Annotated in this window: 54 protein-coding genes, 2 tRNA genes, 1 other RNA gene and 1 riboswitch; of the genes, 16 read left to right on the forward strand and 41 right to left on the reverse strand. The window is 49.4% G+C overall.

The features are described from left to right. Nucleotides 1-300: 300 nt before the first annotated feature. The 6 genes from KJS42_RS22485 to ffs form a co-directional block, all read right to left on the reverse strand. Nucleotides 301-564 (reverse strand): pro-sigmaK processing inhibitor BofA family protein, encoded by a 264-nt coding sequence (locus KJS42_RS22485; protein ID WP_155608692.1) that lies wholly within the window; start codon nt 562-564, stop codon nt 301-303. Between the two features lie 25 nt (nt 565-589). Further along, nucleotides 590-817 (reverse strand): DUF2508 domain-containing protein, encoded by a 228-nt coding sequence (locus tag KJS42_RS22490; protein WP_418888800.1) that lies wholly within the window; start codon nt 815-817, stop codon nt 590-592. A 208-nt stretch (nt 818-1,025) separates the two neighbouring features. Further along, entirely contained in the window at nt 1,026-1,625 is a 600-nt protein-coding gene (gene recR, locus KJS42_RS22495; protein ID WP_155608690.1) for a recombination mediator RecR, read from the reverse strand. A gap of 27 nt (nt 1,626-1,652) precedes the next feature. After that, nucleotides 1,653-1,964, reverse strand: a complete 312-nt coding sequence (locus tag KJS42_RS22500; protein WP_193418760.1) for a YbaB/EbfC family nucleoid-associated protein — start codon at nt 1,962-1,964, stop codon at nt 1,653-1,655. A gap of 99 nt (nt 1,965-2,063) precedes the next feature. Next, entirely contained in the window at nt 2,064-3,818 is a 1,755-nt protein-coding gene (dnaX, locus tag KJS42_RS22505) for a DNA polymerase III subunit gamma/tau (RefSeq protein WP_155608689.1), read from the reverse strand. Nucleotides 3,819-3,943: 125 nt separating this feature from the next. Continuing rightward, nucleotides 3,944-4,210, reverse strand: an RNA gene (gene ffs, locus KJS42_RS22510) — signal recognition particle sRNA large type. Between the two features lie 181 nt (nt 4,211-4,391). On the opposite strand from ffs, the gene KJS42_RS22515 reads away from it, so the two are divergent. Beyond that, nucleotides 4,392-5,648, forward strand: a complete 1,257-nt coding sequence (locus KJS42_RS22515) for a stalk domain-containing protein (RefSeq protein ID WP_213624154.1) — start codon at nt 4,392-4,394, stop codon at nt 5,646-5,648. 352 nt (nt 5,649-6,000) lie between these two features. Here the strand turns inward: KJS42_RS22515 and KJS42_RS22520 are convergent, their stop codons facing one another. From KJS42_RS22520 to rpoE, 9 genes are all read right to left on the reverse strand, one after another. Next, nucleotides 6,001-6,672: a PDDEXK family nuclease gene (locus tag KJS42_RS22520; RefSeq protein WP_213624155.1), complete on the reverse strand. Its 672-nt coding sequence runs from the start codon at nt 6,670-6,672 to the stop codon at nt 6,001-6,003. Between the two features lie 122 nt (nt 6,673-6,794). After that, on the reverse strand, nt 6,795-6,992 hold the full coding sequence (gene rpmE / locus KJS42_RS22525) for a 50S ribosomal protein L31 (RefSeq protein ID WP_155608687.1): 198 nt from the start codon (nt 6,990-6,992) through the stop codon (nt 6,795-6,797). 101 nt (nt 6,993-7,093) lie between these two features. Continuing rightward, nucleotides 7,094-8,362: a radical SAM family protein gene (locus tag KJS42_RS22530; protein WP_155608686.1), complete on the reverse strand. Its 1,269-nt coding sequence runs from the start codon at nt 8,360-8,362 to the stop codon at nt 7,094-7,096. A gap of 51 nt (nt 8,363-8,413) precedes the next feature. After that, nucleotides 8,414-9,781: a transcription termination factor Rho gene (gene rho, locus KJS42_RS22535; RefSeq protein WP_193418749.1), complete on the reverse strand. Its 1,368-nt coding sequence runs from the start codon at nt 9,779-9,781 to the stop codon at nt 8,414-8,416. Nucleotides 9,782-9,894: 113 nt separating this feature from the next. Then, entirely contained in the window at nt 9,895-11,151 is a 1,257-nt protein-coding gene (locus tag KJS42_RS22540) for a UDP-N-acetylglucosamine 1-carboxyvinyltransferase (protein WP_213624156.1), read from the reverse strand. Nucleotides 11,152-11,347: 196 nt separating this feature from the next. Further along, complete coding sequence (fba, locus tag KJS42_RS22545; protein ID WP_155608683.1) at nt 11,348-12,202, reverse strand: class II fructose-1,6-bisphosphate aldolase; 855 nt, start codon at nt 12,200-12,202, stop codon at nt 11,348-11,350. Between the two features lie 218 nt (nt 12,203-12,420). Continuing rightward, nucleotides 12,421-12,798, reverse strand: a complete 378-nt coding sequence (locus KJS42_RS22550) for a response regulator (RefSeq protein ID WP_059040443.1) — start codon at nt 12,796-12,798, stop codon at nt 12,421-12,423. A 162-nt stretch (nt 12,799-12,960) separates the two neighbouring features. After that, complete coding sequence (locus tag KJS42_RS22555) at nt 12,961-14,562, reverse strand: CTP synthase (RefSeq protein ID WP_193418747.1); 1,602 nt, start codon at nt 14,560-14,562, stop codon at nt 12,961-12,963. 339 nt (nt 14,563-14,901) lie between these two features. After that, the gene (rpoE, locus tag KJS42_RS22560; protein ID WP_193418745.1) at nt 14,902-15,468 is read right to left on the reverse strand and encodes a DNA-directed RNA polymerase subunit delta; all 567 of its coding nucleotides are present in this window, start codon (nt 15,466-15,468) and stop codon (nt 14,902-14,904) included. Between the two features lie 426 nt (nt 15,469-15,894). Between rpoE and KJS42_RS22565 the strand changes: the two genes are divergently transcribed. Next, nucleotides 15,895-17,046 (forward strand): S8 family peptidase, encoded by a 1,152-nt coding sequence (locus KJS42_RS22565; RefSeq protein ID WP_155608682.1) that lies wholly within the window; start codon nt 15,895-15,897, stop codon nt 17,044-17,046. A 111-nt stretch (nt 17,047-17,157) separates the two neighbouring features. On the opposite strand, the gene argS is transcribed toward KJS42_RS22565, so the two are convergent. The 4 genes from argS to speE form a co-directional block, all read right to left on the reverse strand. Then, nucleotides 17,158-18,837: an arginine--tRNA ligase gene (gene argS, locus KJS42_RS22570; RefSeq protein WP_213624157.1), complete on the reverse strand. Its 1,680-nt coding sequence runs from the start codon at nt 18,835-18,837 to the stop codon at nt 17,158-17,160. Continuing rightward, nucleotides 18,838-19,257: a YwiB family protein gene (locus KJS42_RS22575; RefSeq protein WP_193418741.1), complete on the reverse strand. Its 420-nt coding sequence runs from the start codon at nt 19,255-19,257 to the stop codon at nt 18,838-18,840. Nucleotides 19,258-19,415: 158 nt separating this feature from the next. Next, nucleotides 19,416-20,342 (reverse strand): hypothetical protein, encoded by a 927-nt coding sequence (locus tag KJS42_RS22580; RefSeq protein WP_213624158.1) that lies wholly within the window; start codon nt 20,340-20,342, stop codon nt 19,416-19,418. A 179-nt stretch (nt 20,343-20,521) separates the two neighbouring features. Further along, nucleotides 20,522-21,349 (reverse strand): polyamine aminopropyltransferase, encoded by an 828-nt coding sequence (speE, locus tag KJS42_RS22585; RefSeq protein ID WP_155608678.1) that lies wholly within the window; start codon nt 21,347-21,349, stop codon nt 20,522-20,524. Between the two features lie 209 nt (nt 21,350-21,558). Between speE and KJS42_RS22590 the strand changes: the two genes are divergently transcribed. Both KJS42_RS22590 and KJS42_RS22595 read left to right on the forward strand, forming a co-directional pair. Beyond that, complete coding sequence (locus KJS42_RS22590) at nt 21,559-23,634, forward strand: transglycosylase domain-containing protein (protein WP_213624159.1); 2,076 nt, start codon at nt 21,559-21,561, stop codon at nt 23,632-23,634. Nucleotides 23,635-23,724: 90 nt separating this feature from the next. Then, on the forward strand, nt 23,725-24,435 hold the full coding sequence (locus tag KJS42_RS22595) for a DNA-3-methyladenine glycosylase (protein WP_213624160.1): 711 nt from the start codon (nt 23,725-23,727) through the stop codon (nt 24,433-24,435). A gap of 120 nt (nt 24,436-24,555) precedes the next feature. Here KJS42_RS22595 and KJS42_RS22600 read toward each other — a convergent pair whose 3' ends face one another. Continuing rightward, nucleotides 24,556-25,068, reverse strand: coding sequence for a YwhD family protein (locus KJS42_RS22600; RefSeq protein WP_155608676.1), 513 nt, complete (start codon nt 25,066-25,068; stop codon nt 24,556-24,558). A 390-nt stretch (nt 25,069-25,458) separates the two neighbouring features. Here KJS42_RS22600 and KJS42_RS22605 point away from each other — a divergent pair, with 390 nt between their 5' ends. The 6 genes from KJS42_RS22605 (at nt 25,459) to KJS42_RS22630 (ending at nt 31,570) form a co-directional block, all read left to right on the forward strand. Next, complete coding sequence (locus tag KJS42_RS22605) at nt 25,459-27,459, forward strand: M1 family metallopeptidase (RefSeq protein ID WP_213624161.1); 2,001 nt, start codon at nt 25,459-25,461, stop codon at nt 27,457-27,459. A 53-nt stretch (nt 27,460-27,512) separates the two neighbouring features. Continuing rightward, nucleotides 27,513-28,343 (forward strand): hypothetical protein, encoded by an 831-nt coding sequence (locus KJS42_RS22610; RefSeq protein ID WP_213624162.1) that lies wholly within the window; start codon nt 27,513-27,515, stop codon nt 28,341-28,343. A gap of 220 nt (nt 28,344-28,563) precedes the next feature. Then, nucleotides 28,564-28,700, forward strand: a riboswitch (cyclic di-AMP (ydaO/yuaA leader). A gap of 4 nt (nt 28,701-28,704) precedes the next feature. Continuing rightward, nucleotides 28,705-29,196 (forward strand): C40 family peptidase, encoded by a 492-nt coding sequence (locus KJS42_RS22615; RefSeq protein ID WP_155608673.1) that lies wholly within the window; start codon nt 28,705-28,707, stop codon nt 29,194-29,196. A gap of 599 nt (nt 29,197-29,795) precedes the next feature. Then, entirely contained in the window at nt 29,796-30,287 is a 492-nt protein-coding gene (locus KJS42_RS22620; protein WP_193418733.1) for a C40 family peptidase, read from the forward strand. Between the two features lie 261 nt (nt 30,288-30,548). Continuing rightward, nucleotides 30,549-31,046 (forward strand): GNAT family N-acetyltransferase, encoded by a 498-nt coding sequence (locus KJS42_RS22625; protein ID WP_193418731.1) that lies wholly within the window; start codon nt 30,549-30,551, stop codon nt 31,044-31,046. Nucleotides 31,047-31,210: 164 nt separating this feature from the next. Continuing rightward, nucleotides 31,211-31,570 (forward strand): c-type cytochrome, encoded by a 360-nt coding sequence (locus tag KJS42_RS22630; protein ID WP_155608670.1) that lies wholly within the window; start codon nt 31,211-31,213, stop codon nt 31,568-31,570. A 93-nt stretch (nt 31,571-31,663) separates the two neighbouring features. On the opposite strand, the gene KJS42_RS22635 is transcribed toward KJS42_RS22630, so the two are convergent. Continuing rightward, nucleotides 31,664-31,957 carry a 4a-hydroxytetrahydrobiopterin dehydratase gene (locus KJS42_RS22635; RefSeq protein WP_155608669.1) on the reverse strand — a complete coding sequence of 98 codons (294 nt, stop codon included), beginning with the start codon at nt 31,955-31,957 and terminating at the stop codon, nt 31,664-31,666. 171 nt (nt 31,958-32,128) lie between these two features. Continuing rightward, entirely contained in the window at nt 32,129-32,422 is a 294-nt protein-coding gene (locus KJS42_RS22640; protein ID WP_193418729.1) for a hypothetical protein, read from the reverse strand. A gap of 190 nt (nt 32,423-32,612) precedes the next feature. Here KJS42_RS22640 and motA point away from each other — a divergent pair, with 190 nt between their 5' ends. Beyond that, nucleotides 32,613-33,416 carry a flagellar motor stator protein MotA gene (motA, locus tag KJS42_RS22645; protein ID WP_155608668.1) on the forward strand — a complete coding sequence of 268 codons (804 nt, stop codon included), beginning with the start codon at nt 32,613-32,615 and terminating at the stop codon, nt 33,414-33,416. Continuing rightward, nucleotides 33,400-34,206: a flagellar motor protein MotB gene (gene motB / locus KJS42_RS22650; RefSeq protein ID WP_193418727.1), complete on the forward strand. Its 807-nt coding sequence runs from the start codon at nt 33,400-33,402 to the stop codon at nt 34,204-34,206. The genes motA and motB overlap by 17 nt, the downstream gene beginning before the upstream one ends. A gap of 58 nt (nt 34,207-34,264) precedes the next feature. Here the strand turns inward: motB and rluF are convergent, their stop codons facing one another. Then, nucleotides 34,265-34,969 (reverse strand): 23S rRNA pseudouridine(2604) synthase RluF, encoded by a 705-nt coding sequence (rluF, locus tag KJS42_RS22655; RefSeq protein WP_155608667.1) that lies wholly within the window; start codon nt 34,967-34,969, stop codon nt 34,265-34,267. Between the two features lie 41 nt (nt 34,970-35,010). Beyond that, nucleotides 35,011-36,909: an ATP-binding protein gene (locus KJS42_RS22660; protein WP_213624163.1), complete on the reverse strand. Its 1,899-nt coding sequence runs from the start codon at nt 36,907-36,909 to the stop codon at nt 35,011-35,013. Between the two features lie 355 nt (nt 36,910-37,264). On the opposite strand from KJS42_RS22660, the gene tadA reads away from it, so the two are divergent. Continuing rightward, nucleotides 37,265-37,762, forward strand: a complete 498-nt coding sequence (gene tadA, locus KJS42_RS22665; RefSeq protein ID WP_213624164.1) for a tRNA adenosine(34) deaminase TadA — start codon at nt 37,265-37,267, stop codon at nt 37,760-37,762. Nucleotides 37,763-37,857: 95 nt separating this feature from the next. Here the strand turns inward: tadA and KJS42_RS22670 are convergent, their stop codons facing one another. The 8 genes from KJS42_RS22670 to KJS42_RS22705 all read right to left on the reverse strand — a co-directional run bounded on the left by KJS42_RS22670 (nt 37,858) and on the right by KJS42_RS22705 (nt 44,500). Next, nucleotides 37,858-38,931: a hypothetical protein gene (locus KJS42_RS22670; protein ID WP_213624165.1), complete on the reverse strand. Its 1,074-nt coding sequence runs from the start codon at nt 38,929-38,931 to the stop codon at nt 37,858-37,860. A gap of 105 nt (nt 38,932-39,036) precedes the next feature. Continuing rightward, nucleotides 39,037-39,852, reverse strand: coding sequence for a YitT family protein (locus tag KJS42_RS22675; protein WP_239484092.1), 816 nt, complete (start codon nt 39,850-39,852; stop codon nt 39,037-39,039). Between the two features lie 314 nt (nt 39,853-40,166). Beyond that, complete coding sequence (locus KJS42_RS22680; RefSeq protein WP_213624166.1) at nt 40,167-40,322, reverse strand: small acid-soluble spore protein P; 156 nt, start codon at nt 40,320-40,322, stop codon at nt 40,167-40,169. Between the two features lie 295 nt (nt 40,323-40,617). Beyond that, a tRNA-OTHER gene (locus tag KJS42_RS22685) sits at nt 40,618-40,705 on the reverse strand. A 190-nt stretch (nt 40,706-40,895) separates the two neighbouring features. After that, entirely contained in the window at nt 40,896-41,987 is a 1,092-nt protein-coding gene (locus tag KJS42_RS22690; RefSeq protein WP_213624167.1) for an RES domain-containing protein, read from the reverse strand. Then, a complete protein-coding gene (locus tag KJS42_RS22695) occupies nt 41,988-42,929 on the reverse strand; it encodes a sce7725 family protein (protein ID WP_213624168.1) in 942 nt (313 codons plus the stop codon). 9 nt (nt 42,930-42,938) lie between these two features. Further along, complete coding sequence (locus KJS42_RS22700; protein ID WP_213624169.1) at nt 42,939-43,739, reverse strand: sce7726 family protein; 801 nt, start codon at nt 43,737-43,739, stop codon at nt 42,939-42,941. Nucleotides 43,740-43,864: 125 nt separating this feature from the next. Beyond that, on the reverse strand, nt 43,865-44,500 hold the full coding sequence (locus tag KJS42_RS22705) for a recombinase family protein (RefSeq protein ID WP_213624170.1): 636 nt from the start codon (nt 44,498-44,500) through the stop codon (nt 43,865-43,867). Nucleotides 44,501-45,274: 774 nt separating this feature from the next. Between KJS42_RS22705 and KJS42_RS22710 the strand changes: the two genes are divergently transcribed. From KJS42_RS22710 to KJS42_RS22715, 3 genes are all read left to right on the forward strand, one after another. Beyond that, nucleotides 45,275-45,841 (forward strand): NUMOD4 domain-containing protein, encoded by a 567-nt coding sequence (locus tag KJS42_RS22710; RefSeq protein ID WP_213624171.1) that lies wholly within the window; start codon nt 45,275-45,277, stop codon nt 45,839-45,841. 122 nt (nt 45,842-45,963) lie between these two features. After that, on the forward strand, nt 45,964-46,155 hold the full coding sequence (locus KJS42_RS23260; protein WP_280516420.1) for a DUF5659 domain-containing protein: 192 nt from the start codon (nt 45,964-45,966) through the stop codon (nt 46,153-46,155). Between the two features lie 85 nt (nt 46,156-46,240). Continuing rightward, a complete protein-coding gene (locus KJS42_RS22715) occupies nt 46,241-47,674 on the forward strand; it encodes a TOTE conflict system archaeo-eukaryotic primase domain-containing protein (protein WP_213624172.1) in 1,434 nt (477 codons plus the stop codon). 674 nt (nt 47,675-48,348) lie between these two features. On the opposite strand, the gene KJS42_RS22720 is transcribed toward KJS42_RS22715, so the two are convergent. The 9 genes from KJS42_RS22720 to KJS42_RS22760 form a co-directional block, all read right to left on the reverse strand. Further along, nucleotides 48,349-49,380: a tyrosine-type recombinase/integrase gene (locus tag KJS42_RS22720; protein WP_213624173.1), complete on the reverse strand. Its 1,032-nt coding sequence runs from the start codon at nt 49,378-49,380 to the stop codon at nt 48,349-48,351. Nucleotides 49,381-49,513: 133 nt separating this feature from the next. Beyond that, nucleotides 49,514-49,602: transfer RNA gene (locus KJS42_RS22725), tRNA-Ser, on the reverse strand. 61 nt (nt 49,603-49,663) lie between these two features. Beyond that, a complete protein-coding gene (serS, locus tag KJS42_RS22730) occupies nt 49,664-50,950 on the reverse strand; it encodes a serine--tRNA ligase (RefSeq protein ID WP_193418717.1) in 1,287 nt (428 codons plus the stop codon). Nucleotides 50,951-51,091: 141 nt separating this feature from the next. Continuing rightward, the gene (pdxT, locus tag KJS42_RS22735; RefSeq protein WP_155608661.1) at nt 51,092-51,670 is read right to left on the reverse strand and encodes a pyridoxal 5'-phosphate synthase glutaminase subunit PdxT; all 579 of its coding nucleotides are present in this window, start codon (nt 51,668-51,670) and stop codon (nt 51,092-51,094) included. A gap of 159 nt (nt 51,671-51,829) precedes the next feature. Further along, nucleotides 51,830-52,711, reverse strand: coding sequence for a pyridoxal 5'-phosphate synthase lyase subunit PdxS (gene pdxS, locus KJS42_RS22740; protein ID WP_155608660.1), 882 nt, complete (start codon nt 52,709-52,711; stop codon nt 51,830-51,832). 88 nt (nt 52,712-52,799) lie between these two features. Next, complete coding sequence (locus KJS42_RS22745) at nt 52,800-54,239, reverse strand: D-alanyl-D-alanine carboxypeptidase family protein (protein WP_193418714.1); 1,440 nt, start codon at nt 54,237-54,239, stop codon at nt 52,800-52,802. Between the two features lie 118 nt (nt 54,240-54,357). Further along, nucleotides 54,358-55,815: an IMP dehydrogenase gene (guaB, locus tag KJS42_RS22750; RefSeq protein WP_193418712.1), complete on the reverse strand. Its 1,458-nt coding sequence runs from the start codon at nt 55,813-55,815 to the stop codon at nt 54,358-54,360. 371 nt (nt 55,816-56,186) lie between these two features. Beyond that, complete coding sequence (gene clpP / locus KJS42_RS22755; RefSeq protein WP_213624174.1) at nt 56,187-56,777, reverse strand: ATP-dependent Clp endopeptidase proteolytic subunit ClpP; 591 nt, start codon at nt 56,775-56,777, stop codon at nt 56,187-56,189. Nucleotides 56,778-56,795: 18 nt separating this feature from the next. After that, on the reverse strand, nt 56,796-57,617 hold the full coding sequence (locus tag KJS42_RS22760; protein ID WP_167521297.1) for an RNA polymerase sigma factor: 822 nt from the start codon (nt 57,615-57,617) through the stop codon (nt 56,796-56,798). Nucleotides 57,618-57,671: the final 54 nt, after the last annotated feature.

Below are 57,671 nucleotides of genomic sequence, written 5' to 3' on the forward strand. Positions count from 1 at the left end.
CGCCAGCGTTCGTCCTGAGCCAGGATCAAACTCTCCAATAAAGTGTTTGACTTGCTCATTTAAACAAACTGACGAGATTTAAAATCTCATTGTATTACTCACTCGTTGTTCAGTTTTCAAAGATCAAACCATCTGTATTTCGTTATCGCTTCGTTTCAGCAGCGACCTTTATAATATATCACGCTGCCCATTCTTTAGTCAAGGACTTTTTGATTGTCATCATCTGGAAGACCTTGTCCAGCTTGTCCTGCCGGAGAAGCGAATTATAATGTACCATAGATGATCTGGCCGAGTCAACCGTCAAATCATAGTTAATTTAAGTCCCACCAACAGGGCGACACCAGGCAAGCCAAGCACGACTACTGTGCTTAAAGTGACCGGATTCAACGGAATGTACACTTCGGTTATTAACCCGGAGAAATTGATCACATAAATGCCCAGCGCCGCCAGCACGATATGGAGCCCGAACCGCGGCAGCCAAACCAATCCGAGTTTACGCGAGAACAAAATGTATAACAGCAGCGCCAGCGACACGACAAGGATGCCGATCAGCACAAGCTTCATCTTTTTCCCCTCCTATATGAAATGTTCATGAGCCTTCCCCATAATAGGACCCGTTCCGAAAAGCATCCCAATCCACCTGCGCCTGCTTAGCCGCCTTGAGTTGGATTTGGTACCTTCGCTCTGCCGCCTCCAAGGTATAGATCGCTACATCTACCTCATCGTGCCCTACCGCTTCCTGAAAAGCGATCCGTGCTCGTTCCCACTCCCTCAGCGCATTGATCACTTCCGCATACAATTCCCGTTTGTAATCCATCGCCTCGTTTCCGCGAGCCTGGTTTAAGCGGCCTTCGCCCCAGCGTTTCAATATCTTCAAGCTTGATCGCCTCCCCATCCGGTTTATTTCATGTGTATCGGGGAGAGGACAAACTTAGAACCGTGACGGTCAGAAAACAAAAAGAACTTCAGGCCCCAAGCGAAAGCCCGGACCTAAAGTTCTTCAGTACCAAACGATAAGTAAAAATCTAATTTAGTTCTCGGCGCCCTTCCAGCGCCTTGGATAACGTCACTTCATCCGCGTACTCCAGGTCGCCGCCAACCGGCAGCCCATGAGCGATTCGGGTGACGCGAATATCGAAGGGCTTCACGAGACGAGAAATATACATGGCCGTCGCCTCCCCTTCAATGTTCGGATTGGTCGCCAAAATCAGCTCTTTCACCCGCTCGTCGCTCAACCGGTTTAGCAGCTCCTTGAGCCGAATATCATCCGGTCCCAAGCCTTCCATCGGCGAAATTGCCCCCTGCAGCACATGATAGTATCCATCGAATTCCTTCGTCCGCTCCATCGCCACCAAATCTCTGGATTCCTGTACGACACAAATGACGGATGCGTCACGGGTCTTATCCTGACATATCCGGCAAGGATCCGTATCCGTGATGTTGCAGCAGACGGAGCAATAATGAAGGTTACGCTTCACGCTAACCAGCGCTTTAGCGAAATCGATGACGTCATCTTCCTTCATGCGTAGCACGTGAAAAGCTAGTCTCGCCGCCGTCTTCGGCCCAATACCGGGCAAATGGGTAAATGCATCGATCAGCTTCGCGATCGGTTCGGGATAATACAATGGGGCCTTCTCCTTCAGTTTGTAAAATTAGAATAGGCCTGGAATTTTCATTCCGCCCGTAAACTTGCCCATGTCCTGGTTTGCCAACTCTTCGGCTTTCGTCAAAGCGTCATTCACTGCAGTAAGCACCAAATCTTGCAGCATTTCCACGTCGTCCGGATCCACCGCTTCCGGTTTAATGGTAAGTGCCAGTACCTTCTTATGACCATTCACCTCTACGGTTACCACGCCGCCGCCCGCAGTGCCTTCTACCGTTTTGCTGGCGAGTTCCTCCTGTGCTTTGAGCATTTGCTCCTGCATTTTTTTCACTTGCTTCATCATTTGGTTCATATTGTTCACGCTCGTTCACTTCTCCTTTAATTGGTCTGCATGTACATCATGCGATATATAGAAAAAACATAACCACGATTTTACGGTCTATACCTGGCCGATGGTTAGTTATTCCTTGATAACGACCAGGTCATCCCCGAAGATACTTAACGCTTCGTCCACCCAAGGTTCTTTCCCAGACCCGCCATCCTCTGGCAGAGGCTCCAGTTCGAGCGGCTCGCCGCCGGGCCGTTCTCCAGCACCTTGCAACGCATCGGTCCAATCCTTCAGCATCATGGTCACCAAATGGTACGGTTTGCCCAATTGGCGTTCCATTACCGTTTCAATGACCTGCTTATTGGCTGGCTTCTCCGTAGTCTCACGGTGGATATCGTTTTTGAACGCGACTAACACATTCTCCTCCGAAACCGATACGGGCTCGCCATTTACAAACCAGGCATGGATTGTAATCTTGGCGTCCTTGACAGCCTGAAGTACTTGGTTCCATTTTTGCTGGATATCCAGAAATTCCGGGCTATTGCGCGCAGCGAGATAATGATCCATCCCGGCTGGGATTTTTGCCTTCGAGGCCACACGTGGAGCGGCACTCCGCGAAGGCCGACTTCCTCCGGCCGCTGAACCTCCTGAGGCATTGCCTCCTGCGGCAAGTCCGCCCTGCAGCGCCCGTTCCAGCTTCGCTTCCAATTCTCCAAGCTGACGCCGGAGCTGATGGACCTCGGATGCATCGGCAGACGCTCCTGTGCCGCGAGCCCCCGTCGGCTGCTCTTCGGCGCCCTCTCCTCCAAACGTACAGATCTTCAGCAAAGCGACCTCAAACAGCGTTTGTGGTTGGACCGCGTATTTCATTTCCGTCTGATAGTGATTTAACGTATCGATGATGCGGAATAACTGCGATTTTGTAAAAGCTTCAGCAATCTCCGCAAAATCCTGCGGATCCAACACGCGCTCCGTCAACTTGTCCGCCTGCGGTACCATTTTGACCATCAACAAATCGCGGAAATAGTATAGAAGGTTCTCCATACACTTATCCGCGCTTTTACCTTCCTGCATAAAGCCGTCGATCATCTGCAACATCCCGCCGATGTCACCGGCCAGCAAGGTTTTGGCCAGCTCTGCAAACTGCCGAGAGGCGATGCCGCCGGTCATGTCCAGCACCTGTTGGTACGAGACCTTACGACCCGAGAATGATGCGATTTGATCCAATACGCTTAACGCATCGCGCATCCCGCCGTCAGACAATCTGGCGATATAATCGATCGCTTCCTTCTCCGCTTCGATGCCCTCTTGTTCGCAGATCATCCGCAGTCGTTCACTTTGTTCTTCCAGTGATACCCGGCGGAAATCAAAGCGCTGACAGCGCGAGATGACGGTTGCCGGCAAACGGTGCGGTTCGGTAGTCGCTAATATAAACATCACATGCGGAGGCGGTTCCTCCAATGTTTTTAGCAGCGCGTTGAAAGCTTCCGTGGTCAGCATGTGGACTTCATCGATAATATAAACCTTCTGCCGCACTTCCGTAGGGGCATATTTGACTTTCTCCCGCAGGTCGCGGATTTCCTCAACCCCCCGGTTGGAAGCGGCGTCAATCTCAAGTACATCCATGACGGCGCCAGCTGTAATCCTCCGGCACGCATCGCATTCATTACACGGTTCAGCTGCAGGACCCTTTTCACAGTTTACGGCTTTGGCCAAAATCTTCGCGGCACTGGTCTTCCCGGTTCCCCGCGGACCGCTGAACAGATAGGCATGCGACAGCCGCTGTTCGCGGATCGCATTCTGCAACGTGCGGATGATATGCTGCTGCCCCACCATGTCTTGAAACGACTGCGGCCGCCAAGCCCGGTACAGCGCAATATGCTCCATTATGCGGCACCTCTTTCTTCCTCAAACGACGGTTGTCGTTTCCTTATTATACTATAGCCTTTTGGTCTATGTACAAAAAAACACCCCTGTCCGCAGACAAAGATGTATTTCTTATCGTATATTCACCGTGCACCTGTTATTGATCATTGCGATCCGAGCGGCACCTTTACGGCATGACTCGGGACAGGCTGCCCTCCGGCACAGGAGTAATACTGCTTATGGCTGCTTCCTTCCGGACCTGACCAGGTTCGCAGGTACTCCTTGCGGAGGACCCGTCCGTCAACATCTGCCGTAAAGACCGGCCTCACATCGACAAGACCTCTAACAGGACTTCAACCTCGCTACAGCGGATTGCGAGTTACAGGGCACCGCTACCTCCCCATCTAGCACGGTGAAACTAAGTATATCTTATGCCTGTACAAATTGCAACCGGAGGGAAGAAGTTGGCTGAGGTGGGCTGAGGTGCCTTGTCTATGCCTTGGCTGTCACTGATTTATGCCTTACCTCTCCATGCAACTCTACCTTTATTTTGATATATTAATAGAATAAGAGAACATAAGAGAGGAGAAACACATGAAACCTATCGGGAAAATCTTGCTGGCCACTACCCTTTTGGCTGGAGGCCTGTTCGGAATGCAGCCTTCTCACTCTGAGGCGGCGTCATCGGTACGGATTCTGCTGGACGGATATCCGTTGGCCTTTTCTGGCGAACCTATGATCGTGAGTGGCACGACGCTGGTTCCGTTCCGCTCCATATCCGAAGCGCTCGGGATTACCGTAACTTGGAATCAGGCCTCTAAAACGATCACCGCTGTCAAAGGTACAGGAGCCGAAGCAATCCATGTGCAACTAACGCTGAACAGCAAAACGGCGAAGGTGAACAACGCTTCCATCCCATTGGCGGTTGCCCCTCGCTCCGTAGGCGGCAATACGCTGATTCCGCTCAGCTTCTTCAGTCAACAGTTCGGAGCGCAGGTCGGATGGGACCAAACATCCAAGACCGTATCCATCGCCTCTCCGCAGGAGCGGATGTATACGCTGGGATTCTACGCCATTTCCTCCTACTCGGATGTAGGAGCGGTTCCTGGTCTGGACGCCGTTGCTTTCGGCTGGAGTCGCATCGATGAGAATGGGCAGTTCACGCAAACCGGCGATGTCTTCCGACTACCGCAGTCCGCTGGCGATGTAACCCCGGACAGTCTCGTGAATGACGCGGCTGCCGCTCGGACCTTGCCTTATTTGATGGTCTACTCCAGCGACGTGAAAGGGGAGCTAACCCGGATCATTGAAGATCCTGCCCTGCGCCAGCAGGCGATCACCGACATGGTCAGTGCGGCGACAGAGAAAGCATTCCAAGGCATCATGCTTGATTTCGAAGGGCTCGGCTTAACGACGGACAAAGCGACTACGCGTCAAGCTTTTAACGCCTTCGTGAAGGAACTGTCTAAGCAAGCTCGGGCTGCCGGCCTCAAGTTGTCCTTGGCCCTCCACCCGTTGAATTCGTCTTATCAGGGCTATGACTATAAGACCCTGGGGGCGCTGGCGGACGAAATCGTGATCATGGCTTACGATTACCTCCCGGGAGACAACAGCGGTCGGCCGCAGCCGGTGGATAAAGTAGATGAAGCGATACGTTTGGCCCTAAAAGAGACCAGCGCCAGCAAACTGATCCTCGGGCTCAACCTGGACAGCGAGGACCAAACGACCGTCAAGACGCTGACCGGTCTGGCGAAACGTTATGATCTGAAAGGCATCGCTTTATGGCGGCTGGGTATCATCAAGAGTGAGGAGTGGACCAGCCTCAAGCAAAGCGTGGAGTTTAAGAAATAAAAAGAAGTAAGTAAGCTTTCATTAATAAGCAGGTTGGATCGAGGGCTGACAGATGTCGGTTATCGTCTCCGACCTGTTTTTATTTGTACGCGCCCCCACCTTAACCGTCTGAAATGTAAAAGTGCAGTTTATTTCGCCAAATCGGCATATAGTTGCCGTTTCAAATGCAAAAGTACAGTCTAATTTCGCCTGTTGCTGCGAGTTTTCCAATTTACAGCCTTTTTGAACTGCACTTTTACATTCCAACAAGCAAAATATTCAATTTTAGCTCGAATCAACTGCACTTTTACACTTGGCGATTGGCATCGAGCGGTATTAGGAGTCCGTCGGGGTCGATGGGGCACTTCTCCTTCTACCAATCAAACGCATCCCAATCCCGCCGTACCACGTCATACATCAACACCCGGCCCGAATTCCCGCTGGAATGCGCATGCAGCCAGCCTTGCTGGCACAACTGCTGTAAATACCGCACCGCAGTCCGATGATTTACGCCAAGCTGCCTTTCTACGTCCTTCGGGCGAATAGATTTTCCTATTTGCACTGCTTGCAGCAACGTAGACTTCAACGCGATCTTAGCCAGATCACATTGTCCAGATACCTCAAACCGACTCATTAACATCCGAAGCAGCATAATGCAAATTTCAGGCTGTCGCTCCACATCGTCATAAGACAAAGAAATCACCCGGTAACCCAGAGCTTGCTGAAAAATTTCTCTGTTCAACTCCCGGCTATACATCGTGCGATCCATGTCGCGAACATGCGGTCCGAATCCTTTGATCTCAATGACGAGCTTCACGACTTCCGTTAACCAAGCGAAGTCCGCAAAATATGGCCGCCCCCGCCAATCCGCGATTTCATACTCCGGATGCAGGTTATCCAGACTCCCACGCAAAGGCCACCATACATTTCGTAAAAACAGCTGCTCGCCATGCCCATGCCCTCGATCCAAACGGTCTTTTCGTTCGCCGGAACGACGGTTGCGATGCGTGTCCAACCACAACCGATGCACCTGATCAAACTCCATATGTACGCCGCCTCCCTAAAACCGAACTTGTATACTCACGTCAGTAAATAAGAAAAAAACGCCTCCGCCCATCATCAGATAGGCAAAGACGTTCTTCGTCATTTCGCTTGTGTAAGGGTATCTTAGATACCGTATTTCTTTTTGAATCTATCCACACGTCCACCAGCATCCAGGAATTTCTGCTTCCCTGTGAAGAATGGATGGCAGTTGGAGCAAATTTCAACGCGCAGGTCTTGTTTTACGGAACCTGTTTCGAACGTGTTGCCGCAAGCGCAAGTTACCGTAGTCACGTGATATTTCGGTTGAACTGCTTCTTTCATCACTTTCACCTCTTTCCGCCCTGAGCCTCAGTCGTGCCCAGAGTTGTAATGACACACAATCGCATTATAGCACGGGCCAACCTTTCACGCAATTGCCTGTTTTATCCTCGCACTTTGACCCGGGCCAATTCAGCCGGCGGTACATGCGTGTACGATCCGATCACAACATCCGGAAGCTCCTCCTGAAAAATCTCGATCGCCTGCTTCATGCCGAGAATCTCGCCCTTCGCCTTCGGAATCAACTCCAGATAGCTTTCAGGGTCGATGTTCAGGTTGCGCAGCTGAATCAGCTTTATCTTGCTGCGACGAGCAAATTCAATCATCGCTTCCACTTCTTCCTCACGGTCTGTTACCCCGGGGAAGATCAGATAGTTGATTGAGGTATATACCCCTTGATCCGCAGCATACTTCAACGACTTCTCTACATTCGCCAATGTATAGCCACGTGGTTTGTAGTAGGCGTTGTAATGATCATCCAGCGCGCTGATCGTACTAACTCGCATCAAATCCAAGCCCGCATCGACGATCCCGCGAATATGATCGGATAACCCCGCGTTGGTGTTGATATTAATATACCCCATATCGGTCCGGCGTCTGACTTCGCGAATCGACTCAATGATGAGCTTGGCCTGCGTGGACGGTTCCCCTTCACAGCCTTGGCCGAAGCTGATGATCGACTCCGGCGTGGTCAAATGCTCCATCATGATCTCCACCAGCTCTTCAACGCGCGGACGGAAGTTCATGCGCGTCTGCGGGGAGACGAATCCGCTATCGTCCGGCTGTTCAGAAATGCAACCGAAGCAACCCGCGTTACAGGAATAGGAGACAGGGACAGCCCCTTCCCAGCGATTCAGAAACGTATTGGAAGCCGTTAGACACTCATAACCCAACGCGCAGTTGGATAAATGCTCGTACAGCCGATTCTCCGGATAACGGGAAGTATAGGTTTTCACTTGATTCTTCAGTTCAAGAGGATCGCAATTCAGCGGATTCCACTTCTCGGGGTCGTCTGACAAGCGCGCCGTCACATAAAACTGACCGTCTTTCCAGACAACCGCGGAATATCCGAACAAAGGGAGTTTATAATCCTTGTCGGTCTTCACATACCCCGGCAGACAAAGACGGGTATAGCCTTGCGGAAGCAAAGCTCCAACCGCCTGGACATTCCCGGGGAGCGGCTTCATTTCGCCAGTCTCCGGATCCATGCCGATCGGCCGGGTGGATGGTAAACCCACCAACGTCGCCCCTTCCGGAAGTGGAATCAGCTCATCCTCCATGATCTCCACGATCATATCCGCGCTGCGGGCTAAACCGTATAGCGAAGAGTGATCATAAACCTGTCCTTGTTCATCTGCATACACTAAGTACATGTTGTTCTCCTCTTTGTATTCATCGCGGAAGCAATGCTTCCCGATACACTTTTAGACTGTGGAATTATGCGGGGTCCCGGCGTTCGAAGAAGTCGAACTAGTCCGCGCAGAGGCGGAGCTTGATGAACGAACCGGACGACGTGCTCCGCCGTTACCGCCACCCGAAGGCGTGTTGCCGGAAACGTCAAAAGATGCCAGGAATTCAGCGTTGGTCTTGCAGTCACGCAGTTTCTTCAGGAACCCTTCGACAAAGTCGTAAGAGTCGTTCATATTCTTGCGAATCGACCAGATCGTATCCAGTTCTTCCTTGCTGAGCAGCACTTCCTCGCGGCGCGTGCCGGAGCGACGAATGTCGATGGCCGGGAAAATCCGGCGTTCCGCCAGCTTTCGATCCAGGTGCAGCTCCATGTTGCCGGTGCCTTTAAATTCTTCATAAATAATATCGTCCATCCGAGAACCGGTATCCACCAAAGCCGTTGCCAAAATCGTCAAGCTGCCGCCCTCTTCCACATTCCGGGCTGAACCAAAGAAACGCTTGGGACGATGGAAGGCAGCCGGATCGATCCCCCCGCTCAGCGTCCGCCCCGACGGCGGAACGACCAAGTTATAGGCGCGGGCAAGACGCGTAATGCTATCCAGCAAAATAACGACGTCCTTCTTGTGCTCCACCAATCGCAAAGCGCGCTGCAACACAAGTTCCGCAACTTTGATATGGTTCTCCGGCAGCTCGTCGAACGTAGAAGCAATCACTTCACCTTTGACGGAGCGCTGCATATCCGTTACTTCTTCCGGACGTTCATCAATCAACAATACGAATAACTCAATTTCGGGATTGTTGGTGGAGATGCTGTTGGCGATTTCCTTAAGCAGCAAGGTCTTCCCTGCTTTCGGCGGCGCCACGATCAAGCCGCGCTGGCCAAGTCCGACCGGGGCAAGCAAATCCATAATACGAGTGGATAAGTGATTTGGGGAAGTTTCGAGCGCTAATTTGGTCTGCGGATATAATGGAGTCAACGCTGGGAAATGCAGACGTTCGGCCGCGATAGCCGGATTCTCGCCGTTAACGGCGTTCACTTGCAGGAGGCCAAAGTACCTTTCATTTTCTTTAGGCGTTCGGCATTTCCCGGAAACGAGATCCCCGGTACGCAGATCAAACTTGCGGATTTGCGAAGCGGAAATATAAATATCTTCCGTACTGGGCAAATAATTAATCGGTCTTAGGAATCCGTACCCTTCCGGCAAAATCTCGAGCACGCCTTCCATAAACATCAGACCGCTTTGTTCAGCCTGTGCCCTTAAAATAGCGAAAATCAATTCTTTCTTCTTTAATTGGCCGTAATAAGGGATCTGATACTGCTTCGCCAGCTTGTACAGCTCGGTAAGCTTCATCCCTTCCAGATCGGCGATTTGAAGATCCATATTAAAATAACCACCTATTCAATTTTATTGAAATCTATGAAGTCATGGCATAATGATAGACTTATTCGCCTAGTATGCCCTATCTTTGGCAACTTATGCGACGGAGAGGAAAGTTATTCTTCCGTTTCTCGCCAAACATCCGCGCCTAAAGCGCGCAAATTCGGAACCAGATGGTCATAACCCCGATCAATCAGCTCCACGCCGAAAACCTCGGTAATTCCCTCTGGAACAGTTAATCCGGCTACAACCAGCGCCGCCCCGGCACGCAAATCCGCCGCTTTGACCTTGGCTGCATTAAGCGGTCCGCCTTCAATGATGGCCGAACGGCCTTCCACGCGGATTTTCGCCCCCATCCGCACCAGCTCCGGCACATGCTTAAACCGGTTGCTGTACACAAAATCGCTAAGTACGCTGATCCCCTTCGCCTGGGTGAGCAGACTCGTCATCGGCGACTGTATATCCGTAGGAAACCCGGGATAGACTAACGCCTTGACATCGACATGATGGTAGTCTGGGCGTCCGATCACTCGAATGCTCTCATCAAGCTCTTCAACTTGGGCACCCATTTCCAGCAGTTTTGCCGTCAACGCCTCCAAGTGTTTAGGAATTACGCCATCGATTAAGACATCGCCCCGCGTCGCCGCGGCAGCTATCATATAAGTCCCCGCCTGGATCCGGTCGGGAATAATGGAATGGCGGCAGCCTTTCAGCTCGCTAACACCCTCTATCCGGATCGTCTCCGTGCCGGCCCCTTTAATCACGGCCCCCATGGAATTTAACAAAGTGGCCACATCTATAATTTCAGGCTCTTTCGCCGCATTTTCGATAATTGTAGCGCCTTTGGCTCTTGTCGCCGCCAGCATAATATTAATTGTCGCTCCAACGCTGCTGACGTCCAGGTAAACCTTCGCGCCATGCAGCTCTTTCGCATGCAAATGAATGGCTCCGTGCTCATTGGTTACGGTCGCCCCTAATGCTTCAAACCCTTTGATATGCTGATCAATCGGACGAGGCTCAAAGTTACATCCTCCCGGCAAGCCGATCGTAGCTTCTTTGAAACGCCCTAACATAGCCCCCATCATATAATAGGAAGCCCGTAACTTCTTTACCGGCCCATTGGGCATCGGAATCGAACGAATATGGGTGGGATCGATGCGCATTTGACTACCATCCCACATGACGCGAGCACCCAGCTCCTCCAAAATCTCCGAGTATACCGCCACGTCGCTCAAAATCGGCAAGTTATCCAGAACCACTTCGGATTCTGCCAAGATCGTAGCCGGAATTAGCGCGATTGCGCTGTTTTTTGCACCGCTGATCGAAACGCTTCCGCTCAGCGGACGTCCGCCACGGATCATTAATTTCTCCATAAGTCCAGGATCCCCCTACGTATTTGCGTCGGTACACAAGCCCATGATTTTTAGCGGCAGAAATGGAAAGACACCGTCTAAGCGGTGTACTCTCCAAGTCACCTTATTCAGCTGGACGGTCCAATCCCTTGTCCGCCCTATGGTTTGCGCCGCCCCCATCCTAGCGGAGTACGGCGCAAACGCTTGGCGTTGATCCTTAAGCCTTGTTGTTGGAACCAAACTCGCGGATTTTACCAACCACCGTAGACTTGATCGCGTCGCGACCAGGAACGATGTATTTACGTGGATCGTAAGCGTCTGGTTTAGCAGCCAATACATCACGAACCGCTTTGGTGAACGCAATTTGGTTCTCTGTGTTCACGTTGATTTTGGAAGTACCCAGCGAAATCGCTTTGGTGATATCATGCGTTGGAATGCCTGTCCCGCCATGAAGCACAAGCGGAAGCTTAACGGCATCGCGGATTTGTTCCATTTCTTTGAAGCCGAGGTTCGGCTCGCCGTGGTAAGGACCATGCACGGAGCCCAAAGCAGGTGCCAGGGTATCGATGCCGGTTTCTTTGACGATACGAACGCACTCGTCCAGGTTAGCGTATTGGATGCCGCCGATGACATCGTCTTCTTGACCGCCGACCGTGCCAACTTCAGCTTCAACCGAAACGCCTTTGGCATGAGCGTATTCAACAACTTGCTTCGTCATGGCGATGTTCTCGTCGATCGGATGATGGGATCCGTCGATCATAACGGAAGTAAAGCCAGCGTCGATCGCTTCTTTACATTTATCAAAGCTCGAACCGTGGTCGAGGTGAATTGCAACGGGTACTGTAATTTTCATGTCATGCAGCAAGCCTTCCACCATTTTAACAACGGTGTAGAAACCGCCCATATGGCGGGCAGCGCCTTCAGAAACGCCCAGAATTACCGGGGATTTCTCTTCTTCAGCTGCAGCCAGAATGGCTTGCGTCCATTCCAGGTTGTTGATGTTGTACTGGCCTACGGCATATTTGCCGGCAAGGGCTTTGTTCAACATGTCAGTCATCGATACTAATGGCATGGGTTTCAATCCTCCTAAGGATGTGGGATTTTATCTTATTTAGCCGACATTCACACACTTTCTTATTATACCACAACCTGTCAAAAATACTATTCATGCTTTCCTTTCGTTTGTGAACGCCTTGTGCTTATTTATTCCAGAAAAAGAGACCTTCTTTAGGAGACCGCGTGATTCCACGCCGCTCTTCTAAAGAAGGCCTTCTTTTCATCGCGGTCCGCCTAAAGGCGAGCTCCGCCCTTAAGCTGCATGTTGACCGCTGCGCGCATTTCATCAATGTCGAAGGGTTTCGTAAAATGCATCAGAGCTCCAAGATCTGTGGCTTCCTTGATCATATCGAGCTCGCCGTAGGCCGTCATCATGATGACCTTGATCTCCGGATTGGCCTCCTTGATATGTTTAAGGATTTCCAAACCATCCATGCCCGGGATTTTCATGTCGAGAAGCACCAAATCCGGCGAGTCGCTGCGGACGATTTCCAAAGCCATTTTGCCGTTGGCCGCCTGAAACGTTTTATACCCTTCGCTGCTGAACACTTCCATCAATAAAATGCGGATTCCGTTCTGATCGTCGACAATTAACACTTTCTTCTCTTCCACCGAAAAGCCCTCCTACAAGTCCACCCTGTAATCCTGGTCATACCTAAATACTTCGCTCCCGATTTGCAAAACCCTTCTCCACTGGAAAAAAGAGCCTTAAAAAATCAGTTGACCCATAATTGACAGAGTGTCCCCGGGCTGGCACTTGCGGTCAATCCGTGTTTAGGACAAATGCGCGATGGAGGCCTTCACGAACTCGCGGAACAGCGGCTGCGGACGGTTTGGCCGAGAAGTGAACTCTGGATGGAATTGCACCGCCAGGAACCAAGGATGGTCCGGAAGCTCCACGATTTCCACCAACCGCCCATCCGGCGAGGTTCCGGAAATACGCAAGCCGACGCGTTCCAGCGTCTCGCGATACGTATTGTTGAACTCATACCGATGACGATGGCGCTCGTACACCAGCTCGTCGTCATAACATTGCATGGCGAGCGATCCCGGTGCTAGCTTACAAGGATACAATCCCAGCCGCATCGTACCGCCGAGATCCTCGATATCCTTCTGCTCTGGCAACAGGTCGATCACCGGATATTCGGTGGACGGATTGATTTCCGAGCTGTTGGCGCCTTGAAGCCCAGCCAACGAACGAGCAGACTCGATCACGGCCACCTGCATCCCCAGGCAAATGCCAAAAAACGGAATCTTGTTTTCGCGGGCGTAACGGATCGTCGTAATTTTGCCCTCGATGCCGCGGTCGCCGAAGCCACCCGGAACGAGAATCCCGCCTACACCTTGCAGCAGCTCAGCCACGTTCTCGTCCGTTACTTCCTCCGCGTTCACCCAACGGACCTTCACGTCCGCATTGGCGTCAAAGCCGGCGTGGGACAACGATTCCACCACGCTAAGATAAGCGTCATGCAGCGCCACGTATTTACCGACGATGGCGATTTCCACCGTTTTCTCCAGCTTGTTGATCCGCTCTACGAGACCTTCCCATTCGCGCATATCCGGAGCCGGCGTCGTCAGTTTAAGGTGGTTAACGACAATCTCGTCGAGCCCTTCGTCGCGCAGGTTGAGCGGCACTTCGTACAGCGTGTCTGCGTCGCGGCATTCCACAACGGCGCTAGGATCAACGTCGCAGAACTGGGCGATTTTCCCCTTGATATCGTCCGAAAGCTCATGCTCCGTACGGCAGACAATGACGTTCGGCTGAATCCCGATGCTGCGCAGCTCCTTGACGCTGTGCTGGGTCGGCTTGGTTTTCACTTCGCCGGCGGCTTTGATATATGGAATCAGCGTCACGTGAATATACATCACGTTCTCGCGTCCGATGTCACTCTTGATTTGGCGAATCGCTTCCAGGAACGGCAAGCTTTCGATATCACCGACGGTCCCGCCGATTTCGGTGATGACGACGTCCGAGCCTGCTTCACGTCCGGCGCGGAAGACACGCTCTTTAATCTCGTTCGTAATATGGGGGATGACTTGAACCGTTCCGCCGAGATACTCGCCCCGACGTTCCTTGCCGATGACCGAGGAATAAATTTTCCCCGTGGTCACATTGCTGTTCTTCGAAAGATTAATATCGATAAAACGTTCATAATGGCCCAGATCCAAATCGGTCTCAGCGCCATCGTCCGTGACGAATACTTCCCCGTGCTGATACGGGCTCATCGTGCCCGGATCGACGTTGATGTATGGATCGAATTTCTGGATCGTTACCTTCAAACCCCTGTTCTTAAGCAGCCTTCCCAGCGAAGCCGCCGTAATGCCCTTCCCCAGTGAGGATACGACCCCGCCTGTCACGAAAATGTATTTTGCCACAGCCTAAAACCTCCTAAAGTAGTACGTGTTCATGAAAATGGGATCCCAGAAATCCAGGCAACTTAGATCATTAGCGTAACCTATTATCCGGTAAAACATAGCCAAAAAGGCTATAAAAAAACAAAAAAAGTGACACCCGAATAGGTCGGGGCACTTTCAAAAAAATGCATATGTTATAGGTTTGAATCATAAGCCCATGCAATAGTTTACCCGTTACCCCTGTTCGTGTCAAGTCAAGTCGAGAGGCATTCTCTGAACAAAATAAGACATAAAAAAGGACGGCTCAGGCCGTCCTCCAATTTGGTGCTCATAACTGCGAGTTCTCCGTCCAGAGGCAAATTAATCCTCGTCGCTGTCCTCGAAATCCTCCTCAGCGTCGAGTTCTTCCTCTTCTTCGGCGAGTTCATCCTCGTCCTCGAGTTCCTCGTCAGGCAGCAATTCCTCGTCTTCAACTTCTTCCACGTCGTCATCGTCGTCATCCGGGAACAGCTCGTCTTCGGTGTCCTCGTCGATCGCATCGTAATCCTCTTCGTCGTCGGAAACGTACGTATCTTCTTCTTCCACAAAATCATCGTCCAGATCATCGTCGTCGTCATTGATGATGCGCGGACGTTTGGAATTGCCGACCGGATCTTCCGAACGCTCGATTGGATACCAGCGCTTCAAGCCCCACAGGTTGGTGCCGACGCAGGCAAACCGTCCATCGATATTTATTTCCGTATAAAGCTGCGCAATCGCTCCGTTAATTTGCTCTTCCGTCATTCCGCGAAGCTGAGCAACCTCATTCATAAGGTCGCGGTAATAGTACGGCGTATTTGCCGCTTTCAAGATCATAAAGGCCAAATCGACCATCGGGATTTCTTGGACCTTCTCCGGGTCGATTTTCAAATTCAAAGGGGTACTCACGTTACGGACACTTCCTCTCACGCAAATAGTTCACTATAAAGTAAAGATGAAACCTTCTCCTTAAGGCCGGTTTCCTTCACTAACATATCCATATCACACAATAGTAAAACCTATTTGGACCCAAATTGCAAGTTTTAAAAACACACCAAAGCCCCGCCTGCCAAAAGGGAAGGAGCGGAGAACCCCCGGTTCTCCGCTCCTTGACTGTATCCTTCCCCAAAGAAGGCCCCGGCCTTCTCCTGGGTTGGCGAAAGCCGCAAGGCCTTCTCTTCATCCTATGTCCAGATTTGCACTTTGACACGCCGTATTGACGTCAAATACGGCAAGCTGGGCCCATTTCCGCAAAACAGGGCCGCTTCCCCATTCAATGAAAAAGGGAACCTCATACTATACTTCAACACGCTTCGTAGGAGGGGCTACTTATACATGGACTACTCTGGATTCCTCAGGTATTTGAACGATCATGTCGACGCCTCCGGAAAAAGCGGTCGTATCATCATCCGCTTTGCGCACCCGGCTGATTTCGCCGAATGCGTACGGCAATTGTTCAAGTACAAGCGCCAGCATCCCGCGCTGCGGCACGTCCGATCATCATCGCTACTGCAGGCGCTCATCTGCCCCCTTGGTTTGAGGGGGGAAGCCGCCCGCTCCCGCTTTGGCCTTAGGATCGAAGAAGACAGCCTCGTCAGCGTCCATAGCCCAGCCGCGGCTAATAAAGGGCAAACTACCGCAATTCCTTGGGGGGTACGGCGAATTGGTGCCCCGGAAACCTGGTCCATGTCCACTGGCTATCGGGTACGCGTTGGCGTCATCGATACAGGGGCCGATTTCAGTCACCCGGATTTACGCCATTCCCTGGCCCGAGGGATCAATCTGCTGAATCGAATCAGTCTACCGTACGACGATAACGGGCACGGCACCCATATCGCCGGAACCATCGCCGCTTCCGGCGGATCGCAGGGGATGATGGGGGTTGCCCCCCGGTCCTTAATTTTTCCGGTGAAGGCGTTTGACCATAACGGCTCCGCCTTTGTTTCCGATATCATTATGGGCATCGACTGGTGCGTACGCAACCGGATGCACATCGTTAATATGAGCTTCGGCATGAAGAGCAACAGCGCCTCGCTGCAAAACATCATTCGAAAAGCTCATAACGCAGGGATCGTTGTCGTCGCCTCCTCGGGGAACGACAAAAAGGGCCGCGGCGCCGATTACCCGGCGCGCTACCCTCAAACGATTTCCGTAGGTGCGACCAGCAAGGACGGCAAAATCGCCTCCTTCAGCAACCACGGTCCCAACATCGATATTTACGCCCCCGGCGAGAAAATCAGCTCTTCCTGGCTGGGCGGCGGCTACCGCGAAATGAGCGGCACCTCCATGGCGACTTCGCACGTCAGCGGTGCGGTTGCCCTGCTGCTTGCCATGAAGCCGGACATGAAGCCGGCTGAAATCAAACGGCGCCTGCGACGCACCGCCAAGCCATTAACCAGCACAGCGGCCAGAACCAAAGGCGGCGGCGCCGGCGAGCTCAGCGCGGCGCGCCTGTTGCGTTCCAAACCGGGGCGCAGCAGCAGCTAGGTGTGTAGAACGCCGTATCGGTGTTGTCGTCTTCGACGCTGCTTGCATGATTATCCCTTTGGTTAAGGGAGCCAGGTAAAGCGTCCAGGCAATGCTTCTAGATCCCGAAAGTTACATCTTGTCCGGAGCAGACACGCCGATCAGGCGGAGCACATTCGCGAGCGCGGTGCGCACCCCGCCGAGGAGTACGAGACGCGCTGCCGTTTGATCCGCGTCTTCCGTAATGACGCGCTCCGCCCGGTAATAGCTGTGGAACAGCGCCGCCAGTTCATACACGTAACGAACCAGACGGTGCGGCGCGTAGTTCTCTGCGGCCACGCCGATCTCTTCTGGCAGCTCGCCAAGCTTCCGCAGCAGATCGTATTCGTGCTCGGCGGTCAGCTTGCCGAGATCCACGCTCTCCGCGGCCGGCACCTGGATCCCCTGCTCTTCCGCCTGGCGGAAGATGCTGCAGATCCGTGCATGCGCATATTGCACGTAATACACGGGGTTTTCGTTCGAAGTCGAAATGGCCAGGTCCATATCAAAGTCCAGATGCGAATCCATGCTGCGCATCGTAAAGAAATAGCGGATCGGGTCGACGCCGACCTCGTCCATCAAGTCCACCATCGTAACCGCTTTGCCGGTCCGCTTGGACATTTTCACCTTCTCGCCGTCCTGGAACAGGCTGACCATCTGTGCGATCAAAACGGTCAGCTTCTCCGGATCCTTGCCAATCGCCTGCATCGCCGCCTTCACCCGAGGAATATACCCATGGTGATCGGCGCCCCAGATGTTAATGATCCGGTCAAAGCCGCGGTCATACTTGTTGCGATGATAAGCAATGTCCGGCGTCAAATACGTATACGATCCGTCATTTTTCACCAATACGCGGTCTTTGTCGTCTCCGTATTCCGTAGTCTTCAACCAAGTCGCTCCGTCCAGCTCATAGGTCTGCCCTTTATCGCGCAGCTCGGTCAGCGAAGCCTCCACTTGACCGTCTTGGTACAGGGAGGTTTCACTGAACCAGACGTCGAAGCCAACCCGGAAGCGCTCCAAGTCGCGTTGGATCTTGGCAAGCTCTTTATCCAGTCCGAATTTGCGCAGGAACACCGTCCGCTCTTCCTCCGGCATGCTAAGCAGCTTATCGCCTTGCTCGGCGACGAGCTCCTTGGCGAACCCTTTGATGTCCTCGCCATGGTATCCGTCTTCCGGCATCTCCACATCCTGTCCAAGCTCCTGACGGTAGCGGGCTTCGATCGATTTGATCATATTGACGATCTGGTTTCCGGCGTCATTGATATAATATTCGCGCGTTACGTCGTAACCGGCAAAATCCAGCACATTGCAGAGCGCATCGCCCACAGCCGCACCCCGGGCATGCCCTAGGTGAAGGCTGCCCGTCGGATTGGCGCTGACGAACTCGACCTGCACCTTTTCCCCATTTCCCAGTCCAGTACGGCCATAGTTCTCACCTTCGCGGTACACTTGCAGCAAAATTGGATAGAGATAGCTCTTGCTTAACGTAAAATTGATGAAGCCCGGGCCGGCGATCTCCGCCTTCTCAATCCCGGCCTGCCCGTGATCCAACTTGCCGAGGATTTCCTCGGCGATTTGGCGCGGGTTCTTCTTCGCGATCCGCGACAGCTGCATGGCCGCATTCGTGGCGAAATCGCCGTGGGCCTTGTCCTTTGGCACTTCCAGCACGATAGCCGGAATTTCCTCCCGCTGCGCCAGACCTGCGGATACAATCGCATCCAAAATCGCTTCCTTCAGCGCCTGGTTCATTTGTTCCAACGGATTGTGTGGCATTTAAACGTCCTCCTGTATATGTAAACTGAGTTCAAAACGTCCCGATAATTCTTCGAACACGTATAAATCGTATTCCCATACCACGTGACCAACCTTGCCATCCCATCTCGACTCCAGCTTCACGGTATCGGTGGAGAGGTTAAACTGGGTGAAGGGGGAGCGGTAAAATCCCGGCAGGCGGCATCCGCTGCGGAAGGTTTGCTCGGCCTCCACGCCGCCGTGGCGCATGATTTTCAGTTCGTCGCCGGATAATTTGATCATCGTGCGCGTCTTGGCGCCATCCGGCCCTGGATCAGGCTCTTCATACCGAATATACACGGACTCGCCCCGGGAAGCGGCATTTCCCCGCAGGTGCTGTGCGGTTTCTTCCGTTCCCTGTCGGCTCGTCAGCACGAGGCTCACCGGCTTTGTTTCCGGCATAGGGCAAATCTCCTTCCGACTTCGATCCTTACTGTACTACTATAGCCAGTTCGTCCCGGCAATTCAATACATACGCGGCACAGCGCGCCTCGCTATCAAAAAGAAGCCGCTGCTTCAGCGGCTTCCTTCTCCTGATCCGGCTTCGCCTATCCATGAGCCTATAAGGGCTGGCTTAACGCGAGGTATTTGACCTTGCCATCTGCAAAATACACATGAAACCGAAAATAATCGCCAACTTTGTAGCTCCAACGGCTGACCAGCTTCAGTGCCTCCGGCCCCAGCTTCGCTGTCACGCCGTCCGTGCCGATCCCCGTCTTCACACCGTCCGCGGCCTGATGCTCCGACCTTGTAAAGACAATCATCCGATTCAAAGCGAGTACTCCGTCCTTAAACAAACGCGCCTGTTTCACCTGACCGGTGCCATCGTCGTAAAAGGGTTTCGTCCAGACCATATCCTCAGGTTTGGCCTTATCCAGCTGCTGCTCCCAGCCGTTGAAATCGAGTCCGTCCACCAGGGCATCCTCCGCCGCAAGTGGGTTCGGATCTACGGTACCCGCTTGCTCCTGTTCAACCCTCGCCCGCTCCAGCAGGGTATCCAGCGAGGCCAACTCCTCCCGCTCGTGGAACAGCCCCTGCATCAACAGCAGAACTTGGTCGTCGGCGTAGTAGTACTTCCCTTGGTACTCAAAGGCATTGCCGGTTAAATCATAGGTCAGCTCATAGTTAGTATCCGCCAGCTTGAATTGCAGAACGATCGGCTTCCGGGAGGCTGCCGGAATCGGATTCGCAAGCGCGCTCTTCATATCTGTATAACGAAGAGATTGCAGGAGGACAAACTGCCGTTCCGTCGGAACGTTGGCGTGCAGCCCGTTCCCGCCCGCCGTAATCGCCAGAACCTCCTCTTCCTTAAAGGGAAGATGATCCAGCAAATACGGAGATTTGGCAGCCGCCTCGATATTCGTTTCCTCGGCAGCTTCCCCCTGTTCCGCCGCCGGCGCTTGAACCGGTGCGTTCGTCGAAACTTCGGATGGAGCGTCAGGGCGGCCGTAAAAAATCCAACCCGCCACCATAACCACAATAATCATCGTAAGGCCCGCTAGCATACTCCGGGCCGGGTTATTCGTTTTGATAACAATCCCGCCTTATCCCATGAGAAAGTAGTGACATAAATCATACTACCATACTTTAATCCGGTCATTTATAGTTCGTACGGCATATTTTATTTCACCAACACAAGCAGGAAGTCCCGAATTAGTCCCCTCCTTTACTTCACGAGATCTTCCACGAATTTAGGCAGCACGAAGGCCGCCTTATGGATTCGCGGCGTATAGTATTTCGTGTCCAACTCGGGAATCTTCGTCTCATCCACTTGGAGCGGATCATGGACCTTGCTCCCCATCGTGAACGTCCACAGCCCGCTGGGATAAGTCGGAATATTGGCGCCGTAAACGCGGACGATCGGGAAGATTTCCTTGACGTCCTGATTTACTTTTTGGATCAGATCCGCTTTAAACCAAGGGTTGTCGGTTTGCGCCACGAAGATGCCGTCGTCCTTCAGCGCTTCGTAAATTCCTTGATAGAACCCGCGCTCGAATAATGGCGCCGCCGGGCCCACCGGCTCGGTTGAATCGACCATGATAACGTCGTATTGATCTTTGCTTTCAATAATATGCATGTAGCCGTCAGCCACCTGCACGTCCACCCGCGGATTGTCCAGCTCTCCGGCGATTTCCGGCAGATACTTCTTGGAATACTCGATGACCTTGCCGTCGATTTCCACCAATACCGCTTGCTCCACTTCTGGATGCTTGATCACTTCGCGAATGACGCCACCATCCCCGCCGCCAACCACGAGCACGCGCTTCGGACTTGGATGGGTGAATAGCGCCGGATGCGCCACCATTTCGTGGTACACAAACTCATCCCTGATCGTCGTCATAACCATGCCGTCCAGGACGAGCATGCGGCCGAATTCCTCTGTGTCCAGCATCGCCAAATCCTGAAATTCAGTTTGTTCGGTGACCAGGGTTTCGCGTATTTTTGCGGTAATCCCAAATACGGGCGTTTGTTTCTCCGTAAACCATAATTCCATTCTCTCAACCTTCTTTCATAAAGATCGTTGTATTTTCCGCCAAAACTTCATTCCCTATATTGTACCAAACGAAAAAATAATAACACATCTCCCGGGAAATCGGTGCCTCTGCCGCTCCTGGCGTGAATGATCTCTCCCAAACTTTCCCATACTAAAACAAAGATAACCGCAGCACGGATTTGTTTTAGGATTGGAAAGGAGAGTCCCTCGTGCAGAAACTCGTTCGCAGTGACCGACATCAACATAAGCGTAAACCTCGCCGTCCGTGGCTTCTGCTGTTTAAGCTTACCCTCGGCGCCGGATTACTTGGCCTATGCGCCGCCGGCATCCTGTTGCTTTACTTGTGGCAGGCTGAGCTACCGCTCGCCGATTCAGACCGGAACTCGCAGCTGATCAACAGCAAAGGAGAGACGATCGCCGTGTTCTCCGATGGCGGGAAGAACCGGGAAAGCGTTGAGTTGTCGAACATCTCACCCTGGCTCGTTAAGGCGACGCTGGCGACGGAGGACCGGCAGTTTTACAATCATTTCGGTTTCGATATGAAGGGGATGGCCCGGGCCGCTCTCGTGAACCTCAAGGAAATGGGTACCGTTCAGGGAGCTAGTACCTTAACCCAGCAGCTGGCACGAAATTTATACCTCTCGCATGAACGGACCTGGTCGCGGAAGATCAAGGAAGCGATGTTCACCGCTCAGCTGGAAATGAAATATTCCAAAGACGACATTCTACGTATGTACTTGAACGAAATCTACTACGGGCACGGCGCGTATGGGATTGAAGCCGCGTCTCAGATGTATTTCGGCAAGCCGGCCAAGGATCTAAGTCTTGCGGAAAGCGCGCTCCTGGCCGGAGTTCCGAAAGGCCCCACCTATTATTCGCCGTTCAATCATATGAAGAACGCCAAGGACCGTCAGCGGACCGTGTTGTCCGCAATGGTCACCACCGGCGAGATCACGCAGCAGGAAGCCGACCAGGCGTACGAAGCCCTGCTGAAATTCCAATCGCCGAAGCAGCAAAGCCCAACCGATAAGGCCCCGTATTTCCGCGATTATATTCGGAATGTGGTGGTCGGAGAACTCGGCTTCGACGAGACGTTGCTCGAACACGGCGGGCTCAACATCTATACGACGCTGGATCCCGATGCACAGCAGGCGGCGGAGACGGCGGTCGCCTCGGAGCTTGGGAGCGCCCCCGAGTTGGAAGCGGCCCTGATCTCTATCGATCCGCGCAACGGCTACGTCAAAGCGATGGTCGGCGGCGCGAATTATAGGGAGAGTCAATACAACCATGTCTTTGCCGGGGCTCGCCAGCCCGGATCCAGCTTTAAGCCGATCATGTATCTAACGGCGCTCTCTTCGAGAAAAATGACCAGCGCCAGCAAGTTCAGCAGCCAGCCGACCTTGTTCCACTATGACGACAACCGTAAAACTTATAGCCCCAAGAACTTTGGCGACAAGTATTTGGGCGATATCGATATGCGCCAGGCGATCGCGGCCTCGGATAATATCTATGCCGTCAATACGATTTTAACGGTTGGGGCGGAGCGGGTCATCGAGATGGGACGAAAAATGGGCATAACCAGCTCGCTACAACCCGTGCCTTCGCTGGCACTTGGCACATCGCCGGTCAGTCCGTTCGAGATGGCTACGGCGTTCGCCGTCATCAGCAATCAAGGCCGCAGCGTCAAGCCGGTGGCGGTGCTGAAAATCACCGATGCCAGCGGACGCGTGTTATATGAAGCCAAGCCAGCCAAAAACGAGCAGGTCGTCGAGCCCTCCGCTGCCTACGTGCTGACGCATCTGATGGAAAGCGTGTTTGAAACCGGGGGCACGGGCAACCGCGTCTCGAACGAAATTAAACGACCTGTCGCCGGTAAGACCGGAACGACCAGCACGGACGCCTGGCTCGTCGGCTTTACGCCGGAGCTGTCGACGGCGGTTTGGGTCGGCTACGACAAAGGCAAAACGCTGGGCACAACCGAATCGCGGAAAGCTGCGCCGATCTTCGCCAAGTACACGGAGAAGGCGCTGGAAAAGGTACCACCGAAGATTTTTCCGATCCCCGATGGGGTGGTCAGTGTGTATATTGATCCGGAAACGGGGCTGCTGGCCACGAAGGATTGCCCGGATAAGAAGCTGGAAGTGTTCGTTCAAGGGACCGAGCCAACGGAATTCTGCACCGCACATGGGGAGGGTGAATCCGAGCCGCTTCCGCCTCCAGCCGAGGAGGAGAAGAAGGAAAGCCATTCCTGGTGGAACGACTTGAAGCGTTGGTGGATGGACTAAAAGGGCTGGGGTTGGACAACTTATGCAAAAGTTCTTACGATAAAGGAAGCGAACCGGAGTAGAAATATGGTGAAGGAGACCTCCTTATCTATGGACCCTATCTTGGAACAGATCAAACCGGGGGCGCCGCTGCCCCCGGCTTTTTATCGAATGACGGCCCTGGAGGCCGCCCCCCTTCTACTTGGGCAGACGCTCGTTCGCCGCACGGAAGAAGGCGATATCCGCTGCCGTATCGTGGAAACCGAAAGCTACGGCGGCGTGGAGGATAAGGGGAGTCACGCTCATGGCGGACGCCGGACGGCGCGGACGGAGATCATGTTTGGCTCTGGCGGGACAGCCTATATTTATCTGATTTACGGCATGTATAACTGCCTGAATGTCGTGACCGGCACGGAGGGGGATCCGCAGGCCGTGCTGATTCGGGCCGTAGAGCCCTTATCCCCGGCGGACGAAGCGGAAATGCGGCGCTATCGCGGCACCGCTGCCCGTAAGCCGATTGACCTGTCCGGCGGACCCGGCAAGCTGTGCCGGGCGCTGGACATCACCAAGACATTGAACGGCTTGCCGCTCGATCAGCCCGGAGGACCGCTTTGGTTGGAAGGCGGACCGGAGTCGGGTGGATCGGGTGCGGAGGAGGTCATCGTGCAGGCTCCGCGAATCGGTATTGCCTATGCGGAAGAGTATGCGGCGAAGCCGTGGCGATTTTATTTTCGCGGCAACCCTTATGTGTCGGCCATCGACAAGCAAGCCGAAGTTTGGCAGCTTCAAGAAACGGAAGCAACCACCGACCGTAGCCTTTAACAGGTTTGAGGTTCGCAAATCGTTGTATTTCGTGCAACCTTTCCACCCCACTACCTAAAAAAGAGCCCCCTCCGGCATCAAATCGGAGGGGCTCTTCTATTAGGAGCTTCATCTATTCCGTTACGCTTCCAATGCCGCCTTTAACTCTTCCGGCGAGCGGTCCCACCATTCGGCGTTGGTCTCGATCAGCAGCCGCTTCAGCCCAGCCTTCTGCTCGTCGCCTAACCCGTCCAAGACCACTCTGCGCTTCAGCGCGTAATCCATTTTATTCACATGGTCGGCGAGAATTTTCCAGCCGCGGCGCGCTTCCGTGTCGATCCACATCTCACAGGCCGTCATCCCACCGTAAAATTGCCCTTCCGGGCCGCGGTCCACCGCCACCCAAATGATCCAGACCTGCCGACCATTCGGAACGTCCTCGCGGTTCGTTGAGAACTTAATGCCTTTCTCCACCTTACTTTTGGCGTGCATCGCCCCAACATCGATGTACACCTCATCCCCATCGATAATAACCGGAGACATGCTGTTCAAATCGATCGAGCCCGCTCCAAACCCTTTATGTTTGCTCTTCTCCTCATTGCTGATAATATTGAGGGCAAAAATCTTTTTACCCGATTTCGGTGTCTGATCCATAATTCCCTCCATTTTCCCGCGAACCTGCCGCCTCATCATCCAAGGCCCGGTTGAGTCCAAGATTCGATGTCGATTAGCCCTCTAGAAACCGCATCGTGAAACAAAGCGACTTTAGGATAATCCCTACCCTTAATTCAAAGTTCAAAAAGTTGGCTTTTCAGCACCGAGAAAGTTGGATGAAACTAGGGACCGAGTAGCGCAGCGTAGGCAAAACCTACGTGAGCAACGGAGGGCCCGGTTGAGTCCAAGATTCGATGTCGATTAGGCCTCTAGAAACCGCATCGTGATCAAAAGACGACTTTTTGAACTACCTCTCAATTTTAGCTAATAATCTTCCAATTGCAAACATATACATGCTGTAGATGCTTGTCAACGGGAGGTATCCATTGTATGACCCGACGTACTATTGTCTACAGCATTTCCATCCTTGCCTTGTGCCTCACCCTCGGAGCCGCCTGGCTGACCCTGCGAGGAGGCGGGGATTCGCTGACTTCCTTCGTCCTGGCTAAGGCGGGGCCCAAAGCGGTCCAAAAAACCGGACAAACCCCTGCGTCGCCACAGGTCGAAAGCATTCAACAACCGACCGCCGAAGTGCTCAGCAATCGGGTCGCCGAATATCACATCGACGTCACGCTAAACGAGAAGGACGGTACGTTGACCGGCTCGGAGACGTTGACCTGGACCCATCCCGGCAAAAAAACGATTAACGAAGTGTATTTGCATCTGTACCCTAATGCGTTTTCTTCCGAAGATACGACCTTTATGAAGGAATCGGGCGGGAAGCTCCGGAGCGACATTATGCCCAAGGACGGTTGGGGATCCATGGAGATCACCGAGCTGCGGACGACCGACGGCATCTCCCTGCTTCATCGGATTCAATACGTCCAGCCCGACGATGGCAACTCGAAGGACAAAACCTTGGCCAAGGTGCGCTTACCTGTGTCGGTCCAAGGCGGCGAAAGCCTGACGCTGCGGATGAAGTTTACCGTAAAGCTGCCCAAAATATTCGCCCGAATGGGTGTGGCTGACGATTTTGTCATGGCGGGACAATGGTTTCCAAAGATCAGCGTGTACGAGCCGGTGGGTACCCGGGGGCGGACGTCGGAAGGCTGGAACCTCCACCAGTATCACGGAAATTCGGAATTTTACTCCGATTTCGGGATTTTTAGCGTAAGAATCAACGTCCCTGAAACGTACAACGTGGCGGCAACCGGCTTTCAGACCAAAAAAGCGGTGTTAAAGGACGGGCGGAAGACCGTACAGTTCTACGCCGACGACGTTCACGATTTCGCCTGGTCGGCTTCACCGAATTTCATCTATGCGGAAGAGCCGTTCTCATCCGCGGAGGTTCCGGGCGTGCGGATTAAGCTATATCTTGATCCCACCCACAAGGACCTGAAAGAACGTTACTTCTATGCCGCCAAGGTGGCGCTGGCCAACTACAGCAAATGGTATGGCCGCTACCCTTACTCCACGCTGACGGTCGTCGTACCGCCGGCCAACGGCAACGGTGCAGGCGGCATGGAATATCCGACCCTGGTGACGGCGTTCGGAGCTGCCAGTGATTCTCCCAGCTACGACGAGCTGGAGCGGACGGTCATCCATGAAATCGCTCACCAGTTTTTCTACGGGATGATCGCCAACAATGAGTTCGAGGAAGCCTGGCTAGACGAGGCCTTTGCATCCTATGCGGAGGATAAGCTGATGGAACAGGAATTCGGGATCGCCCCGAATCTTCCGATCCAATCCGCCTTGATTACCTCCCCGGCTTCGCTGACTCAAAACGCCTGGAAGTACGGCTCCGGTGACGGTTACGCCAAAAACGCGTATTATCGCGGCAAGCTGATCCTGCTTGATATCGAGCGGCAAGTCGGCAGTAAGACCATGAAGCGGATTCTGAGCACCTATAGTCATAAATACCGGTTCAAGCACCCGACAACGGCTGACTTCCAGCGGGTCGTTGAGCAAGTGACCAGCCGGAGCTGGAAGTCTTATTTTCAACAATACGTCTATGACGGAAAAATGGCTGATTTTGCGGTAGACCGAATTCAAGTCACTCCGGTCGTCCAGGGGGAGAACCGCCTGTACGAATCGAGTGTGATCTTCTCCCGCAAAGGGGCGACGCATCCGAAGGTCCCACTGCTGTTCACTTTCACAGACGGACACACCACTCGCAAGCAATGGAACGGAGAAGACGCCCGCATCGAGATCAAGCTGCAATATAAAGCGCCGTTGGCCTGGGTCCAAATCGATCCGGATTACACCTTAACGGTGGAGAACTTGCATATCAACAACTACTTAAAAGCGGAAGTTCCGAATTCCACGCTATCCCGCTCCAACATGAGCGTCACCAAGCTGCTTGAGGCGATTCTCGGAACGTTTCTGTGGTAAGGCCGGCTCGATGAGTAAAGTTTTGTTAATTCACCTCTAAAGGAGGGAAAGAAATGAGTTTCGTTCGTTTGGGGTGGACCGCCCTAAAAAGCCAATTTCCCTCAGTCATCATCTTGTTCCTGTATCAACTGTTATGGGGATTGTTCCTCTACCGATTGGTCGATACGGCGGTGACGGCACTGTTGCAAAGATACCCTGACCCGCCGCCCACCGCGCTGTCGCGAATTCTGTTCCTGTTGGAGGGGCAGATCAATTTATGGAGCAATCCGGATGTCCGGCTGTATTGCTGGCTGTTGGCGGGGATGGCGGTGCTGCGCATGATTTTAACTCCTCTGATTCAGGCCGGGATTTTCTACGGATTCACCCCGTCCGAAAGTCGGAGCCCGGGCTTCCCACTCTTCCGGGGAATGAAAGAATTCGGCAAGCCGGTAATCCTGTTTTATGCGCTGGAGCTTATGTTAACGTTGCTACCGGCCTTCTGGATTGTGCCGAAGCTAATATCCCTTTGGCCAGGACTGGCGGGGGTTGAAACACCCACCACAACCTGGCTGGTCGGGCTCGGCTTAATTCTAGGCTGGTTTATCTATGGCTGGCTCATCCGACAATGCCTGCTGTTTGCCCAATTCGGCTATTTGTTCAAAGCTGGCGTCTGGAACTCCCTGCTGATGTGCTTTCGGAGCCTCCTGCAAGCCGTCTCGATCTCTGCCATTCTCGGGTCTTTCGGACTAATTCTCTTTTTCCTGTTCGGGACAGCTTCTTGGTTTTGGACCGGTATGCTTGCCCTCATTCTGCAGCAGACGTATCCTCTTTTTCGCAGCACATTCAAAGTTTGGAAGATGGCCTCTCAATTTCATCTTTGGCAGTCAAAAACACAAAAAAGTTAAAATTTTTTTACTCCCCCAACCCCCAGAAAAATCAAGGCCTTCGCCAATTGGCGGAGGCCTTGAGTCCTATTTCGCCTCTTAATCTTGTGAATTAACCATTGCCAAAAGATGCCTGGTTTTGTTACAATAACAGCAACGCAATTTCAGTAACAGTTTTGTAATTATTTTTGTCATCTTTGGCAGGAGAATGACGCCAGATGTCGAATATGTAAATTCAGGTGTGAAATCAAAGCCGAATTCCCTTCGCCAGGGAAACGGGGGAACCACTTTGGGTGAATTGATCTCGCTTTAGAGGGATCATAGGGAACCTTCAACCGAATCCTTAAGCTAACCTCGTAGGCATTGGAAGGAGCATAACTTCTTGAAAAAGCGTTTGACTGTAGCAGCAGTAAGTTTTGCATTGCTTTTCACCATTGGAACTGGTAGCGTTTTCGCCGATTCCAAACTGGACACCGTAATCGACGGCGCGCTTGGAAGCGACTACGTTTCCGGCGGAACCACCACAGCCGGTTTCGACTGTTCCGGATTTACCATGTACGTCTTCTCTAAAATCGGCATCAAGCTGCCTCACCAATCCGGATCCCAATACAAAATGGGAACCGCCGTTGAGAAAAGCGAATTGATCGCCGGCGATCTGGTCTTCTTCAATACTTCCGGTAAAGGCATTTCTCATGTCGGCATCTACGTCGGCGACGGCAAATTTGCTCATGCTTCCTCCTCCAAGGGCGTAGTCATCAGCAAATTAAGCGATAAGTATTACGTCGAGCGTTACGTTGGAGCCAAACGGATCATGAGCAACGACAAGTATGAAGATGTGACCGGTGAAGTTGCTGAGCACGATGATGTTCAATAAGTAAAACCACGAAGCCCGTGGGGATGTTGATAACAACGTCTCTGCGGGTTTTTTCTTTCCCCTCGCTCCGCTCCTTAGGAACCATTACCCACGAAATCCTTCGTCAAAACAGGCCAAAAGAAGCCTTTTTCCCTACAAACTTGTCAACTCTGGACGCCTTTGGTAAAATGAAAAACGTAAATAGTAACAACTTTGTAATGATTCTTGTAACTGTTCTTGTGCAGCATCTTGGGTGCAACCTACAATAAAATGCCGAATTCCCAGGCACCCGGGAAACGGGGGACCCACCAAAGGGTGAATTGATCTGCTTCGTGATGGAAAGAAGCCTTTTTGAACTGCCTTTCCAATCAAGGTTAAATAGTCAGGTTTGGAGCACCGAGAAGGTTGGATGAAGCTAGGGGCTGAGCAGCGCAGCGTAGCTGAAAGCTACGTGAGCAGCGGAAGGCCCGGCTGAAATCAAGATTCGATGCCGAATCCTCATCTTGAGCTGCTTCGTGATCTGAAGATAACTATTTAACCTACCTCTATAGTGAGATCATAGGGAACCTTCAACCGAATCCATAAGCTAACCTCGTAGGCCTTGGAAGGAGTATGACATCTTGAGAAAGACTTTGACAGCAGCGGTAACGAGTTTGGCCCTTCTGTTCACCTTGGGGGCAGGGAGCGCCTTTGCCGACGCGGAAGCCACGGAAACAACGCCGCTAGCCAGTATCGTAGATTCCGTATACGGGACGCCTTATAAATTTGGGGGCACCACGACAACGGGATTCGATTGCTCCGGTTTTACCCGGTATGTGTTCAGCCAAATGGGCATCAAGCTCGCGCGCGTGTCGGCCGCCCAATATAAGCAAGGGACGCCGGTATCGAAGAAAGAACTCCAAGCAGGTGACCTCGTTTTCTTCAAAACCACGGGGACCGGCAAGGTATCGCATGTCGGTGTTTACGTTGGCGAAGGGGAATTCGCCCACGCGTCCTCATCCAAAGGCATCCGCATCGACAAGTTAAGCAACAGCTACTACCAGAACCGCTACGTTGGCGCGAAGCGTGTTCTCAGTAAATACGGTTATTCTGTTTACGCTACGGAATCCTGATCACCCGGGATTCGTCAAGTTCATTGTCTCTCGCCGCAAGCCGCGTTTCCGACTCGGAACAGCTTGCGGTCTTTTTATGTTCGTGGCCTTATCTATATAACGAGACGTCCGGCAAAAAGGTTACCGGAAAGTTGGAAATCCGCTGAAAATCCATGAATTCCCTCCTATCGGCAAAGGCCTTTACAAGCTGCGTAAATCCGGCTATTGTGAGGGTAATAGAAGAAACTACGACGGATTTACCTCTACCAAAGGAGGGGCAATATGGATCAAGCGAAGTCTACGTTTCGAATCGTGCCAATGGAAGAACCGCATGGCGCGGAAATTTGCACTTGGCGTTACGATTCCCCTTACGATATTTACAGCTGGCTGCCCTGGGATCAAATGAAAGCGCTCGATGTAGAGTTTGGGAATCCGGCAATCCGTGCCGAGCAGTATGTCTCCGTGTTGAATGAAGCCGGCGAGCTGGCGGGCTTTGCCCAATACTTCCCGATGGAGGGGGTGACCCGGCTCGGCATCGGCATGAAGCCTGATCTTTGCGGTCATGGACTAGGCAAACTCTTCGTAAGAACCATCGTAGAGGAAGCCCGGCACCGCAAACCGGACAATCAAATCGACCTTGAGGTGCTCACCTGGAACACCCGAGCGATTCGGGCCTATCAAAAGGCCGGATTCGTCATTACCGACCTTTACGAGAAGATGACGCCCGGCGGGGTGTCCAAACCGTTTTACTGCATGGTGCACAAGGGGCTGCCTGAATAAGGGCGAGCCCCTTTATACACCTCACTTCGAGCAACGCAATGAGATAAGACACATATTTCCGGCGAATGTAATTATTTTTGTTCCTAATTTTGACACAAAGACTATGATCGAACCGCGTGTTCCGTTATAATGGATAGGTAGCATACATAGGAGGGGCGATTGGAATGCAAAAGTGGATCATGAGCGGTTTGTTCGTCATCGCAGGCGCTTTAGCCCTGGTATTGATGTTTACCTTGCCAAGCCGGGAACAGGCCGAGCAAGAAGCCAAACCGCAATTGCCTGAAATCACAATGAATGCGGAACAAGCTGAAGCCACCGTCAAAGCGAATTGCATTTCCTGTCATGGCGATACGCTGCAAGGCGGAGCAGGCCCGAATCTGCAGAAGATCGGCTCGCAATTGTCCGCGGACCAACTCTACTCGATTATCACCAAAGGAAAGGGCGGCATGATGCCTTCGTTCAAGGATCGCTTGAAAGAAGAGGAAATCGCCAACGTCGCCATGTGGCTTGCGGAGAAAAAATAAAGGCATTCAAAAAGCACGCCCGCCGGGAAACTTATGTTCCCGGCGGGCGTTTTTTCCCCATACCTATCCGTTCTTATGCCTAGTCAATCAATCTCACGAGCGCATCTTCTCGAAGGCCTCGTTGTATTGCTGCGCCTCTTTGATGTCAACGGCCGTAATGCCACCGTCCTCCCACGAGGTCAGACGGAGCGTTACCGTTTTATAGTCAATCGTGATAAAGGGATGGTGGTTAAACGCCTCCGAGATCGCCGCGACCTCATCGACAAACGCGATTCCCTTCATAAAGTTGGTGAACGTGTATTTGCGGAAAATCCATCGTCCTTCTTCAAGCTCCCAGCCATCCAATTTTTCCAAATGCGCTTCTACTTCTTGCGGTGTAAACGGCATTATTCTTCCTCCCCGTTCTCTTCAAGAACTCCTGTATATGTAAGCATCCCCGTCACGCACCAGGATCTGAAGTTGATTTGTCCTAGCCCCGTCTCCATTTATTGTATTCTCCAACCCATACCTTCATGCGTACCGGCCACTGATGGACCTAGCAGCGATGGAACTAAAGGTTCAAATCAAGGAAACTGAAGTCAGTTCTGCATCTCCGATAAGAAAATTAATGCGGTGGCCCTCAGGATCATAGATCACGATCGCACTCCCTACCTCAATCATGGGCTCCGTACCGAGCCCAAAGAACAAATCTTCGGCCAGTGCTTCGAGCACCTCGTTCCGATCTGCGTCGGATAATACTTCCCACTCCGAAGGCTCCATTTCGAAGAAAAGATAACTATCTTGAATCCGGCCAACCGCGTTCGTCAAATCAGCCAAAATAAATTCATAATCTCTGCCGTGTTTTACGCCCACTGCGATATCCTCCCTTTCGGCCTCTCCATTCCGGCCGTATTCTTATTATACCGGAAAAAACCACTTAAAAAAAAAGGGAAATCTGTCGATAAAATAGTTAATCGTTTCAGACTGTGCAGGAACGCCTCTTTCCGCAAGGATGCGGGGAGGCCAGGAAAGGGTTCAATTTCTCTCAAGGACGAGGTGTACAATGGAAATTTCAACAATTATTGGTTTGATTCTCGGATTTGTCGCCCTTATTTTAGGGATGTTTCTGAAAGGCGCGCCGATCGAAAGTCTGGTTTCTAACCCAGCAGCCTTTGTCATTATATTTGTCGGGACGGCGGCCACGCTCTTCATGGCCTTCCCAATGTCGGAAATGAAGAAATTCCCGACATTGCTCAAATTGACAGTCGCCAAGCCGAAAATGATTAGCAAAGCGGAATTAATCACCCTGTTCATGGAATGGGCGACGATTACCCGCCGTGAGGGCCTGCTGGCTCTGGAAGCGAAGGTCGAAGAGATCAATGATGACTTTTTGCGTGGCGGCATGCGGATGATCATCGACGGTAACGACCAAGAGTTCGTGCAAGACGTGCTGACAGAGGATATCGCTGCTACGGAAGAGCGTCATAAAGCCGGTGCATTGATGTTTTCTCAAGCAGGGATGTACGCGCCAACGCTAGGGGTACTCGGCGCCGTGGTGGGCCTGATTGCCGCCCTGTCCGATATGAGTGACATCGAGAAGCTATCGCATGCGATTTCGGGCGCTTTTATTGCCACCGTATTTGGTATCTTCACCGGTTACGTATTATGGCATCCGATTTCCAATAAATTAAAACGTCTGTCCAAGAAGGAAATGGAAGTTCGATTGATGATGGTGGAAGGCCTGCTGTCGATTCAATCCGGCGTATCCACGATCGCGATTCAACAGAAGCTTGCCGTGTTCTTAACCCCTGCCGAACGAGCGGAAATTCTAGAAAAGGGGGCGGGTGAGGGTGAGCAAAAAGAATAAGCATCAGGATCACGAAGAACATAACGACGAGAGCTGGCTGCTTCCTTACTCCGACTTGATGACGCTCCTGCTCGCCTTGTTCATTGTCTTGTTCGGAATGAGTACCGTCGATGCCCAGAAATTCCAGGAGATGAGCGAAGCGTTTCAAAGCGTGCTGACCGGCGGATCAGGAGTTCTGGATCAAAACGCCATGTCCAGCAACACCAAGACATCCAACAGCGACAGTGAATTACCGAAGCCCTCCTCGGACGGCTTGATGACCAAGAAGAACGAACTGAAGCGGCAGGAACAGCAAAACCTAGAGGCTTTGAAAAAACAGCTTGATACCTATATCAAAGAAAACGGTTTGACCGACGACCTGGAGACCAAGCTGAATCAATCCCAACTGATGATCACGATCAGCGACAAAGCGCTTTTCGCTTCCGGGGAAGCCGTGGTCAAGCCGGAAGCCCGTCAGTTGGCCAAAGCGATCTCAACCATGCTGCAGAAATTCCCCGACTATGAGATCATCGTATCCGGACATACGGACAACGTTCCGATCTCAACCTATGAATTTCCGTCCAACTGGGATCTGAGCTCGGTTCGGGCTTTGAATTTCATGAAGATTTTGCTGATTAACACGAATTTGGATCCGAAAAAATTTAGTGCGATCGGTTACGGCGAATACCACCCCGTTGCCGGCAACGATACCGCGGTCGGGCGGGCACAGAACCGCCGGGTCGAGGTCTCGATCATCCGTAAATATGCGGACAGCAGCGAGCAGCTGGGCGTAACGGCTGCTCACGAGTAAGACGCAAAAGGACAGGCTCCTCCTCCGAGGCAAGCCTGTCCTTCTTTGTTATCGTACGTTAAGTAAGCTCGTAGTTCAGAGATAAGCCCAATTCTCGCTTCTCTTGCTCGGTTAAATCGCGCCATGTACCGATCTTCTGCTGGCCCAGGTGAATGTTCATGATCCGGATGCGCTGAAGCTTCCGGACATCATAACCTAGGGCGCTGCACATGCGGCGGATCTGACGGTTTTTGCCCTCGGTCAGAATCAATCGGAATACGCGGTCCGAGATCCGCGTCACTTTGCACGGAAGCGTCATTTCGCCGAGAATTTTAACCCCTTCACTCATCGCCTTCACAAAGCTGGGTGTAATCGGCCGATCCACCGTGACGATGTATTCCTTCTCATGCTTGCCCTCCGCACGTAATATCTTGTTGACGATATCACCGTCGCTGGTTAGCAAGATCAGTCCTTCCGAGTCTTTATCCAATCGTCCGATCGGAAAAATCCGCTCCGAATGCCCGACAAAATCGACGATATTGCCTTTCACATGGGCTTCCGTCGTACTGGTGATACCCACCGGCTTGTTTAAAGCGATATACACGTGTTTGGAGCGCTTGGTCTCGATAGGACGCCCATTTACCCTAACGTCGTCCCCTGGCTCCGCCTGGCTGCCCAGAACCGCTTTGACGCCGTTTATGGTCACCTGGCCCGACTCGACCAGCTTGTCCGCTTCTCTCCGAGAACAAAATCCCGTTTCACTAATAAATTTATTGATCCTCATGATGATGCTTTCGGTCCCTCCGCTTGGTCTAGCAGCCCACCTCATTTAGCGATATCTGCTGCCCCTTCGTTATGATCTTCCTCCTCCTGCACGCGCGGGAGGGTGATAGTTACAGCCGTTCCTCGTCCGAGCTCGCTGTCGATCTTCAGCGTCCCACGATGTCCCTCAATGATTCGCTGGCTGATCATCAAGCCAAGTCCGGTCCCTTTCTCCTTGTTCGTATAGAACGGCTCCCCAAGCTTCTGGAGCCGATCTTTGGCGATCCCCTCGCCTTCATCGATCACCCGCAGCACGGCCTGCCCTTGGTCGTCCTCCTCTACCTGCAGAAGGATCCTTCCACCTTTAGGCATAGCCTCCATCGCATTCTTCAACAGGTTGATGAATACCTGCTTCAATTGGTTCTCTTCACAGTGTACCAGAATTGGGCTGGGGGAGAAATGAACCTCGAATACGATATTATGTAAATGAGCTTCGCTATCCAATAAGGACACGACGTCGCCCATCGTAAAACGAACGTCCCTGGTCTGGAATTGCACCGCCTGCGGCTTGGCTAAAATGAGAAACTCACCGACGATGAGATTAATCCGATCCAGCTCCGCGAGCATCACATCGGTATGCATGATATTAACTACTCGGGCTCGTTGCTGCATTTGAAGAAATCCGCGCAACGTCGTCAGCGGGTTGCGAATTTCATGCGCCACCCCGGCAGCAAGCTGTCCGACGGTCGTCAATTTCTCTGAGCGCCGGAGCAGGTCTTCCATTTTATTGTGTTCCGTCATGTCCCGGGAAATGCTGATCAGTGCGGTGATTTTTCCCGCTTGGTCAAAGATAGGGGACACGCTAATGCTTACTTCCACAGGGCTGCCGTCCTTCCGCAATCGGACGGTTTCGGCGATTACCGATTCGGCGGTAGCGATTACGTCGGTTTCCGGACGCCAGATCAACCTTCCGTCCATCTCGGAATCCGGGAGAAATTCCAGAACGTTCCCGACAATTTCATCACTCCGCCAGCCGTATAACCTTTCGAAAGCGGCATTCACCTGCAGGACCTGACCCTTGATATCTGTAATATGGATGGCATCTGCGGTCTGGCTGATAATCGACTCCAGATACTCCTTCATCGACCGATTCTCTTCGTTCTTCCGCTTCATCTCAGCGGTATATCGGCCCAGATTATCAGCCATGATGTTAATTTTATGAGCCAGCAGTCCGAGTTCATCAAAACTGCCGACTTTCAGCCGGGTCTCAAGCTTACCCGAAGCTAATACATTCACTTGGTCCAAAATATGACGGATCGGACGGATCAAACCTCCGGCCATCCCGTAGCTCCCCATGATCATCAATACGAGCAAGGAAAGGGAAACGATCAGTTGGCTGATCATCTGTTTAGCAATCGCTTCGGCGATTGGGGTATAACTGGAGACGATCCGAATAACGTAGGGTTTCTCGCCTCCATTCGTAATAGGGACATAACTCTCCAGGACGCGCTTGCCGTTGATGCGGGTATCCACCAACAAACTGCGATTTTGGGAGATCGCCTCCGCAACGGAACGCTTCAATACCTGATCATTCTTATATCGGTACGTTCCAAACAACAATTGCCTCTCATCCAAGCGATTCGGGTCAATCCCCGTTATCTCCATCAGACTAGGATTCGTACCTAACGATTTTTGGGAAACCCGTTCCGGGCTTGTCATGGTCAGAATCGCATCCGTCATATCGCTGCTCATTTTGCCGCCTAACGTGAGCTTGACATAGTTATATACTGACCGGCTTTGTTCGACAGAAATGGCTATATGATTGGCCGTCAGCATCATATTCGCTTCGCTGTCCAGCCGCAAATTATCCCGTACCGTAAAATAACTTAGGACGATATTCAGAGATAGGATAATTAGCGCAAAACAAGATATAATCAAAGCAAGCTTTGTTTTTATAGTCAAGCGTTTATCCCACCCCTAGAGCTATTTTTATGGATATATATGGGATTGTAAAAAATTCTAAATCCATCATACCTTTTACGACAAGTTTTGCAAAGACGTTGAAATTCCCAGTTCGTTTCCCTACAATATGTAGAAATGCCTACTCGTCTGGTCCATAAGACTCAAAGAAAAGGGTCCGTCATACGATAGTTATCCACAGGATATTAACATACTCACAGCTCATTGGGATAATATGTGTATAATAATGGGGATAATCCAGCGGTTATGCACAATGTTACCCACAACATGTTAACAACGAATGCTTGTTCGTTGGACAAGACTTGTGGATACGCTGATAAGGAGTTGATTTGTTCACATGCCATCCTCATTTCCTTTAGTCCCTGAACCGCCACCCTCAACTTATCCTCACGAGCATTGGATGGCAGAGGCTATACGTGAAGCACGCAAAGCGGAAGCCATCGGCGAAGTGCCGATTGGCGCGGTCATCGTCCGAGGTGACGACATCGTTGGACGTGGCTACAATCTCCGTGAGAGCTCCCACGATGGTACCGCCCATGCCGAGATGATTGCGATCCGCGAGGCCAGCGAGCATCTCGGGGCCTGGCGACTGCTTCACTGCCGCCTCTACGTCACGCTGGAGCCTTGCCCGATGTGTGCAGGCGCGATCGTCCAATGCCGCGTTCCTCATGTGATATACGGTGCTCCGGATCCGAAGGCAGGTTGCGCCGGAACTTTGATGAACCTGCTGCAGGAAACGCGATTTAACCACCGCACCGATATCACAGCCGGCGTCCTGCAGGAAGATTGCGCCTCGTTGTTAACCGAGTTTTTCCGTCGGCTTCGGAAGAAATAAAATCTACTGTAACGACAAGAACCTCCAGCCCCATGAGATCATGGAACTGAAGGTTCTTATCGTTTATGCACAATGTTTGAATCGTACGCTTAAGCTTAATAGCCAAACTGGCCCATTTCTTCTTGTAGCTGCTCCAAAGTCAGCGTGTCTGTCGGAATGCCGATTTCAAAGGCCGGTTTCTCATTAATTTGAGTAAAGCGGCTGGTCATTTGGACAGCAACTTTGATGTTCTCCTTCGTTTCCGGATCGTTTACGGCGACATCTGCCTGAACGTTGTAATACGCCGGGTAGTTGTTCTCGTCGATCGCGGTATCCACCGTGAATTTGTTGATTTGTAGATGATTCTTCATCTCGTCCAACGCTTTGCCCAGTTCGTCCTGGTTGCCTTCTTGCAGTTCTTTCTTCGCCTGCTCAAGTTCCTCTGGCGTCAGCTGCAACATCGAACGGTATTCTTCTTTGGACAATATATCCAGCATCTTCGGCAACGCTTGATTCACCAGAATCGTCACCGCTTCTTTTACATTGTCATTCGTAATGGCGAATTGGACCACCTGCTTCGCTTTGAAACCTTCCGGCAACGAAGCCTCTTTTGGATCGATGTTGGTGAAGTAAGCTCCGGATTCATACTCAGCAAATAAAGCTCCCATTAATTCCGTGCTGAGCTTTTGGCTCTTCTCCGGATTGAACAGGTCCGGATTAAACTCCTCGCCGCTCTGCTCCGCCAGCTCTTTCATGTCGAGAACCAGGAATTTCCCAGTCACCGACTCCGGCATTGGCAGGAACGGAATGCTTGGTACCTTAACGTACAATTTCTCCGGCGTCACGACGAGCGGAATCGTAATTGTCGTCGTCATATCCCCTGTCAATTTGACTTCCAGTGTTGCTTCGGCTTGCATCGGGTCCTTCTGGAAAATTTGCTTGATGTTGATCTCAGCGTTCTTCAGCATGGATAATACGGCGCCCACTTCCGGGGACTCTGCCTCTTCCATTTCAACGGAAAAATCCAAGATCTTAATTTGATTCTCCAACACGTACGAGTTCATCTCAAGCGCCTTCACAGCTGCGCTGCTCAAGGCTTCCTTCGGTTCCTTCTTGCTGCTGCAGCCGGCCAAGACCAGCACGACGGACAGCATGACCAGCAAGCAGGACGTCAATAACTTTTTAAACATACCTTCTCCTCTCTCCTACCCATTCATCCTCAGTAAAAGCAAAATTTTTCTAAACATAACATATCATAAACCATTTGCAAGGATTTCGGAATACGTTCCGCTGAACTAATGAATTGCTTTCTTCTTGAAACGTCCGCCCTTAACATCATGGATATTTCCGACTGCCAAAAATGCATTTTCATCGTAATGATTCACGATTTCCTTCAGCTTGGCTTCTTCCAAGCGGGTAATGACGCAGAAAATCACTTTCTTCGGGTCGCCGGAAAAACCGCCTTCTCCCGACAAATACGTAACGCCGCGTCCCAAACGGCTTAAGATCGCATCGCCGATTTCATCGATCTGGTCGCTGATAATCCAAACCGATTTCGACTCGTTTAAACCGTCTACGACGATATCGATGGTCTTATAGGCAATATAATAGGCTAATAACGAGAACAACGCGCGCTCCCAGCCAAACACGAAGCCTGCACCGAGCAAGATGAAGAAGTTGAAGAACATGATGATCTCGCCAACCGAGAACGGAGTTCTTCGTGAAATGAGAATGGCCACGATTTCAGTCCCGTCCAGCGATCCGCCAAAGCGAATAACTAAACCGGTGCCTAAACCAAGTAAAATGCCGCCAAACACAAAGGCAAGTAAGGTATCACTGACAAAAGCAGCAACCGGGTGCAGCAGCGCCGTGCCAACCGACATCACGGTAATGCCCAGCAGGGTGGATACGGCAAACGTCTTGCCGATTTGTTTGTAGCCGACAATGAGAAAAGGGAGGTTGAAAAGGAAGAGGAAAACCCCGAGCGGGAAGCCCGACAAGTAGGAAGTCATTACGGAAATACCGGTTATGCCACCGTCCGTAATTTTGTTAGGTACCAGAAATAGTTCCAGCGCAACGGAGACGATAATCGCTCCGACTACAATAAACATAGACCTGAATAAGTTGCTCTTCAGCGTACGCTGTTTATGTTGGCGTACTTGGGTTGCTGTAGGTGGAATCAGTTGATTTGGATTAACCGCGTTCAAATGGCATCACGATCCTTTCAGTATGTTTTATAGTTCTTCCCTCTCACCATTCTTTCAAAAAAATTCATGTTCCCGTATAAGAACACACCCTAACCTTTATTATGACATTTTCTCCGCTTGTTGTCTTGCTCTAAATCTGATAAACACCGTGCATCTGAACGGCAAAAAACCCCAGCCGAGGCTAGGGCAAGGTTCGTGGTAACCCTTCCGATAAGAGCTTATCCTTCCGGGTTAAAGTTACCGTCTTGTTTTCTGATTTTCGCCTTTTTTGAACCAGACAGCGGTTCAAGTCCGCCTTTGCCCTCGTTCCGTTGGCGTTCGCGATTCTGTCCGTTGCCGGAGCCCGAGGTTTGGTAGGTTTGCGGTTTTGTCATAACGAATAATGCCTCCCTTGATTTGATCAACAGAGTTAATTTGCGAAGAAAGGGCCTCCGTTATGCATGAAAAAAGAGAGCATCTCTGCTCTCTGGATGATCGATGTATGGCGGAGAGGGTGGGATTCGCTCCGTCGGACGTAGCCGTACAAGTGCGGCTACGCTGTGCGACTATCACGCCGGGGCCTACGGACATGCCTTAGGGCATGTCCGCTTCACGGCCCGTTCGAATCCCACCTTTCGCCATACACAAAAAAACCGACTCCCTTTCAGGAATCGGTTGATTATTCTCGTATGGCGGAGAGGGTGGGATTCGAACCCACGTGGGCTTGCACCCTAACGGTTTTCAAGACCGCCCCTAATGTTAAATCCCGCCACTTTCCTTACCATGACTGGGTTTATTGCACTTTGTTGTTGAACCGCTACAGCGGTCTAAGTTAAAGTGTTTAATTTGGTCAGTGACCGTTGGATATCTTAATCTTATTATTATGAAAAGCATGAGTCAAGCTGTCCCACTGATAAAGTAATGCAGCCAAATACACAATTCACCTTTTGTCATGCTTATTTAAAACTTCAAGACGTTACTGGGATTGTTTCATAATTAAGTGATTCGACTCTTCGCTTTTCTATACGCACACAGTCAAGAATATCAGGATTAAATATCATTATATTATATCCACTAGGTGTTAAAGTGCTTTCAAAAACAATACCCTCATAACCTGCCCCTTTAGTCTCATTGAGATATTTAATAAAGTCGACTATAAATTGAGTAGGTAAATAATCTAACTTACTATCACCACTTCTAACTGGCTTAGAAATTGCCTTATTTATGTTATTAAAATTTTCCAAATTTAGTGCATATCTGATTGGGTCTTGAAAAAGAAATACGTCTAAATTTTTCAATAATCTAAAGTCGGCGACCTTTATTCTAGATGTTAGTGGAAACCTACCTACATAAATAGAATCACTTTTACTTGGTCTTATTTCACTTACAGCAGTAACTGTGTCACTTGCTAAATATAAGTGTCTGATTCCTTCAGAGTTAGCACGACCAGCAGTTGCTAATTCTTTTGGTGGAGCGCCCATTTCTTCAACAGTTAATTCTTTAACATTTGAAATTCTAGCACGATAAAAAGTGTCAGGCTCTAACTCTACTGAAATTCTAGCTAAATAATACTCTAGCACGTCATAATTTACATAGTTTGAGTGGAAGCGGTTCTCATGTTTTATGCAATTGACAAACTGATTCCATGTCTTTCCTCTTAGAACCGAGTGTTCATTTAAAGACTTATCATTCATCCACTCCAAAATACCAACTTGATTATCTAATAGAGGTATTTTATCAGGAAATCTACTAGACAAAAGTTCAACCAAAAATTTATGTATTTTTTGACTATCAAAACCATTGAAGATTTTCCAGTTCTTCTCGAACTCATCTTTGATACTAACTAACCAATACCTAGAATATCCATAAGGTAACAGTTCTGATGATGGTTTGAAGATACTTAGTATTCCATTAAATAATTCATCAAGACCTGAGTCCTCATATAAATTGTAAACATATACATTAGTACTTTCACAAAAGTCACATCTGTCTATTTTATTTAAACTCTTAATAATCCCCTTAATTTCTAAAGACATAAAACACCTTTCACAACAATTCATTTAATGTCCCTCCAGGATATTACCAACCAATTCTAAGTGGTGCATAATCGATAATTTCTTTAGAGTAGGCAAACCTGGATATGTACCTTCCTCATAGTGTCGCTTTAAAACTTGCATAGCCAAAGTATCCATCCGATCATCGTATGAATAACCCTCGTACCATTCAATCAGCTTTTCTAATGCTTCAGAGAATTTGCCAGCAGGGTCACTAGTATCTCTATTTGAATCTGAAACAAAGTGCATAATCTCTAATGCATTCTCTTCGTTGGGGTATACAATATGAATCGCTACAGCATATGGGGCAAATCCACTTTCACTATAATCTGCTCCTACTACTGAATAGTCAGAAAATCCGACATACCCCTCTTCTTCAAAAAATAAATGCTCCTCTGAAAAAAACTCATTTTCATTTTCTAAATAATCTGCATTCCTTAACATTTTATTAAACTTATCGTCTAATCCAACTAACTTTTTACCGTTCAGCTGTCTCCTAAAAGAATTATCTAGTGGTATCAAGTTCAATAGCGGAGTATCTTCTGTGAAAATCTCATTGTACAAACTTACTAGCTTCTTTTCTTTATGAATAACCACGATTTGACTTAACTCCACATCGTAGTATTCAATCAGTTCACTAATTTGATCCGTGGAATCTTTATTGAAGTGATGTCCAACAATCACATCGTTATCTTTTATGATTTCTATAAATTTATCTCTTATATCCTCAATTTCTAACTCCCCAGTAAATGAACCAACTTTAGGATTAGAAATAACAATTGCTTTGTTTTGAGCATTGGTGATTTCATTTAAAGTCGAGATTAATGTAGAGTTAAGTTTAATTGGTTCAATAATTGGTATTATGTACTGACTCAACTTGTTATTTATCGTTAATTCTCTTATAGCGAGTAAGTCATATTGTCTACCTCTTATGATAGGATAGTACATTTAATCACCTCATTGATTAAGTTTTTCGTAAATTGAAAGTAATGTTTTGTCATCGTATCTTCCTGAATAAATCAACCATCTTATAGATTCTGGAAACTCCTTAATCACGCCTATTTTACCTGATTTTTCTCTTTTATTTAATTCTGTAAAAACTAATTCCTGTGCTTCTAGAATGGGAATCTGTTTAAATAATTCTAATGATGATTTAAATAAATGAACTGGTTTTACATCAGGAACCATCTTAAATCTAGTTTTAATAATTTTTTCATATTCGCTTTTTCTAAGCAATTTAAACAAAGATTCATGACACAAACTTCTATTATCACTAATAGCCGCTTTTCTTACACTTAGTCTCTGGTTTGTAGTAAGAACAATTATTCCAACATTGGGATTCATCTCCTTTAGCAACTTATAAACAGGATAATAATTCTTTTCTGACGTAACAACATTCACCAAACTAAAAACTTTATAATAGTCATCCAACTGATACATCAGCCTGTCAAAATTGTCTAGATCGGTTTTTATTTCAAAAACAACCCCTGTTGAATGATTTAATACAATAAAGTCAGCCTTTGAGTTTTCTATAACAATTTCACTTAATGCAGTTGAAGTCTTTAAACTATATCTGCCTATAATATATTTATTAAATAGGATGTTTTTATAGAAAAATTCATTTCGATAATCTTGACTTAATAGGTTGTAATTATACTCTAATTCCTCAAAAAATAAATTCGATATAAATCCCTCAGAAAAAATTATGTTCAGTATGGATTTTTTTGTGAAATATCTATTCAAGTAATTTCGATCCACATTTATCCCGCTTTCCTATACGAATCCTATTGAAATAAATTGTAATAATAACAATATTCTTCACCTACATCAAAACACCTTTTTAATTTCAAGAGTGCCGAATGAAGTCTATTGCTTTTTTAAAGTTATTGCTTTACTGAATGTGTAGCATAGTCTTTAATAATTTTATAAAAAGTATTCTTTTTCAACCCTAACATTTGAAAAAATTGTACTGCAGTTATCTCTTTACGTATCCACTTAGAATAATTCATTTCTAATATAAGTCTCTGTTCCTTATCTAATGTATTAATATTTATCCGTGGTCTACCTAAATGCTTACCCTTCGACTTAGCTACAGATATACCCTCTAATTGTCTTTGCCTAATATTCTCACGTTCACGCTCAGCAACGAATGAAAGCACCTGTAATACCAAATCACTTACAAACGTCCCCAAGGTATCCTTGTATTGTGTAGTGTCTAGCAAGGGCATATCTATTACTTTAATATCTGCTTTAATCTCTTGCGTAATGTACTCCCATTCCTTCTTAATTTCCTTACTGTTGCGTCCGAAACGATCAATGGATTTTATGTATAATAAATCTCCCTCACGCAGGCATTGTTTCAATGCTTGGTACTGTGGTCGATCAAAATCTTTTCCACTCTCTTTATCTATGAATATATCCCTTTCATTAATTTCAAGTTGCTTCATTTCATATAATTGTCTGTCAGGATTTTGGTCTTTAGTAGATACTCGGATGTAAGCAAATGTTTTAGACTTCATAAGGTAACCTTCCTTCTATGTAATAATCTAATTATACCACCAACGTTTATAAAGGTGTTTATATATTTTACAAACGTTTGTAAAATATAAACCAACCTAAATAAACCCATATTTCCTGCTAGTCATACTGTTTTTAAAGGTATACTTTTACAAACAACACTCTACCTCCACACTCATACGAGGTTGCCAAATCCCCAAACTCTTTAAGCAGCAATTACTTAATCTGTTATGCAGAAAAATTCAATACCATTTGTGAGCTTAGGGGGAGGGTTTACAGTCTTCTCTTCTTTCAACTATATAGGAAAGCCCCCAACACACCTAGAAGGAAAGCCATATTAATTATTTCACGATACGAAAGGCACTACATTAATATTCAATGTTTATAGATGCTCCTACAGATTACTTATATTTATGCTCTTTATCACAACTTCTACTATACGTTCGATTCCACGAGGAAGAATGCAAACAGACAGCAAACTCTTTAAGAAGATTATCAATTCACTTTCGTCATTAGATGAAACAACATCAGGCATTAATCCCAAAACCAAACAGAAGTCACTTCTCCAATAAGGTGTCTTCTGTTTTTTATAATAATTTGTTTAATTTGTATAGTTTGCCAAAACAAGTGAAAAATCAGCGTGCTCGACTCTTTTAGAAGTGAGGGAAAAGAGGTACCTACCATTTTTCTAAGAGAATGACAAATGACCCTTTGCCGATCATCGCAAGGGTTATTTGTCATTCTCTCCTCAATTCGACAAGCAGGAGATGGTTATCATGACAATCAACAAACTGAATCAGAGTGAAGATTTACAAGGTGAAGAATGGCTACCAGTAGTAGGTTACGAGGGATTATATGAGGTATCAAACCTTGGACGAGTAAAGCGTCTTAGCAGTAAGGATACAAGCAGAGAGAAGACTTTAAAACCACAAATTCAAAGAGATGGTTATCAAAGGGTCACTCTGTCTAAGAAAGGTAAGAAAAAGAGGATGGCTATTCATAGGTTAGTAGCAATTGCGTTTATTCCTAATCCAGAGAACAAGGAGCAAGTCAATCATCAAAATGGGAATAAGTTAGACAATAGACTTAAAAACTTAAATTGGATGACACGAAAAGAGAATATCGCTCATGCCCACGAAACTGGACTAGTTAAGAAGAATGAGAACCCAATAATCGCAACTCATTTGGACACAGGTGAGCAGCGCCAGTTTAAGTCTCAGACAGAAGCATCTAGGGAACTTGGCGTTTATCCAAAGAATATCTCCAATGCGCTCAATGGAAGAATCACGCATGTAAGTAGATGGGCATTTGAACGTAGTTCGTTAGATCAGAAATCATCTTAACAAAGAGCAAGCAATCTTTGGTCATCCTATGTTGCTTAAATAATCCTTTCTTTTAACCTCAAATACGAAAATCGTGTTTGGGGTTTTTACTTTAACTTATGAAGTCAAAGGAGCGGAATTTGATGAACGATAAGTATTTTTTCTGTTACTCAACAAACATGCAAATGTTTTTGAAAAGCAAAGGGTTCAGTTATATTTGTTGCGCCTATCATGTAAAAACAATGAGAAAGTTCTGGCAGTTCAAACACAATAAAGCGTTACAGGATGCGTTAGACGAATACCGAGAACAAAGAATTGAGTTAAGGAGGGCTTAGCAAGGCGACTTGTTGAGTCCTCTTCTCTTGTAATTCCATGCTGATAATTCAAAAGACAAATGATAATTCAAAGGGGCGTTCATTAATGCAAAAGGAAGTAATAAAAAAACTCAATGAACTATATATCGTACAGACAGGCAGGTATTTAAGGCAATCTAAGCAAGGTTACATTACATGTATTGCAGGGCGACAAAATAATCAAGGAAAAAAGACTCAAAAATTGAATGACTGGCACTTTGAACAACATCTAAATGGTAAGTTTACTATTGGCACGTTCAGCGGTGAACAAACAACAAGATTCATAACTTTTGATGTAGACTTTCATGATCTTATAAAAGCAAAATGGATTACAGGTAAGGTTGCAATCACATTGAATGATATGAATATCGAGCATCACATCAGTTTCAGTGGCAATAAGGGCTACCACATCGACATATTCTTTGAAGACCTTATTGAAGTTGACCATGCAATGAGATTCTTCAATTATGTGATTCAAGTGTCAGATATTATTGAACACTCAGACGCAGGTAACAAGGTTGAATTCAGGGTTACTAGCAGTCAAGGTGTCAAGTTACCGCTAGGTATTCATCAAAAGACAGGACAGTATTGTGGATTCATTGACGATGATTTTAATGTGATGAGCAAGCAACACTCAGAAGCCTATCTGCTAACAATTAACAAAATAGATAGTCATCAAGTGTTAGACTTACTTAATATCATTGACACAGATAAGCAGAAGATCGATATAAACGATTTGATTATAATAGAAGATGCAGTAAGTCCATTTATACCGCCTAAGAGTCACGAACAATCTAGGGACTATTCGATTAAACTTGCACAAGATTACTTACTGAATGGATTAAAAGTTCAAGGTTCAAGGCATAAAGCAACGCTTTTGATTGCCATGTACTTGAAAGGCTCTGGAAACAACAAGGATGAGTGTAAAGATTCTTTGTATAGTTGGATGGATACGCAAAACCCAGATTCATATACGACGAAGTTAAGAGATTGTTACAAGGATATTGATTTAATTGTTAGAGACGTTTACGAGAAGGATTATAACCTAAGCAGCACTAATAAGGACTTGACCATTACTCTAAACGAATTTAAATGGATTATTGATAAGTGTCCTGAAAAAAATCAAAAACTAATCACATTTGCAATGCTGAAACACTCTAAACGCCATGCGAATATGCAAGGCGTTTTTTATATGCCATTTTCAATGATTGAATTCGCCACAGGTCTAGCTGAGAAAACAGCAAGAAATCAGGTAAACAAGTTAATTGATTTAGGTGTCATTGAAGCTGTTGCACGTAACAGGAAACCAGTAGGCGGACAAGGGCTACAACGAAATCTACCTAACCTCTATCGCTTAAAAATTGATGTTACAGTCGAAGAATCTAATGTGTTGACGATTAATGAATCCTATGATTTCAAGTCGTGCATGTTGTTCTTCTTTAGCAGAAAGGAACTGAGAAATATGTTGCCGAGGAGACAATACGAGAGTTTGGTTGGCTAATATACTGCTATTGCTTGCACGTTGATATTGCTAATGTAATTGATGTGCAAGCACATATCATTCATTGGTTGATGCTTTTATTGATGAGTATGGTTCTTGTACTTATAACCCGTAGAGTTCCAGAGGGTAAAGAGATAAATAATCTATTATAGGTAATATCGTACATATAATCAGAGGACTTAAAAGAATATACTATTGTTTACTACACAGACTACATACATAAACGGAATAAGGGCTTAGTATGAATAAATAATCTATTGTAGGTAATATCGTGCAATATTGATAAAACACTTTGAATTCAATTGGTCACGAGTTTTATTTTAAATTCAGACCGTTTCCAATACGCCAATATATACACATCGAGTCAAACTAGACTGTCATGGGTTTCGCAAATGAGTTTGGTATAAAGAATTGGTGTACCGCTCTGTATATTGCATACTTCCCTTCGCTCTTTATCATCTGACACTAAGTTGATAAAACCATTCTAAATTGAATTTGTATTTTATTTAATCTTGTTTGAAGCACAGAAAATATTCTATTATTTTTAATAAAATAAAGCATTCAAAAAAGCACAGCTATATCAAGGACATGCAAGTCCAATAAATAGCAGTGCTTCCATTTCACAAATATATATTTAACCCAGATTACACAACACCTCATTCTCCTTTCATAAACTACTCATACTGTTCACGAACATCATCGGCATCCTGATTAACATAGCGATTAACCATTTCCATTGAAGAATGTCCAAGTAATCGACGCAGTGAAAACGGGTCGCCTGTTGCCTTTATATAACGAGTCGCAAACGTATGTCGGAAAGTGTGGGGGCTAATGCGAACGCCTGTAATTTTAGCCTTCTTACCAATGAAACTGATACATCTGGTAGCCCAATTCTTATCTAAAGGTTGACCAAACTCGTTAAGAAACAAGTTTGGAGCTTGAGCGTTAATTTCGTGCCACGCAAGATAGATAAACAATAGTTCCTGTGTTCTCGCCCCAAAGTAAACCATCCGCGCTCTTCTGGTTTTAGCTGACTCAGCCCTAACAGATACAGAGCGGTTTTGTAGATCAACTTCCTCTACAAAAATTCTCATGCACTCCCCGATACGCAACCCTGTATCAAGTAGGAATGACATTAACAAGGCATCACGTAGTCCAGTAAAAGTGGTCAATTCACAGCAGTTAAACAGTTTCCGTTCCTGTGTCTTTGAAATTACTTGGAAATCTTCCTCTGGCACTTTTAGTAACTCTACATTATCGAATGGAGATTCTTTAATGATTCTTTCGCTAATAGCCCAATTGAACATTGCTTTAACTGTTCTTAATCTAATGTTAATTGTTGAGGGCTTCAACTTTTGTACCGTCAACATATGGGAAATCCATGAACGAATCACATCTCGATTCGGTACAAAGTTATCCAGACCGTTGTATTCAGATGCTAAGAAACGTTGGAACCAGTTCATGTGCTTCATGTAGTCCTCTAAGGTGCGTTCTGCCGCTCCCGCCGCTTGCCGTGCGGAATAGTAGCGATTAAACAGCCTATCCAGTGTCAATGTCTCCGTTCGCGGTTTCTCAGGTTCTTGAAGGGTAGAGCGGGATGTTTCTAAGACCGAAGGAGTAAGGCGGTCTAATAACCGCTGAGGAATGTCTAAATTGTTCTTCCTTTGCCCGCGTTTATGCGGTGTTTTTCCATTGATTGAACTCATATTGAGTACCTCCCGTTAGATTTATCTCTAACGGTCACGAACACAAAAAAACGCACCAGACCGCTGTTCAACAGTCAAGTGCGTTTCAGTCATAATCACCGCAATGCCTTATACGGCGCTAATTTGTAATAACTGGCGGAGAGGATGGGATTCGAACCCATGTGGGCTTGCACCCTAACGGTTTTCAAGACCGCCCCGTTATGACCGCTTCGGTACCTCTCCAAAGTGAATCCGATTTAGCGTAACAAATCAGATTCTACCATATCGCTTGCCGCTACGCAAGCTAATTACGCTTGGTAATCTTCTGCAAATTCCCCATATAAGGGCGCAGCGCCTCTGGAATCTCCACGCTGCCGTCTTCCTGCTGGTAATTCTCCAGGATCGCAGCCACGGTGCGTCCAACCGCTAGTCCCGAGCCATTTAACGTATGCACGAACTCCGGCTTCGCCTTCGGCTCCGGACGGAACCGAATGTTCGCCCGGCGGGCCTGGAAGTCCTCCACGTTGGAGCAAGAGGAGATTTCGCGGTATAACCCGCTCTCCGGAAGCCATACTTCCAGGTCGTATGTTTTGGCAGCCGTAAAGCCCATGTCGCCCGTACACAACGCAAGCACACGGTAAGGCAGGTTTAAAAGCTGCAGCACGCGCTCGGCGTTGTTCGTCATTTTCTCCAGCTCGTCATAAGAGTTGTCCGGATGAACAATTTTGATCATTTCCACCTTGTTGAACTGGTGTTGACGAATCAAACCACGGGTATCGCGGCCAGCTGCACCAGCCTCAGAACGGAAGCAGGAGCTGTAAGCCACATAATTGCGCGGTAAGTCTTCCGCATTCAGAATTTCATCCCGATGATAGTTCGTCACCGGCACCTCAGCCGTAGGAATCAAATAATAGTCGCTGGCGCCCGATAGTTTGAACAGATCCTCCTCGAACTTCGGTAGCTGGCCCGTTCCGTATAAGCTGTCGCGATTAACGATGTAAGGCGGTAGCATTTCCTCGTACCCATGTTCGTTGCTGTGCAGGTCCATCATAAAGTTAATGAGCGCACGTTCGAGGCGAGCCCCCAACCCTTTATAAAAAGTAAACCGCGAACCGGTCACTTTCGCTGCGGCTTCAAAATCAAGAATTCCGAGGTCCGCTGCAATATCCCAATGCGCTTTCGGAGTAAACTCAAAGTTCCGCGGCTCGCTCCAACGGCGAACTTCGACATTATCTTCTTCCGAAGCGCCTACCGGTACGCTAGCATGAGGGATGTTCGGAATGGAGAGCATCAGCTCGTCGATTTTCACCTCAAGCGTCCGAACCTCTTCGTCCAGCTCCTTGATGCGATCTCCGACTTCGCGCATTTCTACGATTAACTCGTCGGCGTTCTCCTTGTTTTTCTTGCGCTGTGCAACTTCTGCGGAGACGGTGTTCCGGCGATTTTTGAGCGCTTCGCTTTCTTGAAGCAACACCCGGCGTTTCTCGTCCAGCGGCGCAAAACCGGAGATGAGCTCCAGCGATTTCCCCCGATTCTTCAGCGCTTCCTCAACGCGTGTATATTCATTTCGCATGATTTTCACATCTAACATGAGTAGTCCCTCCTAGAATGATCCCGCACAGACCTGCCGACCTTCATCTGGGGAGACCCGCGGACGGAAAGGCTGCTATCGGAAGTTCAAAACGCCGGTAAAACAGATAAAACCTCAACCCGCAAAGGAGTCAAGGCCTGTTTACGGCTGCTTGGCTTGCTTGATCATCTCAACAAAATACGTATGTAGTGAGAAGTCGTCAGTCAGCTCCGGATGGAACGACGAAACGAGCAGATGCCCCTGGCGTGCCGTCACTATTTCATCGTGATAAGTCGACAACACCTCTACCCCTTCTCCAACTGCCGTGATCAGCGGGGCCCGAATGAATACCGCCCGCAGTGGAACCTCAAGTCCCTTCACGTCAAGATCGGTTTCGAAGCTTTCACGCTGACGTCCAAACGCATTGCGCGATACCTTGATATCCATCAGTCCGAGATGAGCTTCCTCGCCGCCCTCGATCTCCTTAGCCATCACGATCAGTCCGGCACAGGTCCCGAATACCGGTTTACCTTGTCCGGAAAAGCTTCGAATCTCATCCATAAAGCCGTATTTACGCATCAGTTTGCCGATGGTCGTGCTTTCGCCGCCAGGAATGATCAGTCCATCCAGCTCAGCAAGCTGTTCGGTGTGCTTCACGGTTACAGCTTCAACGCCGGTCTTCTCCAAGCTGCGGATATGCTCCGCAACCGCGCCTTGCAGCGCTAACACTCCTACTTTCATGACAAACCTTCTTTCTCTAGAGGTAGTTCAATAAGTCATTTTTTGATCACGAAGCTTCCGTTGCTCACGTAGGTCACTATGATGTACCCCGGCCATCGGAAAGAGACAGCCGGGGTGAAGGACTTGCTTTAGATCCTACGGTTCTTGACGAAAAGACGATTACCAGCCGCGATCCGACATCCGCTCTGCCGCGGACAATTTGGAAATCTCGATGCCTTTCATCGGTGTACCCAAATTTTTGGATACTTCCGCAATCAATTTATAATCCGTATAATGCGTCGTCGCTTCGACGATCGCACGAGCAAATTTCTCGGGACTGTCCGATTTAAAAATACCGGAGCCGACAAATACCCCGTCCGCGCCCAAATGCATCATCAAAGCCGCATCGGCCGGTGTTGCTACACCGCCCGCCGCGAAGTTAACGACCGGCAGCTTGCCGTTCTCATGTACTTCGAAAAGCAGGTCGTAAGCCACACCAAGGTTCTTCGCCTCGGCATAAAGCTCATCCTTCGACATGTTCTGCACCTTGCGGATTTGGCTGTTGATCAGACGCATGTGACGTACCGCTTCCACGATGTTGCCCGTTCCCGGCTCCCCTTTCGTCCGGATCATCGATGCGCCTTCGCTAATACGACGAAGCGCTTCGCCCAGATCCTTCGCCCCGCATACGAACGGTACGGTGAAATCCCGTTTATCGATATGGAATACTTCATCCGCCGGGGTCAGCACTTCACTCTCGTCCAGATAGTCTACCCCAAGCGATTCCAGAACTTTCGCTTCCACGTAATGACCGATCCGCGCTTTTGCCATGACCGGGATGGAGACAACCTTCATGACTTCCTCAACGATCGTCGGATCCGCCATGCGGGCTACGCCGCCGGCCGCCCGGATATCGGAAGGCACACGTTCCAATGCCATAACGGCGGTAGCTCCAGCCGCTTCGGCGATTTTGGCTTGTTCCGCATTCATGACGTCCATAATGACGCCGCCTTTTTGCATCTCAGCCATACCTCTTTTTACACGCGATGTTCCTGTTTCCATGTCCAATCCTCCCGATAATAATCTAACTAAATATTTTACAAGATACAGTTGAAATACACAACCCGTTTACTCGGATATGAAAGGACGCTTAGAAAAGATTTTTGATGCCGTTGAACAGATCGCTGAAGAAATCGCCGATGGCTCGCATCATCAGCTTAAACCAACCGGCTTTTTCCGCATCTTCCGCTGTGATCAGGTTCACTGTCTTCTCAAGCGTTTGGTCCATGCCTGGAGCCTTAAACGAGTAGGTTACGGTTCCGACCTTCGTCCCCTGCTTCAACGGAGCTGTCAAGGTGCTCTCATCGGCCAACGTCACTTTGGGTTGTACCGCGCTCGTGTCCGCGCCTTTCGGTACGACAAAGCTAACCGCTTGATCCGTTACGACCGGAATCTCCGTGTTTTTCGCTTTCTTCACCGTCACGGTTTCTGTCCCTGCAACCGTTGTTTTCGGTGGTACGATTTGCTTCGTTTCAAAGTTATTGAAGCCGAAGTCCAGGACTTTGCGGCTTTCAACGAAACGAGAGCCTTCGGTTTTAGCACCCATCACGACGCTGATCAAGCGCATTCCGTTACGGACGGCCGTCCCGGTAAAGCAGTTGCCCGCATTCGTGGTGTGTCCCGTTTTGAGCCCGTCAAGACCATCATAGGCGTATTGCTTAAAGTTAGTCACGTTTTTATTGGCTTCCAGCATCCAGTTCCAGTTGATCATTGGAGCGGTATCTCGCTCGCGGAACTTGTACGATTGGATCGTTGTGAACCGAGTAAAGTCCGGATGGTCCGTCACAATGTATCTTGCCAGAATGGCTGCATCCATTGCTGACATCACGGTCTCTTCGGTATCCGAAGGACGGAATTGTTCCGGCATATCCGCAATGTCCAAGCCGGTGGAGTTCGCAAAGTGCGCGGTTTTCATCCCCATACGCTTGGCTTCGTCATTCATCATTTTCACGAAAGCTTGCTCGGAACCTGCAACATGCTCAGCCAAAGCCACCGTCGCATCGTTCGCGGAGCCGACGGCCATCGCGATATATAACTCTTCAATAGTATGTTGATCCCCTTCGGCCAGAAAAATCCGCGAGCCGATCGTTTGGGCGGCATTTTTTCCTACCGTCACCACGTCGTCCCAACTGAACTTCCCTTGCTTCACGAGGTCAGCCACGATATATTCGGTCATCATTTTGGTCATGCTGGCCGGAGGCAAAGGAACATCCCCGTTGATGTTCATCAATACTTGCCCGGATACAGGCTCCAGCAAAACCGCGGACTTCACTTCCAAGCCCAGGGATTCCACGGAAGGAATTGAGGTGGCTGTTTGCACTGTCGTCGTTTCGGTTGTCGTAGATTCAGTAGAAGTAGATTCCGTTTGCTCTCCCTCCGCCAGTGCCATCACCGGTGCAAGAGAGAAACATAGTAGATTTAGCAGCAATACAGAAGCTACGCTTTTGCGCAGGAAACGCCGTTTGGTTGTCGACTTGCGTTGTGGTTGTTTGTGTTTCAATGCCTTAAAGCTCCCCTCATATTCTTTCATTTGCTTTATCTATTCTATCACAGGGGTACCCGCAAAAAAAGACAAGCAGGACGGAAAACGCCCTGCCTGATGTGGAAAATAATGGTTTAAACCCTTTTGACTTTTTGAATTACCCCTATTACAGCGAGTAGTTTGGCGCCTCTTTGGTGATCTGAACATCGTGCGGATGGCTTTCGCGCAAGCCTGCACCTGTGATGCGGATAAACTGCGTATCGTTCCGAAGCTCATCCAGCGACTTCGTGCCGCAATACCCCATCCCGGAACGCAGGCCGCCAATCAACTGATGAATCGTATCGGAGATCGGTCCTTTGTAGGCAACACGGCCTTCGATCCCTTCCGGTACCAGCTTCTTGTCGTCGTCTTGGAAGTAGCGGTCCTTACTACCTTGCTTCATCGCGCCCAACGAACCCATTCCTCTATACACCTTGTAGCGGCGACCTTGGTAGATTTCCGAATCCCCAGGGCTTTCTTCTGTACCGGCAAACAAGCTGCCCAACATCACCGCATGCGCACCGGCCGCGATCGATTTCGTAATCTCGCCGGAGTACTTGATACCTCCGTCTGCGATGATCGGAATCCCGTATTCACGAGCTACCGTCGCGCAATCGTACACCGCCGTAACCTGCGGCACGCCGATGCCAGCGATCACGCGAGTCGTACAGATCGAGCCAGGTCCGATACCGACCTTCACCACGGAAGCTCCCGCTTCAATCAAGGCTCTCGTCGCCTCGCCTGTCGCTACATTACCGGCGATAATCGTCAGCTCAGGAAACCGTTTGCGAAGCTCGGCTACCGCTTCAATAATATTGATATGGTGACCATGCGCCGAATCGACCGTAATTACGTCAACTCCAGCTTTAACCAGCGCGTCGGTCCGCTCAAACGTATCCTTGGAGATCCCGACGGCAGCACCAACGAGCAAGCGTCCCTGCGCATCCTTGGCAGCGTTCGGGAATTGGATCGCTTTTTCGATATCCTTGATCGTAATCAGGCCCTTTAACGTATTGTGGTCGTCGACCAGAGGGAGTTTCTCGATTTTATGTTTTTGCAAAATGACTTCGGCTTCCTGTAAAGAAGTTCCTACCGGTGCGGTAATTAAGTTGTCACGCGTCATGACTTCGCTGATCTTGATGCTGTAATCATGTACAAAGCGCAAATCCCGGTTTGTCAAAATCCCGACCAACTTGTGCTCCTCATTCACAATCGGCACGCCGGAAATACGGAATTTTCCCATAACCTCCTCTGCATCGGACACGAGATGATCCGGAGTCAATGAGAAAGGATTCGTGATGACGCCGCTCTCGGAGCGTTTCACTCGGTCGACCTCTTCGGCTTGCTGTTCGATCGGCATATTCTTATGAATGATACCGATGCCGCCTTCCCGTGCAATCGCGATTGCCAGCGCGGATTCCGTGACCGTATCCATTCCCGCACTGATGAGCGGAATATTCAGCTTGACCTTGTCGCTGAGCCGAGTGGACACATCCACCTCTTTCGGCAATACCTCCGATTTACGGGGAACCAAAAGCACATCGTCAAACGTTAAGCCTTCCTTGTCAAATTTACTTTCCCACACCGTGATGAATCCTCCTTCGATTTGGTTGTTTTGTTGGGCCCTTTCCTGAAATCCGGGTATAAAAAAAACGACTACCTCTGTAATCCCTTAGAAGAACATAACCCTTATATATCAAGACAGAATAGGCACTTACGAAAATATATTGTTCCCATCTTAGCAAAGCCCCCCTAGGCTGTCAAGGACAACCGCAGCCAAAAAATCACTCGGCCGCCCACCGAATACGAGTGTCTATTTCACGCGCACATTAGGTTCATTTCATGGATTCTGATGCTAATCCTGCCCCATTCCTCCAGCTTTGATTCGGCAAAAAGAAAAAGGACGGAGAGGCCACATTCGCCTTCTCCCTCCTATTCTTCCGATCCATTGCTTCGTTACCGCTTGTCGTGGGTAATGACCTGGTCGATGATTCCGTACTCGCAAGCTTCGTCTGCGCTCATGAAATAATCTCGATCCATATCCTTTTCAATTCGCTCCAGCGGTTGCCCGGTACATTCCGCCGCAATGGCGTTGAGTCGTTCCCGGATCCCTAAGATCCGTTTGGCACTGATCGCAATATCACTGGCCTGCCCTTGCGCGCCTCCATGCGGTTGATGAATCATAATCTCACTGTTGGGCAGGGCAAACCGCTTCCCTTTGGCTCCAGACAATAACAGTATCGCGGCAAAGGAAGCCGCCAACCCGGAGCAGATCGTTTGCACGTCCGGCTTCACATATTGCATCGTATCGTATATGGCAAAGCCTGCTGATGTTGAACCACCTGGACTGTTGATATAGAAGTAAATATCCTTCTCCGGATCTTCAGCTGCCAAGAACAACATCTGCGCTGTAATGCTATTGGCGACCTGATCGTCAATCGCTGAACCGAGGAACACGATCCGATCCTTCAGCAAACGCGAATAAATATCATACGACCGTTCACCTCGTCCAGTTTGTTCGATAACATAAGGGATTACTGAACTCATGGCTTACCCTCCTTTGAATCAGGCGGCAAGACCGAGGGACATGAAACTTTGCCGGTTTTGTACCGGATCGGTAGCAGGGGAGCCTGATTTGCTCCGTAGGGAGTTGCGGCGATACGATTGGAGTGTTAACACCGGGACTATATCCTGAGGCCGGACGTCGTTATACAGCATCGCAAGCGCAGCGGCGTCTTCTCGGCGGACCGCATCCATGTACGCATAAACAAGTACGTCATTGGATGTGTCTGGGGATGCAGCCTCCCCAATGGAAGTCCCTTTACCTGAGGTGTCTCTCCCTTCTCGTCTGGAACCCTCCACAGCATTTCGCAGTCTGACCCTCGCTCTGTGCAGGGCGGCTTTGACAGCCCCTTCCGTCGATTGAATCAACTGCGCAGCTTCACCGGCCGTATACTGTAAAATATCGATCAGCAGTAGCGCGGTTCGTTGAAGGGGCGAAAGCTCGGAGACCAGGGTCTCCATCGCGCCCCACACTTCAGCGGGATCGTTCTGTCCCGGCGCTTGCAGAAGTTCGTCCATGGGAAGCGACTCTGCCCGAAGCCGCTTTCTCCGGCTGCGGTCAATCCACGCATGCTGAGCCGTGCGATACAGGTACGTTCGTGTGATTTGAACGTCGTCTCCTTTACCTTGCGTCGCCGACCAAATCTTGAGCCACGTATCTTGCGCCAAATCGTCGCCTTCCCAAACCGAGCCGGCTAACGATCGGCAGTAATTGCGTAATGCTGCACCATGCATCTGTATCCATATCGGGAAATTCACCTGTTCCATATTGGACCTAGTTCGCTTAGGGTTTCGCTTAACCAGCTCTTTAGCTAACGTTGGCATCTCGGGCACACCTCCCATCTGTAGACGGACATTATCATATACCGGCCTTCCATC

Origin of the sequence: Paenibacillus sp. J53TS2 (assembly GCF_018403305.1) — a bacterium.
GTDB classification, from domain to species: domain Bacteria; phylum Bacillota; class Bacilli; order Paenibacillales; family Paenibacillaceae; genus Fontibacillus; species Fontibacillus rhizolycopersici.

Bases quoted from the DNA above. Each gene is read 5' to 3' on its own strand.
- argS (WP_213624157.1), bottom strand. From the start codon at position 18,837: ATGCCACACAATCCGTTGGAACAAATGAACCAGGCGCTGAAGGAAGCG.
- KJS42_RS22705 (WP_213624170.1), bottom strand. From the start codon at position 44,500: ATGAAGTCTAAAACATTTGCTTACATCCGAGTATCTACTAAAGACCAA.
- KJS42_RS22680 (WP_213624166.1), bottom strand. From the start codon at position 40,322: ATGACAAAACCGCAAACCTACCAAACCTCGGGCTCCGGCAACGGACAG.
- KJS42_RS22710 (WP_213624171.1), top strand. From the start codon at position 45,275: ATGACAATCAACAAACTGAATCAGAGTGAAGATTTACAAGGTGAAGAA.
- KJS42_RS22490 (WP_418888800.1), bottom strand. From the start codon at position 817: ATGGATTACAAACGGGAATTGTATGCGGAAGTGATCAATGCGCTGAGG.
- KJS42_RS22760 (WP_167521297.1), bottom strand. From the start codon at position 57,617: ATGCCAACGTTAGCTAAAGAGCTGGTTAAGCGAAACCCTAAGCGAACT.
- KJS42_RS22565 (WP_155608682.1), top strand. From the start codon at position 15,895: ATGGACTACTCTGGATTCCTCAGGTATTTGAACGATCATGTCGACGCC.
- KJS42_RS22580 (WP_213624158.1), bottom strand. From the start codon at position 20,342: ATGATTATTGTGGTTATGGTGGCGGGTTGGATTTTTTACGGCCGCCCT.
- KJS42_RS22515 (WP_213624154.1), top strand. From the start codon at position 4,392: ATGAAACCTATCGGGAAAATCTTGCTGGCCACTACCCTTTTGGCTGGA.
- fba (WP_155608683.1), bottom strand. From the start codon at position 12,202: ATGCCATTAGTATCGATGACTGACATGTTGAACAAAGCCCTTGCCGGC.
- KJS42_RS22600 (WP_155608676.1), bottom strand. From the start codon at position 25,068: ATGGATCAGACACCGAAATCGGGTAAAAAGATTTTTGCCCTCAATATT.
- KJS42_RS22695 (WP_213624168.1), bottom strand. From the start codon at position 42,929: ATGTACTATCCTATCATAAGAGGTAGACAATATGACTTACTCGCTATA.
- KJS42_RS22540 (WP_213624156.1), bottom strand. From the start codon at position 11,151: ATGGAGAAATTAATGATCCGTGGCGGACGTCCGCTGAGCGGAAGCGTT.
- KJS42_RS23260 (WP_280516420.1), top strand. From the start codon at position 45,964: ATGAACGATAAGTATTTTTTCTGTTACTCAACAAACATGCAAATGTTT.
- KJS42_RS22625 (WP_193418731.1), top strand. From the start codon at position 30,549: ATGGATCAAGCGAAGTCTACGTTTCGAATCGTGCCAATGGAAGAACCG.
- KJS42_RS22720 (WP_213624173.1), bottom strand. From the start codon at position 49,380: ATGAGTTCAATCAATGGAAAAACACCGCATAAACGCGGGCAAAGGAAG.
- motA (WP_155608668.1), top strand. From the start codon at position 32,613: ATGGAAATTTCAACAATTATTGGTTTGATTCTCGGATTTGTCGCCCTT.
- KJS42_RS22670 (WP_213624165.1), bottom strand. From the start codon at position 38,931: ATGTTTAAAAAGTTATTGACGTCCTGCTTGCTGGTCATGCTGTCCGTC.
- serS (WP_193418717.1), bottom strand. From the start codon at position 50,950: ATGTTAGATGTGAAAATCATGCGAAATGAATATACACGCGTTGAGGAA.
- rpmE (WP_155608687.1), bottom strand. From the start codon at position 6,992: ATGAAAGAAGCAGTTCAACCGAAATATCACGTGACTACGGTAACTTGC.
- KJS42_RS22595 (WP_213624160.1), top strand. From the start codon at position 23,725: ATGGACCCTATCTTGGAACAGATCAAACCGGGGGCGCCGCTGCCCCCG.
- KJS42_RS22610 (WP_213624162.1), top strand. From the start codon at position 27,513: ATGAGTTTCGTTCGTTTGGGGTGGACCGCCCTAAAAAGCCAATTTCCC.
- tadA (WP_213624164.1), top strand. From the start codon at position 37,265: ATGCCATCCTCATTTCCTTTAGTCCCTGAACCGCCACCCTCAACTTAT.
- KJS42_RS22520 (WP_213624155.1), bottom strand. From the start codon at position 6,672: ATGGAGTTTGATCAGGTGCATCGGTTGTGGTTGGACACGCATCGCAAC.
- pdxT (WP_155608661.1), bottom strand. From the start codon at position 51,670: ATGAAAGTAGGAGTGTTAGCGCTGCAAGGCGCGGTTGCGGAGCATATC.
- KJS42_RS22745 (WP_193418714.1), bottom strand. From the start codon at position 54,239: ATGAAAGAATATGAGGGGAGCTTTAAGGCATTGAAACACAAACAACCA.
- pdxS (WP_155608660.1), bottom strand. From the start codon at position 52,711: ATGGAAACAGGAACATCGCGTGTAAAAAGAGGTATGGCTGAGATGCAA.
- KJS42_RS22530 (WP_155608686.1), bottom strand. From the start codon at position 8,362: ATGTACTTAGTGTATGCAGATGAACAAGGACAGGTTTATGATCACTCT.
- KJS42_RS22635 (WP_155608669.1), bottom strand. From the start codon at position 31,957: ATGCCGTTTACACCGCAAGAAGTAGAAGCGCATTTGGAAAAATTGGAT.
- rho (WP_193418749.1), bottom strand. From the start codon at position 9,781: ATGGATCTTCAAATCGCCGATCTGGAAGGGATGAAGCTTACCGAGCTG.
- rluF (WP_155608667.1), bottom strand. From the start codon at position 34,969: ATGAGGATCAATAAATTTATTAGTGAAACGGGATTTTGTTCTCGGAGA.
- speE (WP_155608678.1), bottom strand. From the start codon at position 21,349: ATGGAATTATGGTTTACGGAGAAACAAACGCCCGTATTTGGGATTACC.
- dnaX (WP_155608689.1), bottom strand. From the start codon at position 3,818: ATGGAGCATATTGCGCTGTACCGGGCTTGGCGGCCGCAGTCGTTTCAA.
- KJS42_RS22605 (WP_213624161.1), top strand. From the start codon at position 25,459: ATGACCCGACGTACTATTGTCTACAGCATTTCCATCCTTGCCTTGTGC.
- KJS42_RS22715 (WP_213624172.1), top strand. From the start codon at position 46,241: ATGCAAAAGGAAGTAATAAAAAAACTCAATGAACTATATATCGTACAG.
- KJS42_RS22485 (WP_155608692.1), bottom strand. From the start codon at position 564: ATGAAGCTTGTGCTGATCGGCATCCTTGTCGTGTCGCTGGCGCTGCTG.
- KJS42_RS22690 (WP_213624167.1), bottom strand. From the start codon at position 41,987: ATGAATTGTTGTGAAAGGTGTTTTATGTCTTTAGAAATTAAGGGGATT.
- KJS42_RS22675 (WP_239484092.1), bottom strand. From the start codon at position 39,852: ATGTTTATTGTAGTCGGAGCGATTATCGTCTCCGTTGCGCTGGAACTA.
- clpP (WP_213624174.1), bottom strand. From the start codon at position 56,777: ATGAGTTCAGTAATCCCTTATGTTATCGAACAAACTGGACGAGGTGAA.
- KJS42_RS22575 (WP_193418741.1), bottom strand. From the start codon at position 19,257: ATGCCGGAAACAAAGCCGGTGAGCCTCGTGCTGACGAGCCGACAGGGA.
- KJS42_RS22630 (WP_155608670.1), top strand. From the start codon at position 31,211: ATGCAAAAGTGGATCATGAGCGGTTTGTTCGTCATCGCAGGCGCTTTA.